The sequence below is a fragment of the Enterobacter sp. E12 genome, from assembly GCF_014596715.2.
Lineage (GTDB): Bacteria > Pseudomonadota > Gammaproteobacteria > Enterobacterales > Enterobacteriaceae > Enterobacter > Enterobacter bugandensis.
Map to the genome: position 1 here is coordinate 2,931,094 of NZ_CP115601.1, position 56,880 is coordinate 2,987,973.

General features: G+C 57.1%; 58 protein-coding genes and 1 pseudogene (2 of these 59 cut by a window edge). 17 read left to right on the plus strand and 42 right to left on the minus strand.

The features are described 5' to 3' along the window. On the minus strand, positions 1-2,472 hold the 5' portion of the coding sequence (locus IB212_RS14020) for a flavocytochrome c (RefSeq protein ID WP_041909335.1). 309 nt of this gene lie to the left of the window's left edge; the window shows 2,472 of its 2,781 coding nt (coding positions 1-2,472); the start codon lies at positions 2,470-2,472; its stop codon lies off the left edge, out of view. Between the two features lie 610 nt (positions 2,473-3,082). On the opposite strand from IB212_RS14020, the gene IB212_RS14025 reads away from it, so the two are divergent. Together IB212_RS14025 and fumA are read left to right on the plus strand one after the other, a co-directional pair. Continuing rightward, the gene (locus IB212_RS14025; RefSeq protein WP_023325580.1) at positions 3,083-4,591 is read left to right on the plus strand and encodes an anion permease; all 1,509 of its coding nucleotides are present in this window, start codon (positions 3,083-3,085) and stop codon (positions 4,589-4,591) included. Positions 4,592-4,644: 53 nt separating this feature from the next. Then, the gene (gene fumA, locus IB212_RS14030; protein ID WP_041909334.1) at positions 4,645-6,294 is read left to right on the plus strand and encodes a class I fumarate hydratase FumA; all 1,650 of its coding nucleotides are present in this window, start codon (positions 4,645-4,647) and stop codon (positions 6,292-6,294) included. Here fumA and IB212_RS14035 read toward each other — a convergent pair. Further along, complete coding sequence (locus IB212_RS14035; RefSeq protein WP_041909333.1) at positions 6,283-7,188, minus strand: LysR family transcriptional regulator; 906 nt, start codon at positions 7,186-7,188, stop codon at positions 6,283-6,285. The genes fumA and IB212_RS14035 overlap by 12 nt on opposite strands. A 95-nt stretch (positions 7,189-7,283) precedes the next feature. Between IB212_RS14035 and IB212_RS14040 the strand changes: the two genes are divergently transcribed. From IB212_RS14040 to IB212_RS14050, 3 genes are all read left to right on the plus strand, one after another. Next, complete coding sequence (locus IB212_RS14040) at positions 7,284-8,579, plus strand: serine hydrolase (protein ID WP_041909331.1); 1,296 nt, start codon at positions 7,284-7,286, stop codon at positions 8,577-8,579. 261 nt (positions 8,580-8,840) lie between these two features. Beyond that, positions 8,841-10,136, plus strand: coding sequence for an MFS transporter (locus IB212_RS14045; protein WP_041909329.1), 1,296 nt, complete (start codon positions 8,841-8,843; stop codon positions 10,134-10,136). A gap of 15 nt (positions 10,137-10,151) precedes the next feature. Then, positions 10,152-10,943, plus strand: coding sequence for a substrate-binding domain-containing protein (locus IB212_RS14050; protein WP_188245995.1), 792 nt, complete (start codon positions 10,152-10,154; stop codon positions 10,941-10,943). Here IB212_RS14050 and IB212_RS14055 read toward each other — a convergent pair. The 20 genes from IB212_RS14055 to flgB form a co-directional block, all read right to left on the minus strand. Continuing rightward, positions 10,918-11,817 (minus strand): LysR family transcriptional regulator, encoded by a 900-nt coding sequence (locus tag IB212_RS14055; RefSeq protein ID WP_047362917.1) that lies wholly within the window; start codon positions 11,815-11,817, stop codon positions 10,918-10,920. The two genes, IB212_RS14050 and IB212_RS14055, sit on opposite strands and share 26 nt — an antisense overlap. Positions 11,818-11,917: 100 nt before the next feature. After that, positions 11,918-12,439 (minus strand): chemotaxis protein CheW, encoded by a 522-nt coding sequence (locus IB212_RS14060; protein WP_047362919.1) that lies wholly within the window; start codon positions 12,437-12,439, stop codon positions 11,918-11,920. Beyond that, a complete protein-coding gene (gene cheA / locus IB212_RS14065; RefSeq protein WP_188245996.1) occupies positions 12,436-14,391 on the minus strand; it encodes a chemotaxis protein CheA in 1,956 nt (651 codons plus the stop codon). Before cheA ends, IB212_RS14060 begins: the two co-directional genes overlap by 4 nt. Further along, positions 14,378-15,283 carry a flagellar motor protein MotB gene (motB, locus tag IB212_RS14070; RefSeq protein WP_041909319.1) on the minus strand — a complete coding sequence of 302 codons (906 nt, stop codon included), beginning with the start codon at positions 15,281-15,283 and terminating at the stop codon, positions 14,378-14,380. The genes cheA and motB overlap by 14 nt, the downstream gene beginning before the upstream one ends. Then, complete coding sequence (motA, locus tag IB212_RS14075) at positions 15,280-16,176, minus strand: flagellar motor stator protein MotA (RefSeq protein ID WP_041909317.1); 897 nt, start codon at positions 16,174-16,176, stop codon at positions 15,280-15,282. The genes motB and motA overlap by 4 nt, the downstream gene beginning before the upstream one ends. 84 nt (positions 16,177-16,260) lie before the next feature. After that, positions 16,261-16,836 (minus strand): flagellar transcriptional regulator FlhC, encoded by a 576-nt coding sequence (flhC, locus tag IB212_RS14080; RefSeq protein ID WP_041909315.1) that lies wholly within the window; start codon positions 16,834-16,836, stop codon positions 16,261-16,263. A gap of 2 nt (positions 16,837-16,838) precedes the next feature. After that, positions 16,839-17,189, minus strand: a complete 351-nt coding sequence (gene flhD, locus IB212_RS14085) for a flagellar transcriptional regulator FlhD (RefSeq protein WP_188245997.1) — start codon at positions 17,187-17,189, stop codon at positions 16,839-16,841. 361 nt (positions 17,190-17,550) lie between these two features. Continuing rightward, positions 17,551-18,276 (minus strand): RNA polymerase sigma factor FliA, encoded by a 726-nt coding sequence (gene fliA / locus IB212_RS14090; RefSeq protein ID WP_041909313.1) that lies wholly within the window; start codon positions 18,274-18,276, stop codon positions 17,551-17,553. 158 nt (positions 18,277-18,434) lie between these two features. Next, positions 18,435-20,060, minus strand: a complete 1,626-nt coding sequence (locus tag IB212_RS14095; RefSeq protein ID WP_188245998.1) for a methyl-accepting chemotaxis protein — start codon at positions 20,058-20,060, stop codon at positions 18,435-18,437. A gap of 75 nt (positions 20,061-20,135) precedes the next feature. Beyond that, positions 20,136-21,026: a flagellar hook-associated protein FlgL gene (flgL, locus tag IB212_RS14100; RefSeq protein WP_041909309.1), complete on the minus strand. Its 891-nt coding sequence runs from the start codon at positions 21,024-21,026 to the stop codon at positions 20,136-20,138. A gap of 10 nt (positions 21,027-21,036) precedes the next feature. Further along, positions 21,037-22,677, minus strand: a complete 1,641-nt coding sequence (flgK, locus tag IB212_RS14105; RefSeq protein WP_041909307.1) for a flagellar hook-associated protein FlgK — start codon at positions 22,675-22,677, stop codon at positions 21,037-21,039. Between the two features lie 107 nt (positions 22,678-22,784). Next, complete coding sequence (gene flgJ / locus IB212_RS14110) at positions 22,785-23,705, minus strand: flagellar assembly peptidoglycan hydrolase FlgJ (protein WP_041909306.1); 921 nt, start codon at positions 23,703-23,705, stop codon at positions 22,785-22,787. Then, positions 23,705-24,832 carry a flagellar basal body P-ring protein FlgI gene (locus IB212_RS14115; RefSeq protein WP_041909304.1) on the minus strand — a complete coding sequence of 376 codons (1,128 nt, stop codon included), beginning with the start codon at positions 24,830-24,832 and terminating at the stop codon, positions 23,705-23,707. The genes flgJ and IB212_RS14115 overlap by 1 nt, the downstream gene beginning before the upstream one ends. 1 nt (position 24,833) lies before the next feature. Beyond that, positions 24,834-25,520, minus strand: a complete 687-nt coding sequence (locus IB212_RS14120) for a flagellar basal body L-ring protein FlgH (protein WP_041909302.1) — start codon at positions 25,518-25,520, stop codon at positions 24,834-24,836. A 64-nt stretch (positions 25,521-25,584) separates the two neighbouring features. Further along, positions 25,585-26,367, minus strand: coding sequence for a flagellar basal-body rod protein FlgG (flgG, locus tag IB212_RS14125; RefSeq protein ID WP_041909299.1), 783 nt, complete (start codon positions 26,365-26,367; stop codon positions 25,585-25,587). A gap of 21 nt (positions 26,368-26,388) precedes the next feature. Continuing rightward, entirely contained in the window at positions 26,389-27,126 is a 738-nt protein-coding gene (locus tag IB212_RS14130) for a flagellar basal body rod protein FlgF (protein ID WP_041909298.1), read from the minus strand. 9 nt (positions 27,127-27,135) lie between these two features. Further along, on the minus strand, positions 27,136-28,338 hold the full coding sequence (gene flgE / locus IB212_RS14135) for a flagellar hook protein FlgE (protein ID WP_041909296.1): 1,203 nt from the start codon (positions 28,336-28,338) through the stop codon (positions 27,136-27,138). Positions 28,339-28,361: 23 nt separating this feature from the next. Then, the gene (locus tag IB212_RS14140; RefSeq protein WP_041909293.1) at positions 28,362-29,069 is read right to left on the minus strand and encodes a flagellar hook assembly protein FlgD; all 708 of its coding nucleotides are present in this window, start codon (positions 29,067-29,069) and stop codon (positions 28,362-28,364) included. 8 nt (positions 29,070-29,077) lie between these two features. Then, complete coding sequence (gene flgC / locus IB212_RS14145) at positions 29,078-29,482, minus strand: flagellar basal body rod protein FlgC (protein ID WP_041909291.1); 405 nt, start codon at positions 29,480-29,482, stop codon at positions 29,078-29,080. A gap of 6 nt (positions 29,483-29,488) precedes the next feature. Then, a complete protein-coding gene (gene flgB / locus IB212_RS14150) occupies positions 29,489-29,899 on the minus strand; it encodes a flagellar basal body rod protein FlgB (RefSeq protein ID WP_041909289.1) in 411 nt (136 codons plus the stop codon). 237 nt (positions 29,900-30,136) lie between these two features. Between flgB and flgA the strand changes: the two genes are divergently transcribed. From flgA to IB212_RS14165, 3 genes are all read left to right on the plus strand, one after another. Further along, positions 30,137-30,835 carry a flagellar basal body P-ring formation chaperone FlgA gene (gene flgA, locus IB212_RS14155; RefSeq protein ID WP_041909287.1) on the plus strand — a complete coding sequence of 233 codons (699 nt, stop codon included), beginning with the start codon at positions 30,137-30,139 and terminating at the stop codon, positions 30,833-30,835. Between the two features lie 72 nt (positions 30,836-30,907). After that, on the plus strand, positions 30,908-31,201 hold the full coding sequence (flgM, locus tag IB212_RS14160) for a flagellar biosynthesis anti-sigma factor FlgM (RefSeq protein ID WP_041909285.1): 294 nt from the start codon (positions 30,908-30,910) through the stop codon (positions 31,199-31,201). Positions 31,202-31,218: 17 nt separating this feature from the next. Continuing rightward, positions 31,219-31,662 (plus strand): flagella synthesis protein FlgN, encoded by a 444-nt coding sequence (locus IB212_RS14165; RefSeq protein ID WP_041909283.1) that lies wholly within the window; start codon positions 31,219-31,221, stop codon positions 31,660-31,662. Between the two features lie 135 nt (positions 31,663-31,797). Here IB212_RS14165 and fliT read toward each other — a convergent pair whose 3' ends face one another. From fliT to fliD, 3 genes are read right to left on the minus strand one after another with little or no spacing between them, the layout of a single operon-like run. After that, positions 31,798-32,118: a flagellar protein FliT gene (fliT, locus tag IB212_RS14170; protein ID WP_041909281.1), complete on the minus strand. Its 321-nt coding sequence runs from the start codon at positions 32,116-32,118 to the stop codon at positions 31,798-31,800. Beyond that, complete coding sequence (fliS, locus tag IB212_RS14175; protein WP_041909279.1) at positions 32,111-32,518, minus strand: flagellar export chaperone FliS; 408 nt, start codon at positions 32,516-32,518, stop codon at positions 32,111-32,113. Before fliS ends, fliT begins: the two co-directional genes overlap by 8 nt. A 43-nt stretch (positions 32,519-32,561) precedes the next feature. Further along, positions 32,562-34,055 carry a flagellar filament capping protein FliD gene (gene fliD / locus IB212_RS14180; protein ID WP_041909277.1) on the minus strand — a complete coding sequence of 498 codons (1,494 nt, stop codon included), beginning with the start codon at positions 34,053-34,055 and terminating at the stop codon, positions 32,562-32,564. Between the two features lie 300 nt (positions 34,056-34,355). Between fliD and IB212_RS14185 the strand changes: the two genes are divergently transcribed. After that, positions 34,356-35,813, plus strand: a complete 1,458-nt coding sequence (locus IB212_RS14185; RefSeq protein ID WP_041909275.1) for a flagellin — start codon at positions 34,356-34,358, stop codon at positions 35,811-35,813. A gap of 178 nt (positions 35,814-35,991) precedes the next feature. Here the strand turns inward: IB212_RS14185 and IB212_RS14190 are convergent, their stop codons facing one another. The 4 genes and pseudogenes from IB212_RS14190 to IB212_RS14205 form a co-directional block, all read right to left on the minus strand. Continuing rightward, a complete protein-coding gene (locus tag IB212_RS14190; RefSeq protein WP_041909273.1) occupies positions 35,992-36,441 on the minus strand; it encodes a hypothetical protein in 450 nt (149 codons plus the stop codon). Positions 36,442-36,860: 419 nt separating this feature from the next. Then, positions 36,861-38,756, minus strand: a pseudogene (locus IB212_RS14195) (methyl-accepting chemotaxis protein). Between the two features lie 19 nt (positions 38,757-38,775). Then, positions 38,776-39,939 (minus strand): methyl-accepting chemotaxis protein, encoded by a 1,164-nt coding sequence (locus IB212_RS14200; RefSeq protein WP_041909270.1) that lies wholly within the window; start codon positions 39,937-39,939, stop codon positions 38,776-38,778. Positions 39,940-40,052: 113 nt separating this feature from the next. Then, complete coding sequence (locus IB212_RS14205) at positions 40,053-40,544, minus strand: DoxX family protein (protein WP_041909269.1); 492 nt, start codon at positions 40,542-40,544, stop codon at positions 40,053-40,055. A 456-nt stretch (positions 40,545-41,000) separates the two neighbouring features. Here IB212_RS14205 and IB212_RS14210 point away from each other — a divergent pair, with 456 nt between their 5' ends. Continuing rightward, positions 41,001-41,822, plus strand: coding sequence for a winged helix-turn-helix domain-containing protein (locus IB212_RS14210; RefSeq protein WP_041909267.1), 822 nt, complete (start codon positions 41,001-41,003; stop codon positions 41,820-41,822). After that, positions 41,788-42,312, plus strand: a complete 525-nt coding sequence (locus tag IB212_RS14215; RefSeq protein ID WP_041909265.1) for a hypothetical protein — start codon at positions 41,788-41,790, stop codon at positions 42,310-42,312. The genes IB212_RS14210 and IB212_RS14215 overlap by 35 nt, the downstream gene beginning before the upstream one ends. 3 nt (positions 42,313-42,315) lie before the next feature. On the opposite strand, the gene fliR is transcribed toward IB212_RS14215, so the two are convergent. From fliR to fliF, 13 genes are all read right to left on the minus strand, one after another. Beyond that, positions 42,316-43,095, minus strand: coding sequence for a flagellar biosynthetic protein FliR (gene fliR / locus IB212_RS14220; RefSeq protein WP_041909263.1), 780 nt, complete (start codon positions 43,093-43,095; stop codon positions 42,316-42,318). After that, on the minus strand, positions 43,095-43,364 hold the full coding sequence (fliQ, locus tag IB212_RS14225; protein WP_041909262.1) for a flagellar biosynthesis protein FliQ: 270 nt from the start codon (positions 43,362-43,364) through the stop codon (positions 43,095-43,097). The genes fliR and fliQ overlap by 1 nt, the downstream gene beginning before the upstream one ends. Positions 43,365-43,373: 9 nt before the next feature. Further along, positions 43,374-44,072 (minus strand): flagellar type III secretion system pore protein FliP, encoded by a 699-nt coding sequence (gene fliP / locus IB212_RS14230; protein WP_047363020.1) that lies wholly within the window; start codon positions 44,070-44,072, stop codon positions 43,374-43,376. A gap of 29 nt (positions 44,073-44,101) precedes the next feature. Beyond that, entirely contained in the window at positions 44,102-44,470 is a 369-nt protein-coding gene (gene fliO / locus IB212_RS14235; RefSeq protein WP_041909258.1) for a flagellar biosynthetic protein FliO, read from the minus strand. Further along, entirely contained in the window at positions 44,470-44,853 is a 384-nt protein-coding gene (fliN, locus tag IB212_RS14240) for a flagellar motor switch protein FliN (protein ID WP_041909256.1), read from the minus strand. Before fliN ends, fliO begins: the two co-directional genes overlap by 1 nt. 7 nt (positions 44,854-44,860) lie before the next feature. After that, positions 44,861-45,853, minus strand: coding sequence for a flagellar motor switch protein FliM (gene fliM / locus IB212_RS14245; protein WP_041909255.1), 993 nt, complete (start codon positions 45,851-45,853; stop codon positions 44,861-44,863). A 5-nt stretch (positions 45,854-45,858) separates the two neighbouring features. Then, entirely contained in the window at positions 45,859-46,365 is a 507-nt protein-coding gene (locus tag IB212_RS14250; protein WP_041909253.1) for a flagellar basal body-associated FliL family protein, read from the minus strand. Positions 46,366-46,494: 129 nt separating this feature from the next. After that, on the minus strand, positions 46,495-47,544 hold the full coding sequence (locus tag IB212_RS14255; RefSeq protein ID WP_041909251.1) for a flagellar hook-length control protein FliK: 1,050 nt from the start codon (positions 47,542-47,544) through the stop codon (positions 46,495-46,497). Next, positions 47,541-47,990, minus strand: coding sequence for a flagellar export protein FliJ (fliJ, locus tag IB212_RS14260; protein ID WP_041909249.1), 450 nt, complete (start codon positions 47,988-47,990; stop codon positions 47,541-47,543). The genes IB212_RS14255 and fliJ overlap by 4 nt, the downstream gene beginning before the upstream one ends. Before the next feature lie 12 nt (positions 47,991-48,002). Beyond that, positions 48,003-49,367: a flagellar protein export ATPase FliI gene (gene fliI / locus IB212_RS14265; RefSeq protein WP_041909247.1), complete on the minus strand. Its 1,365-nt coding sequence runs from the start codon at positions 49,365-49,367 to the stop codon at positions 48,003-48,005. Continuing rightward, on the minus strand, positions 49,364-50,068 hold the full coding sequence (locus IB212_RS14270) for a flagellar assembly protein FliH (protein ID WP_041909245.1): 705 nt from the start codon (positions 50,066-50,068) through the stop codon (positions 49,364-49,366). Before IB212_RS14270 ends, fliI begins: the two co-directional genes overlap by 4 nt. Then, positions 50,055-51,041: a flagellar motor switch protein FliG gene (gene fliG / locus IB212_RS14275; protein ID WP_041909243.1), complete on the minus strand. Its 987-nt coding sequence runs from the start codon at positions 51,039-51,041 to the stop codon at positions 50,055-50,057. Before fliG ends, IB212_RS14270 begins: the two co-directional genes overlap by 14 nt. Next, on the minus strand, positions 51,041-52,720 hold the full coding sequence (gene fliF, locus IB212_RS14280; protein ID WP_041909241.1) for a flagellar basal-body MS-ring/collar protein FliF: 1,680 nt from the start codon (positions 52,718-52,720) through the stop codon (positions 51,041-51,043). The genes fliG and fliF overlap by 1 nt, the downstream gene beginning before the upstream one ends. A 263-nt stretch (positions 52,721-52,983) precedes the next feature. Here fliF and fliE point away from each other — a divergent pair, with 263 nt between their 5' ends. The 6 genes in view from fliE to flhB are tightly spaced (at most 18 nt apart) and all read left to right on the plus strand, a layout consistent with a single transcriptional unit that may run on beyond the window. Further along, the gene (gene fliE, locus IB212_RS14285; protein ID WP_041909239.1) at positions 52,984-53,307 is read left to right on the plus strand and encodes a flagellar hook-basal body complex protein FliE; all 324 of its coding nucleotides are present in this window, start codon (positions 52,984-52,986) and stop codon (positions 53,305-53,307) included. Positions 53,308-53,323: 16 nt separating this feature from the next. Beyond that, on the plus strand, positions 53,324-54,178 hold the full coding sequence (locus IB212_RS14290) for a CheR family methyltransferase (RefSeq protein ID WP_041909237.1): 855 nt from the start codon (positions 53,324-53,326) through the stop codon (positions 54,176-54,178). Beyond that, positions 54,175-55,224, plus strand: a complete 1,050-nt coding sequence (locus IB212_RS14295) for a chemotaxis response regulator protein-glutamate methylesterase (RefSeq protein WP_041909235.1) — start codon at positions 54,175-54,177, stop codon at positions 55,222-55,224. Before IB212_RS14290 ends, IB212_RS14295 begins: the two co-directional genes overlap by 4 nt. Before the next feature lie 18 nt (positions 55,225-55,242). Then, on the plus strand, positions 55,243-55,629 hold the full coding sequence (gene cheY / locus IB212_RS14300) for a chemotaxis response regulator CheY (RefSeq protein ID WP_041909233.1): 387 nt from the start codon (positions 55,243-55,245) through the stop codon (positions 55,627-55,629). 5 nt (positions 55,630-55,634) lie between these two features. Beyond that, positions 55,635-56,273: a protein phosphatase CheZ gene (cheZ, locus tag IB212_RS14305; protein ID WP_041909231.1), complete on the plus strand. Its 639-nt coding sequence runs from the start codon at positions 55,635-55,637 to the stop codon at positions 56,271-56,273. A gap of 18 nt (positions 56,274-56,291) precedes the next feature. Continuing rightward, a protein-coding gene (gene flhB / locus IB212_RS14310; protein WP_041909229.1) for a flagellar biosynthesis protein FlhB crosses the window boundary here: on the plus strand, positions 56,292-56,880 show its 5' portion. 557 nt of this gene lie beyond the right edge of the window; the window shows 589 of its 1,146 coding nt (coding positions 1-589); its start codon is at positions 56,292-56,294; its stop codon lies off the right edge, out of view.

Genomic DNA, 56,880 nt, shown 5'->3' on the forward strand with positions numbered 1-56,880 from the left:
ACCGTTGTAACGTTCCAGGGTCGCGAGGAAAGCGTGGTGATCCATACCGAGCGCTTCCGCCAGCGCTTTTGGCGAGCTGGCGCTGGTCACGAAGCCTTTCGCAATATACTCATCCGCGGCTTTGTTTTTAGCACGTACGTGCTCGTCAAAGACGATGTACGCGTATTTCTCCGGCAGCGCGATGATTGACGCCGAGACTTTATCGCGGGTCGACATTTCGTTGTAGAAGCGCTCCCCTTTCTGGTTGACCAGAATCGCCCCGCCCCCGCGGATGGATTCGGAAATCAGGTACGAGGTGTTCTGCTCAACCGTTGGGTGAATTTGGATTTCGCCCATATCCACGGTGCCCGCCCCGATGCGCTCCAGCAGCGCGATGCCGCCGCCGGTTGCCCCTTTGTGGTTGGTGGTGACGAACCCTTCCAGATCCGGACGGTATTTGACGACCATCTGGCTGTTGGCGCTGAAGCCGCCCGTCGCCACGATCACGCTTTTCGCTGCCACGGTGACGGTTTCGTTCTCTTCGGTGGTCAGGCGAACCCCGGTCACTTCACCGTTCTCGAAGATAATGTCGCTGACGGAGGTATCCAGCATCACCTCGATGTTACGTTTGTTGACGTTACGCACCAGGCCGCTGATCAGGTAGCCCCCCACCGCAGAGCCGTCTTTTGGACGGTGAGTACGGTCGATGCTCATCCCACCGGTGGTGGTGATGTCGTTCAGCATGATGCCGCGCGTTGCCAGCCACTCGATCGCCTGCGGCGCGTTCTCGACAAAGCGGCGCAGCAGTTCAGGGTTGTTCTTGTTGCCGCCGCCTTTCAGGCTTTCCTGGTAGAACAGCTCTTTGCTGTCCTGAATGCCCTTCACGCGCTGGAAGCGGGTTTCGGCGGCATTCATACCGGCAGAGGCTTTAATGGTGTTCCCGCCGATGGTCGGCATCTTCTCAACAATCAGCACGCTCGCGCCTTCGTCGTGAGCCTGAATCGCCGCCGCCAGACCGGCGCCGCCGCTACCGACAACAACCACGTCCACGCTGCGGGTTTCGTTCGGGTCCACGCCCTCTTCCGCTGCCAGCGCTTTGCTGGATTTCAGCATCGCTTTAGAGACCGCTTTCTTCACCGCTTCACTCTGGCTGGTTGCACCGGTGATGGCATCCACGTGCGGGGTATTGGCGTCCAGAATGCGGGTACGGATCTCTTCAAAGCTGGTGACGAACTCAATATCTTCGCTCGGGCCAGAGGCCAGCTCGATGTCCGCAATGCGGTCGGTTTCCAGACTGACGTTAATCACCAGCTCGTTCGCGTCGTCCTGCACCTTCTCGGTGAACATGCCCGGTTTGAATTTCGATTCGCCCATGCTCATGTCGCGGATCATCGCTTCCACCAGCGAGAAGCGCCACAGCGGTTCAGGAATGCTCAGTTCCTCGCGTTTGGTGCTGTCCATAAACAGCTCAAGGCTTTCACCCGCCGCGATGCGGTCGGTCCAGTCCGGGTAGGCAATAGTGGCGCGGCCAACGGCAATCAGGTCGTAACCGTGGTCCAGCGCTTCATTCACGTCTGACGCATTCACCACGCCGCCCACGCCCATCACCGGAACCTGCGCCAGGGTTTCAGAGCGCATCGCGCAGTATTTTTCGATCAGCGGCGTCGGGTCCTGGGTGTCGACAATGGACGGACGCAGAGTCGCGCCGACGGAGAAGTGCAGGTAGTCCACGCCGCGCGCCGCCAGTTTCTCCAGCAGGTACATGGTGTCTTCAAAGCGGATGCCCGGCACTTCCAGCTCTTCAGGGGAGAAACGGTAGCCAATAATAAACGCGTCGTCCGCGTACTGGCGCACCATTTTGTGGGTGATGTCCAGCACCGCCAGCGGGAACTTCGCGCGGTTGTCGCGGCTGCCGCCCCACTCGTCGTCGCGCTGGTTAGAGTTTGGAGAGTAGAACTGCTGAATCAGGTAGGTGTTCGCCCCGTGGATTTCCACGCCGTCAAAACCGGCCTGGATGGCGCGGCGCACGGCTTCACCAAACTTGCCGATCATGCCTTCCACTTCTTCGGCGGTCAGGGCAACCGGCGTTGCGGCACCGTCACGCGGCGCGGCTACGGCGCTTGGGCCAACCGGGGTACGGCCACCGATCAGTTTCGGATCAACCATGCGGCCGCCGTGGTAGATCTGCAGCAGGGCCTTAGATCCTTTGGATTTAATGGCCTCGGCGATTTTCGCCAGCCCGGCGATTTTCTCGTCGTTATCAATACCAATTGCGCCCGGGAAGGCGAGGCCGAGATCGTCGACGAAGCAGCACTCCACGATGATGGTGCCAATGCTGCCGGAACGGGCCCGATAGTACTCCACCAGCTCGCTGGTGACGGTGCCGTCATAATAGCCGGTACAGGTGGTCATAGGGGCCATTAACAAACGGTTTTTCAGTTCAGTGCCATTCGGTAATGTGAAGGGGCTAAGAATGCGTTCGTTAGTGCTCATAATAGAAACTCCAAACTTTTAAAAATTGAGAATTCGTTATCGGATTGATTTTTTATTTCGTCGTTTTTTGCCGATGTCATGATATTAATATAATGGTTTTTTTAGTTTCCAAAGTTATTACGTTAGTTAAAAAACTATTTAATCCATGTGATAACACTAATAATACATTGGTGTTAGCGATTGTCATTGAGGCATTCACAATATTTTAAAATACGTTAAATAAAAAATGGTAAAACCATTTCGCCAAAAACCAAAAACACCCTTTAAAATCAACTGAATAGGCGTTATTAAAATTTCGAATTGTTACAGAAATGATAAAATAAACCCGCAAAAAAGATAATAACCACATACGCCAGAGTGGTTATTAATAAAAGCATAAAAATAACGCTGCAATTCTGTTTTTTTGATCTCCATCAATAGTCATGGCATTTAAAAGCGCAATATAAAAACATCATCATTTTTTAATTTAACGCACACAAAAAAGCGTTAAATCGCTATTACTGAAAATACCAAAACGCACCTTTAATAACTAAAAAAAGCAAAGAAACTTAAGAAAGCAATTTTGACTTTTCAGTGCGACCGAATTTTTGACAACTTAAGACGTGAAACTATGAATACAAAAACTGCTGTAACGCCCCCTGTGGCGAACCAGGCATCAAATGGAAACGCAAAACGTCTGCTGATGATGGCACTGCCCGTCATCGTCGCCGTACTGCTGCTGTTTGTTCCGGTACCGGAAGGGCTGCCGCCTTACGCGTGGCACTACTTCGCCATCTTCGTCGGCGTGATCGTCGGTCTTATCTTCGAACCCCTGCCGGGCGCGGTGATCGGTCTGACCGGCGTGGTCGCCATTGCCCTGTGCAGCCAGTGGGTGCTGTTCAGCCCTGAACAGCTGGCTGACCCGAAATTCAAGCTGGCGGGCGCCTCCTTTAAGTGGGCAGTGAGCGGGTTTGGTAACTCCACCGTCTGGCTGATTTTCGGTGCCTTTATGTTTGCCGCGGGCTATGACAAAACCCGCTTCGGCCGCCGTCTGGCGCTGATTCTGGTGAAGTATCTTGGCCGTCGCAGCCTGACGCTCGGTTACGCGATTACGTTTGCGGACCTGCTGCTGGCACCGTTCACTCCGTCCAATACCGCGCGCAGCGGTGGGACCATCTACCCGATCATCGCTAACCTGCCGCCGCTGTACGGTTCAAAACCCAACGACCCAAGCGCGCGTAAGATTGGTTCTTACCTGATGTGGGTGGCGATCACCGCGGCCTGTATCACCAGCTCAATGTTCCTCTCCGCCCTCGCGCCGAACCTGCTGGCCCTGGCGCTGGTGAAAAGTACGGTTGGGATCGACATCTCCTGGGGGACCTGGTTCCTCGCCTTCCTGCCGCTGGGCATCCTGCTGATCCTGACCATGCCGCTGCTGGCCTACTGGTTCTACCCGCCAGAAGTGAAGGTGAACAATGAAGTGCCGCTGTGGGCGACCCGTGAGCTGGAAAAACTCGGCAAGCTGTCCCGCAATGAGATCCTTCTGCTGGTGTTCGTATGCTGCGCGCTGCTGATGTGGATCTTCGCCGCCGCGTGGATTGAACCCGCGATGGCAGCCCTGCTTATCGTTGGCCTGATGCTGTGGACCGGCGTGCTGGAGTGGAACGATATCACCGGCAACAAAGCGGCGTGGAACACCTTCGTCTGGTTCGCCACCCTGGTGGCGCTGGCGGATGGCCTCTCCTCTACCGGCTTTATCAGCTGGTTAGGTAAAGAAGGCGGCCTGCTGATGAGCGGTATCTCTCCGGGCGTGGCGACCATCGTCCTGCTGCTGGCGTTCTACCTGCTGCACTACCTGTTTGCCAGCACCACAGCGCACACCACGGCGCTGCTGCCAGCGATGCTGACCATCGCCTCCACCATTCCGGGCATGAATATGGAAGTGTTCGTTCTGCTGATGGTGACCTCGCTGGGCGTGATGGGGATTATCACCCCGTACGGTACTGGCCCAAGCCCGATTTACTACGGTAGCGGCTACCTGCCAACCAAAGACTACTGGCGCCTCGGCACCATCTTCGGTGCCATCTTCCTGGCGGCCCTGCTGCTGATTGGCTACCCGTGGATGTCCATGATGTTCTGATTCCTGACCGCCGGACTTCTCCTCCGGCGGTTTTATTTTTGTGGAGCAATACTATGTCGAATAAACCGTTTTTTTATCAGAACCCCTTCCCTCTTTCGCATGACGACACCGAATACTACCTGCTGACCAACGAGCATGTCTCCATTGCCGAATTCGACGGCCAGGAAGTGCTGAAGGTGGAGCCCGAAGCCCTGACCCTGCTGGCGCAGCAGGCCTTCCACGACGCCGCATTTATGCTGCGTCCTTCCCACCAGAAGCAGGTTGCCGCCATTCTTAACGACCCGGAAGCCAGCGAGAACGATAAGTACGTGGCCCTGCAGTTCCTGCGCAACTCGGAAATTGCGGCGAAAGGCGTGCTGCCAACCTGCCAGGATACCGGCACGGCAATCATTATGGGTAAGAAAGGCCAGCGCGTCTGGACCGGCGGCGGTGACGAAGCGGCCCTGAGCCAGGGCGTGTATAACACCTATATTGAAGACAACCTGCGCTACTCGCAGAATGCGGCGCTGGATATGTATAAAGAGGTGAATACCGGCACCAACCTGCCCGCACAGATTGACCTCTACAGCGTTGACGGTGACGAGTATAAATTCCTGTGCATGGCGAAGGGCGGCGGCTCTGCCAACAAAACCTATCTCTACCAGGAAACCAAAGCGCTGATTACCCCGGCGAAGCTGAAAAACTACCTGGTTGAGAAGATGCGTACCCTGGGGACCGCAGCCTGCCCGCCGTACCATATCGCGTTTGTTATCGGCGGCACCTCAGCGGAAGCCACGCTGAAAACCGTGAAGCTCGCCTCCACCCGCTACTACGACGCGCTGCCAACCGAAGGCAACGAGCACGGCCAGGCGTTCCGCGACGTTCAGCTCGAACAGGAACTGCTCCAGGAAGCACAGAACCTCGGCCTCGGCGCGCAGTTCGGCGGGAAATACTTCGCCCACGATATCCGCGTGATCCGCCTGCCACGCCACGGTGCCTCCTGCCCAATCGGCATGGGGGTCTCCTGCTCCGCTGACCGCAACATCAAGGCGAAGATCAACCGCGACGGGATCTGGATTGAGAAGCTTGAGCACAACCCAGGTCAGTATATTCCGGAGTCACTGCGCCAGCAGGGCGAAGGCGACGTGGTCAGCATCAACCTGAACAAGCCGATGAATGAGATCCTGGCGCAGCTTTCCGCGCACCCGGTCTCTACCCGCCTGTCGCTGAACGGCACCATTATCGTGGCGCGCGACATTGCCCACGCGAAGCTGAAAGAGCTGATCGACAACGGTGAAGAACTGCCGCAGTACGTCAAAGATCATCCGATTTACTACGCGGGCCCGGCCAAAACGCCTGAAGGCTACGCGTCTGGCTCACTCGGTCCAACTACCGCAGGGCGCATGGATTCGTATGTGGACTTACTGCAGTCGCACGGCGCGAGCATGATCATGCTGGCGAAAGGCAACCGCAGCCAGCAGGTGACCGACGCCTGCCATAAGCACGGCGGCTTCTACCTGGGCAGCATCGGCGGCCCGGCGGCGGTGCTGGCGCAAAACAGCATCAAGAGCCTGGAGTGCGTGGCCTATCCTGAGCTGGGTATGGAAGCGATCTGGAAAATTGAGGTGGAGAACTTCCCGGCGTTTATTCTGGTGGATGACAAAGGCAACGACTTCTTCCAGCAGATCCAGAATAAACAGTGCAAAGGGTGTTCACAGCGCTGAGCGTTTCCATAACGCCGGAAGCAGCGACAGCGTATCGTTGATTAACCCGCGCTTGTCGCTGCCCGGCTTCCAGATGGTGACCATCGTCTGGCTTATCCCCTGGCTGCCCACTTCGGTGGGCAGCCTTTTTACGTTTTTCCACTGCGTTGCGTGAAGATGGGTCGGCAAAAACCCCCAGCCGCAGCCCTGCTCCAGCAGGCCGCGCAGCATCTCCAGTTCGTTAGTGAAAAGCGTGTGCCCTGAAATTTGCAGGCGACGGGCAACCGGCTCGTCTGATGCGGCATGCATAATCACCTGTGGGACCAGAGAGAGATCGAGCAGCGACACCGGCGACGCAACCTCCGCAAAAAGCGGCGTTGCGGCGTAAAAATCCATTTCGATCGCCCCCAGCGCCCGCCACTCCATCTCATTGCCCACGCTGCGGTTGCGCGCCTGGCAGATCCCCAGATCGGCCTGACCGTTTGCCAGCATCGCTTCCGCTTCATCGCGCGATGCGCTGGTCAGGCTCAGGCGGATCTTTTTCGTCGCCAGTGTGGCAATCAGCGCCTGTAAAAAGGCTCTGGGGGTGAACGGATCGTAAACGAGAGCAATGTCCTGCGTCGCGCTGTCCGGTACCGATCTGGCAAACGCCTCAAACGCTTTGACCTGCCGCATCAGCAGGTGCGCCTGCCGCTGAAGCTGCTCCCCCTCCGGCGTCAGGCGCAGGCTGCGCCCCTCCCGCAGGAACAGAGCGTAGCCCAGCCCATCCTCAAGAAAATCGATCAGATCCCTGAGGGTAGTGCGATCTTTGCCGAGTTTACTGGCCGCCTTCATCAGGCTGCCGTGCTCAGCAACGGCGGTGAACGCCTCAAGCTGGGCAAAGGAATAGATCGGTGATGCCACGTCATTCTCCACGCGATTTTTCCGGGGGATTTTCCCCCATAACGCGTTTTTTATTATAGGCCGCAGGTTCTTAAACTGAAGTCCTTCCTGAGCCAAACGAGATAAATATGAAAATCAAAACAAACCGCACGCTGCTCGCGGCGCTGGTTGTCAGCAGCCTGCTCTCGCCCGCCGTTATGGCGGCCTGCAACGGTACCGACCTCACCACCTGTCCGGCGCCTTTCGATGCCAGACTCCCGGACGCGCATACCATGCTCACCTGGAGCCAGTCCGACCGCGTGGTGGGCTTCCGCAATGACTACCGCAACTATGCGGGCGATGTGTTCCGCCACGGCAACGCTACGCCGCTGCTGCCCGCAGAAAAACCGCTCACCGGTGCCCGCTATCAGGTTAACGGCAAGACCTGGAACCTTCAGGATTACCTGAAACGCCAGAACGTCAGCGGTATGCTGGTGCTGAAGAACGGCAAAGTGGCCTATAAATATCTGGGTGAAGGCAATACCGACTCCACGCTCTGGACCTCACGTTCCGTGGGCAAATCCGTGGTCTCGGCGCTGGTTGGGGTCGCGATCAAAGAGGGCAAAATTCGCTCCCTTGATGACCTCATCACCCAATACGAACCGGATTTGAAAGCCACCGCATGGGACGGCGTGACGCTGAAACAGCTCATCACCCACACCTCCGGCGTGGCGTGGAATGAAGACTATACCGACCCGAAATCAGACTTCGCTCAGCTGACCCAATGTGAAGCGAAACCGGGTACCTATGACTGCGTGCGCACGCTGGTGAAAGGGTTACAACGCGAACACCCGGCGGGCGAAAACTGGTCATACTCCTCAGGTGGCGCATGGCTACTGGGGGACGTGCTTGAACGCGCCACCGGCATGACGCTTGCGGCGTATCTGGAGAAAAGCATCTGGCAACCGTACGGGATGGCGAGCGACGGCGTATGGCATGCCTACCGCAAGGGCCAGCACGACGTCGGCGCCCACGGCTTTAACGCCACGCTGGAAGACTGGGGGCGTTTCGGCGAATTTATCCTGCATAACGGTACGCTCCCCTCAGGCAAACAGATCCTGCCTGACGGCTGGGTGAAGCAGTCCGCAGACTGGACGCAGGCAACGGGATCGGTGTCAAAGGCGCACCCGAAAGGGTTGTACGGCTATCAGTGGTGGAATAACGAGGTGCCCGCTACGGCCACGGGGGTTAAGCCAGCGGTGCAGGACTCCCTGAAAGATTCACTCTGGGCGCTGGGGATTTTTGGCCAGATGATTATGGTGAATCAAAAGGAAAACCTGGTGATCGTCCAGTGGTCCACCTGGCCGCAGGCGGAACCGTCATTCAGCGCCCAGCCGCTGGAAGCGTCGATGATGTTTAGCGCGATAGCGAACGCGCTACGCTGAATAGAATAAGCCAGGCCCTGCCTGGCTTATCTTCTGCGCAATGTCACAAAACAGGGATATCAGCCACTTAGCAGAATGCGGTGAATGAAAAATAAATGAATTGTTAAGTTATTGTTAGAACCATAAATCCTGGTCAACGTCCTGTCATTGATGCACACCACGCATCAGTTCATGCGCGATTTGCGCTTATTAATTTCCGTTTAATGAGCCAGTTTTCAGAAACAGACGGACAACACGTCAATAATAAAACTGGAGACTACGATGATTTCCTCAACCCCACCTGCAACCGTTCGCGCAAGAGCGGGCGCGATACTTCGCGTCACCTCCGGCAACTTCCTTGAGCAATTCGATTTCTTCCTGTTCGGGTTTTATGCCACCTACATTGCGCATACCTTCTTCCCGGCGAGCAGTGAATTTGCCTCGCTGATGATGACCTTCGCCGTCTTCGGCGCGGGCTTTTTGATGCGCCCCATCGGGGCAATCGTGCTCGGCGCGTATATTGATAAGGTTGGCCGCCGCAAAGGGCTGATCGTCACGCTGTCGATTATGGCGGCGGGAACCTTCCTGATCGTGCTGATCCCTTCCTATGAAAGCATCGGCCTGTGGGCGCCGCTGCTGGTGCTGATGGGGCGCTTGCTGCAGGGCTTTTCCGCCGGGGCGGAGCTTGGCGGGGTGTCGGTCTATCTGGCAGAAATCGCCACGCCGGGCCGCAAGGGCTTTTATACCAGCTGGCAGTCCGGCAGCCAGCAGGTGGCGATTATGGTGGCGGCGGCAATGGGCTTTGCCCTGAACGCACTGATGGAAGAGAGTGCTATCCGCGAATGGGGCTGGCGCATTCCGTTCCTGTTTGGCTGCTTAATCGTGCCGTTTATCTTTATCCTGCGCCGCAGGCTTGAAGAGACGGAAGCGTTTCGCGCGCGCCGCCACACGCTGGCGATGCGTCAGGTCTTTACCACCCTGCTGGCGAACTGGCCGGTTGTGGTTGCAGGCATGCTGATGGTGGCGATGACCACCACGGCGTTCTATCTGATCACCGTCTACGCGCCGACCTTCGGCAAAAAAGTGCTGATGCTGAGCGCCTCTGACAGCCTGCTGGTCACGCTGCTGGTGGCGATCTCTAACTTTATCTGGCTGCCGGTGGGCGGCGCGCTGTCGGACCGCTTCGGACGCAAACCGGTACTGATTGCCATGACGCTTCTGGCGCTGGCGACCAGCTACCCGGCGCTGACGCTGCTGGCGCAGTCCCCAAGCTTCACCATGATGCTGAGCGTGCTGCTGTGGCTCTCTTTCCTGTACGGCCTGTATAACGGCGCGATGATCCCGGCGCTGACGGAGATCATGCCCGTTGAAGTGCGCGTGGCCGGTTTCTCGCTGGCGTACAGCCTGGCAACGGCGGTCTTTGGCGGTTTCACACCGGTGATTTCTACCGCCTTAATTGAGTACACCGGTGACAAAGCCTCCCCGGGGTACTGGATGAGCTTCGCCGCGGTCTGTGCCATGCTGGCAACGCTCTATCTCTACCGTCGCAGCGCGCTGCATCTGCAAACAGCCCGTTAATCCGGAGAGGATGATATGCACACATTTATACGTTCAGGACTGACCGGGCTGGTATTGCTGGCAACCAGCGCAGCGGCGCTGGCCCAGGAGGTGACCGTTATGATCTCGGGCGGTTTTAAAGCCGCCCTGGAAAAGCTCGCGCCAGAGTATGAAGCCAAAAGCGGTGACCGCATTGTGCTGATCCCGGGGCCGTCCATGGGACAAACGCCCCAGGCCATCCCCAACCGCCTGTCGCGCGGTGAAAAAGCGGACGTGGTGATTATGGTCGGGGATGCGCTGGCGCATCTGGCGAAGGACAGAATGGTCAAAGACGGCTCGCGCGTTGAGCTGGCGGATTCGCCCGTCGGCGTGGTGGTCAAAGCAGGCTCGCCGGTGCCGGATATCGCTACGGAGGCTACCCTGCGCCAGACCCTGCTGAAGGCGAACGCTATTGCCTACTCCGACAGCGCCAGCGGGCGATATGTGCAAACTCAGCTGTTTAAAAAACTGGGGATTGAAGAGCAGGTTGCGGGAAAAGCGCACAAGGTTGAGCGGATCCCGGTCGCGTCGGAAGTGGCAAAAGGGAAGTACAGCATCGGGCTCCAGCAGGTGAGCGAGCTGCTGCCTGTTCCGGGGGTAACCTTTGTCGGCAAGCTCCCGAATAATCTGCAATACATTACTCGTTTTGCCGGTGCAGTGACGGCCCACGCGGATCATCCCTCAGAGGCGCAAGCGCTGCTGGATTACCTCGCGTCAGCCAGCTCGCGAGAGACCATTACCGCTACCGGGATGATCCCCGTCGCTACGCCGCGCGATAGCGCGCGGTAATCAGCGTTTCCAGCTCGGCGGCAATCCATGACTGAATACGCCCGCTGCGCCGAATCAGCCCGACAGTGCGTTTGACTTCGGGTTCGGTCAGCGGGATCTGCGTCAGAATCGAATGTTCAGCGTTCGGCATTGACATCGCGGGGACGGCCGCAATGCCAATCCCCGCCTCCACCATCCCCAGCATCGTGGTGACGTGGCGCGTTTCACAGATCCCCGGACGCTCGGGCTTCATATGGCCGAGCATCTGGTCGAGCAGGTTGCGGTTTCCGGAGGTGATATCCAGGCTGATGTAATCCTGCTGAAAAAACACCTTCCAGGTCAGACACTTACGCCCCGCCAATGGATGATCGCGACGGCATGCGGCAACGTACACATCCTCCACCAGCGGAATAAACGTGATATCCGGCTGCAGGCTTCTCGCAAAACAGATCCCAAAATCCGCCTGACCGCTGGCCACCGCCTCTATGACATTCCCCGCGCTGCTGTCGATAAGCTTAATGCGCACGCGCGGAAAGCGGCTGTGGAACTGGCGGATGACCTCGGGCATAAAATGACAGGCAGCCGAAGGCACAGTGGCGACGGTGATCAGCCCGGTGCGCTCCTCGCTCACCTTGTCGATATCGGCCAGCATCGACTCCACGTTTTCCAGAAGCACCCCACAGCGCTCGGCAAAGGTTTGCCCGAAGAGCGTCAGCGTCACGCGTCGGGTGGTTCTGTCGAACAGTTTGGCCCCCACTGCCGCCTCCAGCTTTTCGATGCGGCGGCTTAAGGCAGACTGAGAAATGCAGATAGATTCTGCCGCAATACGGAAATTACCGTATTCCACCAGGGCTCTGAAGGCGTAAAGATCGTTGAGGTCGAAATTGACGGGCATACTTTCTGGCAATCCTTAGCGCTTCTGGAAACTCGAACATTCATAATAGCGAGTTATGAATCAGCGGCAACCTTCGCCGCTGATATGCGCCCGGAAAGTGCTATGCGCAACAGTGTTCGTCAATGTATGACTCGGCCGCCGACTCTACCAGCGCCATCTCCTCGCGGCTCAACAGCCTCTCAATATTCACCAGAATAATCATTCGGCTGTCGAGCACTCCCAGCCCAAGCAGGTAACGGCCGGAGAGTACCGAGGCCACATCCGGGGTCGGCTTGATGTTATCCACGTCAATCGACAGCACGTCCGCCACGCCGTCAACCACAATGCCCACCACGCGGTCATTCAGATTGAGCACAATGACCACCGTTTTGTCGTCCTGCGACGGGTCAGGCAGTTCAAAGCGCACGCGCAGATCCACAATCGGCACTATCACGCCGCGCAGGTTAGTGACGCCGGTAATAAAGTTTGGCGCGTTCGGAATACGCGTCAGGCGGTCGCAGCCGCGGATCTCCTGCACTTTGAGAATATCAATGCCGTACTCTTCGTCGCCCAGGCGGAATACCAGGTACTCCTGCGCGGTAGCGTCAGCGGCGGTGGGTTTACTGGCGGTTGCTACAGTCATGCTATTACCCCCTCCCTCTGGGGTTGTGGAACGTTGAGCGTCGACAGCTCAACCACATCAAGGATCAGCGCCACGCTGCCATCTCCGAGGATGGTCGCTGCGGAGACGCCAGGCACTTTGCGGTAGTTATGTTCTAGATTCTTAACCACCACCTGCTGCTGGCCGATAAGCTGATCGACCCACAGCGCATAGCGGCAGCCCGCGCTTTGCACGATAACCACAATGCCGTCGTCGGCAGGCGCTTCGCCCGCCACCGAGAGGCGCTGGCGCAGCAGCACCAGCGGCAGATATTCCCCGCGCACCTGCAGGAGCCGCTCTTCCCCCACAAAGCGGCACAGCATCTCGTCGGTTGGGCGCAGCGATTCCATCACCGCGCCCAGCGGCAGAACGTAAATCTCGTCCCCCACCTTCACCAGCATGCCGTCGAGGATCGCCAGCGTCAGCGGCAGGATAATGCGGATAGTTGTTCCGGCACCGGGCGTCGATAGCACGTCCACGTGGCCGCCCATCGCCAGAATATTGCGTCGGACCACGTCCATCCCCACGCCGCGCCCGGATACGTCCGTCACGCTCTCGGCGGTGGAAAAACCGGCGGCGAAGATCAGCATCCACACATCGTCATCGCTCATGGTGTCGCTGATCGCCATCCCCTGCGAACGGGCTTTGGCGAGGATTTTTTCCCGGTTAAGGCCAGCCCCATCGTCGCTGACTTCAATCACAATATTGCCGCCGTGGTGTTCAGCGGAGAGCGTCAGGTTTCCGGTCACCGGTTTCCCTTTGGCGACGCGCGCCTCTTTCTCTTCAATACCGTGGTCGAGGCTGTTACGCACCAGGTGGGTAAGCGGGTCGATAATGCGCTCGATCAGGCTCTTATCCAGCTCGGCGGACCCGCCTTTGAGCGTCAGTTCGACCTCTTTATTGAGACGGGAGCCCAGGTCGTGCACCAGCCGCGGGAAGCGGCTAAAGACGTAATCCATCGGCATCATACGAATGGACATCACCGACTCCTGCAACTCGCGAGTGTTTCGCTCCATCTGCGCCACGCAGCCGGACAGCAGATCGTAGCTGGCCGGATCGAGGGTTCTCGACAGCTGGGAGAGCATCGCCTGAGTGATGATCAGCTCGCCGACCTGGTTGATGATCTGATCAACTTTGCTCACCGCTACGCGAATGCTGCCCGACTCCTGATTCGCCGCCCGCGAGGCTGGCGACACTTTTTTGGCGACGGTCTCTGGCGCGGCAGCCGGTTTTTGCTCCGGCTCTGGCGCAGGTGCGGTCACGGGCTCTGCGGGGTTCACCGCAATTTGCTTACTGTCCACTACAAAGCAGAGTACGGCGGTGATATCGTCCCCCGAGGCGGTGGTCAGCAGCGTGACCGTCATGCTGTCCGGCGTCGTCTCGATGTGCGTAATCTCGCCCATATTGGTCAGCTCGTCGCGCAGCATCGTCTGCTCGCGCTCCCCGACGTTATGCAGGGTCACCACCAGCGAAGTTTCCGTCTCCTGCGCCGCGCTGACGGGCTGCGCTGCTGCGGCTTCAGGGGTTGCCGCTGGCGGCGCGGGCTGTTGGCCCTCAAGGGCAATCTCCCTCAGGGCTTCACAGATATAGCGATAACGGGCTTCATCAGGCTCCTGCGAAGACTGATAGGCTTCCAGCTGCGCTTGCATAATGTCCTTACATTCCAGAAAGAGGTTAATGATTGACCGACTGAGCGCCCTCTCCCCTGCCCGCGCCTGATCGAGGAGGTTTTCCAGCAGGTGGGTTGTCTCCTGTAATGCACTGAAGCCAAAGGTGGCCGCCCCCCCTTTCAGCGAGTGCGCCGCGCGAAAGATGGCGTTCAGCTGCTCCAGGTCCGGCGCCGCGACGTCAAGCTGCAGCAGCAGCTGTTCCATTTCGGCCAGCAACTCTTCCGCCTCGGTAAAAAAGATCTGCGAAAAATCATTCATGTCCATCGGTATAACCCTGCACGTTTTGCAGATTGATATCGTTCAGCACGCTGTCTGCGCGCTGGGCCTGGGTATCCTCCAGGCGGATCTCCTGCTCTTTCGCGCGACTGAGGACCAGAATGCTGATGCGGCGGTTGACGGCGCTATCAGGCGACGAGTTGTCCAGCGGCATCCGGCTGGCGGTGCCGATCACGCGTAAAAAGCGCTCATCGCTTAGCCCGCCGCGGACCAGTACCCGGCGGGCGGCGTTGGCGCGCCCGGCGGAAAGCTCCCAGTTGCTGTAGCCGCCGTCGCCCCCGGCATACGGCAGCGAGTCGGTATGCCCCGTCAGGCTCAGCGCGTTGGGCAACTCCTGTAGCAGCGGCACCAGGGCCTGCAGAATGCCGTTCATATAGGACTCCGGCAGTTCGCTACCGACGCGGAACATCGGGCGGTCCTGCGAGTCGGTGATCTGGATCAGCAGGCCGTCGTTGGTGAGGTTCAGCAGAATGTTGGATTTAAAGTTGTTCAGCCGGGGATCGGTTTCGATCATCTTCTGCAGCTTCTCTTTCGCCTGCTTCAGGCTTTCAAAGCGCTTGTGCTTGTCAATCGCGTTGATTTGCCCTTTGAACACCTCGCCCTGCCGCTTGAGAATGTCATCCCCACCGCCGGGTATGACGCTGTCGCTGAGGCTGGTTTTATCACCGTTTGCCATCGACGGCTTAAGCGGCATGCGGAAGTAATCCGCAATCAGCTCTCTTTCCATGTCCGTGGACTGGGAAAGCAGCCACATGACCAGAAAGAAGGCCATCATCGCGGTCATAAAATCGGCATAGGCAATCTTCCACGTCCCGCCGTGATGGGCATGTTTCTTCTTTTTACGCTTACGTGAAATGATGACAGGCGTGACGTTCTTCATGCGGCGCTGTCCGAGGCTTTGGTTTTCAGCGTGGCGTTAGATTTGACCTCGCGCACGTGCTCTTCCAGCTCTTCAAACGACGGACGTTCGCTGGTAAAGATAGTTTTACGACCAAACTCCACCGCAATCTGCGGGGCATAGCCGTTCAGGCTGGAGAGCAGCGTGACTTTGATACACTGAAGAATTTTGACCTGATCGGAGCTTTTCTGACGTAGCAGCGTCGCCAGCGGCAAAACAAAACCATAGGCAATAAGAATACCGAGGAAGGTGCCCACCAGCGCGTGGCCAATCAGCATGCCCAGCTCCGCCGCCGGGCGGTCAGCAGAGCCCAGCGCATTTACCACCCCCATCACCGCCGCCACAATACCGAAGGCCGGAAACGCATCGCCCACGGTATTCAGGCTGTGGGCCGGCACTTCCAGCTCTTCTTCGCAGGTTTCAATCTCTTCATCCATCAGGGCTTCGATTTCATGAGAATTCATGCTGCCGCCAATCATCAGGCGGAAGTAGTCGAGGATAAAGTTGGCGAGCATCGGGTCGCTCATCAGGCGGGGATAGGCGCTAAAAATATCGCTGTTCTGCGGATCTTCAATATCCTTTTCCAGCGACATCAGCCCGTGAACACGGCTTTGCGATAGCAGCAGGAACATCAGCGCCATCAGGTCCATATAGACCGCTTTGTTATAGCGCTTGCCCACGAAGACTTTTACCAGCGCTTTTCCGGTGGCCTTCAGGGATTTCACGTTGTTACCGACAATGAACGCCCCGACGCCAGCACCGCCGATAATCAGCAGCTCCAGCGGCTGAAACAGCGCCATCAGATTACCGCCGGACAGAATAAAGCCGCCAAAAACGGTTAGTATGACAACAAGATAGCCAACAATAACTAACACACTCTCTCCTTTTACTTTTTTGACCGATGCCAGTTGTCCCGGCATCAGGTAAACGCCATCTTGCGCACAGCTGTCCGTCAGGGATTACGCCGTCATGATTTCTGGCGAGATCGCGTTCCTTAATAATCCGGTGTTATTCACCTGGGATTTCTTCAGCGCACGCGACGGCGGGCTGCACAAGCTGCAGGTAAATGGGTTTTTAATAAACTCAGTGGTGACGACAAAACCTCCACCACACACGCTGCAGGCTTTACGCGAAATAATGCCGCAGTCGATGAAACGTAATAATGTCCAGGCACGCGTCAGCCCCAGTACCGGCTTCTCATCAGCACAGGTACTGCACTGCTCAAGATAAAGACGATAGGTCTTCATCAACATTTCAATCGAGCGCCCCTGCTCGGTCTTTTTTAAATACAGGTAAATGTTGTAGAACATAGAAGAATGAATATTCTGTTCCCACGACATAAACCAGTCTTCGGAAAATGGCAGCATGCCTTTCGGCGGTGGGCAGCCGCGTAATTCTTTGTATAAACGAAGCAGGCGACGACGGCTCAGCGACGTTTCCGACTCCAGTACCTGCATTCTTGCGCCAAGGGAAATTAAGCCCATGGCAATATTGACCTCATCAATTTCCTGCAGCAGACTTTTTTCACCACACATAATTATGCCCCCTCAGCGGCAATGGCTTCTTCTTCGCTTAAGGCGTTAAGAAGGTTGGTCGACAAAATAATGCCGGTATGAATTTGCTGCAGTGCTTCAATACGTGAATCTTTGGTCAGATTTTCAATCACCACTTCATCATCAACGCGCAATCGACAAATAAGCTGATTGGTGGCCGCCAGCTTCATTAACTGCGGTAACGACAGTTCTTTCAGGTTATCAATTGTCCCTTCAGATAATCCAAGGCGAAAACCCGCCGCAAATTTATCCTGGCGGATCAGCTGCTGGGCTAGCAGAAGATAGGACAGGTTAATATCATGAATATTTTGCAGGTACTCGTCGAAATTAGACACAGGCGAAAACTCCCAATGTTATATAGCCATCAACTGGCATGTCAGTTTAGTCAGATAACGTTTTCGAACTGATGCAGAGAGTCTTTTGGCATTGATATTCACTCAGGTAAGTCAATCTTCCTCAGTAAATGAATGACAATCATGTCAATGCCAAAGGAGGCTGCATCACAAAACTGGCAAAATCATAAACACTAAGTATTTTCCGAACAAGCGACAGAAATTTCTCCAAATTACTGAATCACTATTAACTCATTGATTTTAAAAATTAATAAAGAATTATTAAACCTTATTAAACCTTGATATTAATGATTAAACCTGCATTAAAAGCAGTATTAACAAGATTAATGTTAATGCCTTGTAATTATCTGTACGCCGATTCCATTCGACTGCGCAACCTTTTTAGCGCCAGACTGTGCAACTGACTCACGCGTGTTTCCGTAATGCCTAAAATCAATCCAATCTCTTTCATATTCAGATCCTGAAGATAATAAAGCTGCAGTAACTGCTGCTCTCTCTCGGGGATGAACTGAATATGCCCGGCGATCTGCCCCATCAAATTTTCCTTGATGGTGTCATTGAGCGGATTAAGCTGCTCATGATCGTCACCGCTTGTTTCCCAACTGTCAGCATAATTTTCCTGCAATTCGTCAACCGAGTACATCTGGCTGGTGTTATTATCCGCCAGCATCTGCTGAAATTCCTGCAACGACACGCCCATGCGCTCTGCAATTTCAGCTTCCGTCGCCTCCCCGCCTTTTTCCTGCTCTATTCTCTGAATAATGGCGACGATTTCACGCGTATGGGTTCGTACCCGCCGCGGAACCCAGTCGCTTTCCCTCAGCTCATCTAATAATGCCCATTTTACCCGCTGGGTGATCCACGCCGTGAGCGTCACCCCTTTTTTCGGGTCAAAACTTTCGACTGCGCTTAAAAAACCGATCGAACCCGCCTGAATTAAATCATCCAGCTCGACGCTGGCAGGAAGCCGCTTATGTAACCGCAATGCTTCCTGCCGCACCAGATAGTGATATTTAGACCAGACTACCGATTTATCTTCCAGCCCTTCGGCCGTGTAAATACCATCCACGATTGCATTCCACCTGCTATTCTCTGTGAGAATTATCCGGTGAAATGGCGCATTCAAATAGTGCAATAAGCCTTTATAAAAATGCGCATTCTGTTAATTCATTTGTATTAACGGGCTATTTTAATAAACAGCGCTATTAATGATGGTAATTAATAAGATTAAAAGGTTTCCCACTGGGCCAGGTCAGGCTCTTTTTGACGCCGTGGTTTATTAGGCTCTTCAACCACGTTCACCATAGTGCTCTCCTGGTTCAGCCTGAACTGCGCTACCAGCCGCTCAAGCGCGTCGGACTGGGCTTCCAGATCGCCCGCCGCCATCGCCGCTTCTTCCACCATGGCCGCGTTCTGCTGGGTCACCAGATCCATTTCGTTAACCGCCTGCGAAATCTGGTTTATACCTGCGCTCTGCTCGTCCGAGGCCGACGTGATTTCACCCATGATCTGCGTCACCTGCGACACGGACGTCACGATCTCCTGCATCACGATGCTGGCCTGCCCCACCTGACGCGAACCGATATCAATATTGCTCACGCTGGTGTTGATCAGCTGGTTAATCTCTTTCGCCGCATCGGCGCTGCGTTTTGCCAGGTTACGCACCTCTTCCGCGACGACCGCGAAGCCGCGGCCTTGCTCACCGGCGCGCGCCGCTTCCACCGCCGCGTTCAGGGCCAGGATGTTGGTCTGGTTGGCAATACTGTCAATCACGCCGTTGATGTCGGCAATCTGACGCGAGCTGGTGGTGATCTGCGCCATGATCTGCTCCAGGCTCTGCATCACTTCGCCGCCGTTATGGGCATTGTGGCTGGCGCTTTCCGCCAGCTCGCGGGCCGCGTGGGCGTTGTCGGCATTCTGGCGCACGGTGGTCTTGATCTGCTCCATGCTCGCCGCCGTCTCCTGCAGCGCCGCCGCCTGCTCTTCGGTGCGGGAAGAGAGATCGTTATTGCCGTGGGCAATTTCCTGGGCGTTGGTGTGGATACGCTGCACGCTGTCGCGGATCCCGAGGATCGTGCTGGTCAGGGAAGTACGCATGCTCTCCAGCTCGGTCAGCATATTACCGATTTCATTCTGGCTACCGCTTTCAATCTCCTGGCTGAGATCGCCCGCCGCCACGCGGCGCAGCATCTCTACCGTCGTCTCCATACGACGTACCAGGGTGTGGCGCAGCCAGAAACGAATGGCGAACAGCAGACCGACGGCCAGAACCATCACCACAATCCCAACGCCCAGCATGATCTGGTAGCCGCGCTCGGAAGCTTCAATATAGCTCTGGCTCAACCGGGCGCTGGCATCGCTGTACTGATCCACCTTATTACGCAGCGCGGTGCGCAGCTCCATATCATGTTCCAGCGAACCGGTATACCCTGCCGGGTTTTGCAGGTAGCCCAGCTTAATTTCGGCAACCTTATATACCTCGTTGAACGCGGTATTCACCTCGGCGGCCAGACGGCTCTCTTCCGGGGTATTGAACGGCGACGCCATAAAGGCGTCCATATTACGGCGCGCAATTTTCACCACGTTCAGCGTGTGTTTGGCCACGTTCTCAGAGACCGGATTACCCAGCGCCGCCTGCAGCATCAGGCCGTTGGTATTGGCCATCACCGCGCTGATGTTATAGGCCGCATCGCGCATCTGATCGTTATTTTCAGAGGCCACGACAATACGTTTAAAATTGGTGTTATTAGAGACCGCGTCATAGACGGAATAGGCTGTTACGCCGAACAGTATCACCGCAAACAGGCCAATAATAAGGCTGATTGCGCTGTAAATTTTGAGTTTCGTTAACATAGTTTCTCACTCGCCGCGCACGGCTTAACCGTACGCGGTGACGCCTGAATAAAGGGAATTAAACGGGTTGGGACGTCACATATTAAACAGATTCATCTTCTGCATATTTTTGTAGACGTACATCGAGGCGTTAAACGCCAGCTCGGACATTTGCGACTCCGACACCAGCGACACCAGCATGCTGGTGTCGGCACCAATGGCATCCTGCACTTTGACAATGGTGTCGTTAATCAGCACGTCGCCGGTGAGATCCAGGGCGTCAAGCTGTTGCATGTTGGTGCCGAGCTCGGCCTGGGCTTTCCCAAGGCGGTCGATACCCGCGTCGATGCTTTGACTTGCGGCGGTGAGGGCAGCGTCAAAGCCCGCCGATTCCGATCCCGCCATCAAGGCCGCGACGGCATCATTCAATACCATAAAAATATCATCAAAAATTTCATCGCCGAGGTGGCCCGTTTGCATTTCCGTTCCATCGGCAACGGTCTGTTTACGCGCTTCATTACCTCCGCGATAATTGCCGACTTCGTCAAAAGCGGGCGTATCGGTGTTAAATCCGGAGAAAATATAGCGGCCGCTGCTGTCGCGGCTGTTTGCTAAATCCAGCAGATTTTCGCGGACCCCTTTTATCTCTTCGCCCAGTGCCTGGAGAGCTTCATCGGAATAAGCGCCATTTCCGGCCGCCACTATTTTTTCCTTCAGGGTGGTGGTCATTAGATTACCCACGCCGTTCAGAATATGGTCCTGAAACTCCAGCGCGCCGCGCGCGCGGGAGCGCACGCTGCTGTACATCTCAAGCTTTGCCAGCGCGTCCTGATGTTTTACCGCATCGGTCGCGGCAGTCGGGTCGTCCGAGGCTTTGAGCAGCGTTTTACCCGCAGACATCCGCAGATAAGCCTCATTACTTTGGCTCATGCGTTTTGTCATCGCTTCCGAACTTTGCTTGTACATATAAAGCGTACTTAATCGCATCATCTTTTCCTTATCGGATGGCCAGCAGGGCATCAAACATGGCGGTCGCCGTTTTCAGCAGCTGCGCGCTGCCGTTGTAGTACTGGCGGAACATGTCCAGGTTGATATATTCCTCGTCCATGTTGACCCCGGAGAGCGCCTGTTTGGTGTCATATTTGGTGCGTAAATCGCTTTCGGCACTGGTGGCATAGGATTTCACCTCGCGCGCGCTTTCGCCGATTTTGCCTGCCAGGCTCGCGTAGGCCGCGCTCAGCGTGTCGTCACCAATGAGTTTTTCAGTCTGGATTTCCAGCATCTTTTCGAGGTTATTGTTATTCCCCTCTCCGCCCGTCAGGTCGGCAGCCGCAAAGTCCTGCGCACTGGTTATCTTACGGCTGATGCCTTCGGCTGCGCCCGCCATCGGGTTAAGCGTGAATTTATCCCCCGCAACGGCGGTGGAAGGGTTCGGAAGGGTAATTTCGATACCATCGAACCTTAACGTTCCTGCTGGTGCAGCGGGATCGAGAGGTACGGTACGACCATCGGCCCCTTTCACCACCCAGTCTGTACCATCAAAGCTGATGTCATAGTTCTCCGACTTCACCTCTTTGAAATTGGTCACCGCGATCTGATCAAGCGCGTCGCCGCCCCTGTTTTTGGCGTTCGCGATAGCGTGGATATCCGGCAACGAGAAGAGATCGCCGCCAGGATTGCCCTCAGGCGTAAGCCCTTCGCCGTGCTGCTCGTTCATCCGGTGCGCCATCATAAAGGCGATCTGATCCAGATCCTGGCGCGCGGCGGTGAGATCCTCGTTGCGGAATTTAAACAGCCCGCCCAGACGCCCTTTGGTGATGGCGTTTTCATCCAGCGGCGACGCTTTGCCGTTCGCATCCACGTACGACACAATCATCTTGTTGGGATCGGCATCCGACGGAGAGGTTTCCAGCTTGTAGGCCGTGCCGCCAGAAACCAGCGGACGCCCATCGGGCAGCGTGACGCTCACGCGACCTGAAATCTGATCCTCGGTGACGGTGATCCCCAGCTGTTCGCTCAGCCCTTCCAGCAGCGCATCGCGCTGGTCGAGCAGATCGGCAGGGGGCGCGCCGTTCCCTTGCAGACGCTCCAGCTGTGTGTTCAGCTGTGCCAGCTGTTCGGTATAGCTGTTGATCTCCTTGGCGCTGCGCTCAATCTGGGTATTGGTGCTCTTTTCAAGGCCGGAAAGACGTTTGGCGCTGGCGTTATAGCGGTTGGCCAGCACGTCAAGGGAAGTAAACACCGCCGCACGCGCCGGACCATCCGCCGGGTCGCCGCTCAGCGTCGCCATATCCTTAAACAGCTTGCCCAGCGAAACGGAGACGTTATCCGCCTCGTCCGCCAGCATGTTATCGATATCCGCCAGCTGTTCCATCCGTCCGGTGAAAGAGGCGTAGCCGGAGAGCGAGTCCCGCAGCTGGTTGTTGGCGAAGGCATCGTAGGCACGCTCTACGCCGCTGGCGCGGGCGCCATAGCCGTAAAATCCCTGCGCGGTCGACATGCCGCCAAGCTCACCGATAATCAGACTGCGGCGGCTATAGTTGCCGGACATGCCGTTGGTCAGGTTATCACCGGTCACCCGGATCGCGGCCTGCGCCACGCTGATGCCGTTTCTGGCTAAATTAAATAGGTTATTCATACGTTCTGGATATTCCCTGATTGCGGGCCCGGGTTCGCATCCGGGCCAGAAAGTTCATGGCTCTTTTTATTTCATCGGTGATTCAAAAATTCTCTAAAACATCTTTGTCAGAAAATAGTGTCGATATCGTTTTTATAGGCATTCACGCCCTGCTGAATATCGCCTTTTACCTTCTGAATAATGGTGATGAGCTTTTTCGCGTAGGCCGGGTCGGTCGCGTAGCCGCCCGCCTGCAGCGCTTTCGCCCCCTGCTCTGCTGAATCTGACTGCACCACGCCGCGATAGCGCGGGTTTTTTGTCAGCAGCTTTGCGTAGTCCGAGAGCGCATGTTCATAGGAGTCGTAGACGCGGAACGCGGCTTTCACCTTCTGCTTCACGCCGTTGATATATTCAGTGGTGGTGATTTCGGTGGTTTTGCCGCGCCAGTCGCCCGTGGCCTTAATGCCGAACAGGTTGTGGCTCGGGCTGCCGTCAGCGGCGGGGATTTCCCGTTTCCCCCAGCCGGACTCCAGCGCCGCCTGAGCCAGAATCAGATGCGGATGCAACCCGCTCTGCTGCGCAGCCGCCTGGGCCGGGCGCAGCAGACGGGATATAAACGGATGCGCCCCTTCGACCGGTTTGGCAAATGACACCGGCGCAGGCAGACGCAGCGGGCCGGTGGCGGGCGCAGACGACAGCCCCGGGCGTAAAACATCGCGCCCCGGCGGGGTGACTACCGGGGCATCGCTTTCGCCCCCCAACTGGCGAACGATAAGATCGGCAAAGCCGAGCTGACCACTCCCAGCAATGTTTTGCGCGATCTGCTGATCGTGCATGGCGGTGTACATTTCCGAAGACTGGCTGCTCAGCAGATCGCTCTTGAAGCTGGCATCGCGCATGCTCTTCATCATCATTTGCACGAAAATACCCTCCATCTGCTTCGCCGCCGCCTTCAGCGCGCCGGGCGTCTGCCGCCCGGCCTCCCGTTTCAGCGTGTCCAGCGAGCGGACGTCAAAAGCGGGTTGATCGAACTTGTCGAAGGCGTTCATCAGTTCACCTCCAGCTTCGCCCGCAGACAGCCGGCGTTTTTCATCGCCTGCAGAACCGACATCAGCTCGTTTGGCGTCGCGCCCAGGCTGTTCAGGGCGCGGATCACCGCGTTCAGATCGGTACTGCTGCGCACGTGCTGCAGCGAGCCGCCGCTGTCGCGTACCGAGATATCCGTCTGCGGCACCACCACCGTCTCCCCGCCGCCAAACGGCGTATCCGGCTGGCTGATGATGTTGTTCTGCATCACTTCAACCGTCAGGGAGCCGTGCGCCACCGCGCAGGAATCGAGCGACACGTGGCGGTTCATCACCACCGAGCCGGTGCGCGAATTCACAATCACCTTCGCGTCCTGCACGTTCACCTTCACGGGGATGTCCTGAATGTTGGCGAGGAAACGCACGCGGGACGGGCCGTCCGGCGGCGCGAACAGACGCACGGTGCGGGCATCTTCCGGCAGCGCCGCCCCGCCGCTGTAGCGCTGGTTGATGGCGTCGCTGATCTGCTGCGCCAGCGAGAAATCGGTCTCGTTCAGCTGCAAACGCACGATGTTCTGGGTCGCGAAATCGTTCGGCACTTCACGCTCGACGGTTGCCCCACCGCTGATGCGCCCGCCGTTAAGCTGGTTCACCTGCACGCGGCTGCCGCCCGCCTGCGCGCCTGCGCCGGAGATCAAAATATTGCCCTGGGCGATGGCGTAGATCTGGTTATCCGCCCCTTTGAGCGGGGTCATCAGCAGCGTACCGCCGCGCAGGCTTTTGGCGTTACCGACCGAGGAGACCACAATGTCCAGCTTATCGCCGGGACGCGCAAAGGGAGGCAGCTCGGCGGTCACCATCACCGCCGCAATGTTTTTCAGCTGCATATTGGTGCCTGCGGGTACGGTGATCCCCAGCTGGGAGAGCATGTTATTCAGGCTCTGGCCGGTAAACGGCGCCTGCATGGTCTGGTCGCCCGTACCGTCAAGGCCGACAATCAGGCCGTAGCCCATCAGGGAGTTAGAACGCACGCCCTGCACCGTCGCCAGGTCGCGAATACGTTCCGCGTGTCCCACTTTAGGCACCGCCAGCGTCATGCCATACAGCAGGATGCTGAGAAAAAACAGGATAGATTCTTTTTTCATGGTCATATCAGAAAGGAGAAAGGTTGAGGAACAGGCGTTGCAGCCAGCCCATGTTCTGCGCTTCGTTGATGTAGCCGTTGCCGACGTACTCAATGCGCGCATCCGCCACCTGGGTGGAGGGCACGGTATTGCTGCCGCTGATGGTGCGCGGGTTCACCACGCCGGAGAAGCGGATGAATTCGGTGCCCTGGTTGATGGCGATCTGCTTCTCGCCCACCACGCTGAGGTTGCCGTTAGACAGCAGTTCTTTCACGGTCACGGTGATGGTGCCGGTAAAGGTGTTACGCGCCGCCGCGCCGCCTTTGCCTGCGAAGTCATTCGTGCCCTGGGCTTTGAAATCCGCCTTCCCGTCACCCAGCCAGCTATCGGCCCCCGTCGGCACGGCAAGCAATTCCATCCCGGCCGATCCATTACGGTTGGCACTGGCGGAGGAACTTTTGCTGGCGCTCACGTTCTCCTGCAGCAGGATAGTCAGCGTATCGCCCACGTTACGCGGGCGGCGGTCTTCGAACATCGGCTGGTAGCCGTAGTTCATTCCCTGCCCTGCCTGAAACAGTGAGCCGCCGGTCGCTGCCGGTGCCATCGGTAATGGTGTTGCCGTTGTCGGGCCTTCAACAAGGGGCTTTTGCATAATGTGCGCGCAGCCGCTAAGCAGCAGCGTGCTGGCCAGCAGCGCGGCTGCCGGAATGTGCATAGACAATATTTTCATTTCAGTGTCGATAAAAAGTCTGGCCGCGCGAGCGGCCAGAGAGAGGACATTACAGCTGGGAAAGGCGCTGCAGCATCTGATCGGATGCCGAGACCGCTTTGCTGTTGATTTCGTAGGCGCGCTGCACCTGAATCATGGTCACCAGCTCTTCCGCTACGTTGACGTTGGAGATCTCCACGTAGCTCTGCTTCAGCGTGCCCGCGCTCTCCATGCCGGGGTTCAGCTCGTTCGGCGCGCCGGAAGACTGGGTCTCTTTGTAGAGATTGCCGCCGATGCTTTCGAGCCCCGCGTTATTGACGAAGGTGGTCAGCGTCAGCTGCCCAATCTGCTGCTCTTCCGCCTGACTGGGCACCTTCACGCTGACGATACCGTCGCTGCCGATGTTCAGTTTGGTGGCATCCTGCGGTATCACGATGCCCGGCTGAATCGGATAGCCTTCGGCATTCACCAGCTGGCCGTCTGGGCTTTTGGCAAAGTGGCCGTCGCGGGTGTAGGCGGTGCTGCCGTCCGGCATCTGCACCTGGAAGAAACCTTCACCTTCGATAGCCACGTCGTACTCGTCGCCGGTCGGGTTCATACCGCCCTGCGTGTGTACCCGCTGGGTGGAGACCGGACGCACGCCGGTACCCAACTGCAGACCGCTCGGCAGGGTGTTCTGCTCGCTCGACTGGGCGCCTGGCTGGCGCATGTTCTGATAGAGCAGATCCTGAAACACGGCGCGCTGACGCTTAAAGCCGTTGGTGTTGACGTTCGCCAGGTTGTTGGAGATGACGTCCATATTGAGCTGCTGTGCTTCCAGCCCGGTTTTTGCGATCCATAAAGAACGAATCATGTTGTGGCTCCTTGCGCGAATTTAGCTCACGCTTAATAGCTGATTGGCCTTCTGGGCGTTCTCGTCGGCGGTGCGGATCACCTTCATGTTCATGTCAAAGCCGCGGGAGTTAGCGATCATCGCCGTCATGGCCTGCACCGGGCTGACGTTGCTGCCCTCGATGGCCTCCGGCGTCAGGCGCAGGGTTTCATCCTGAGCCAACATTACGCCGCTCGCCGGGCGGAACAGACCGTCATCGCCGTGAACCATGCTGTTCATCTCAGCGTTGACCAGCTTCAGGCGGCCAACGGGCACCAGCGCCGTCGGGTCATCGCCCATGCCAAGCGCCGACACGGTGCCGTCGCTGCCGATGGTGACGTGAGACTGCGGCGGCACTTCCAGCGGCCCGCCGTCGCCCATCAGCGGACGGCCGTTGACGCTCAGCGCCCCGTCCTGATCCACCTCGATGGCGCCGTTGCGGGTATAGCCTTCGCTGCCGTCGTCCATCGCCACGGCCAGCCAGCCGTCCTGTGGCAAGGCCACGTCCAGGCTGCGCCCGGTGTGGGTGATCGGCCCCATGGTGGTGTCGTGGAACGGCGTGGACTCTGCCACCAGCGCGCGGGTGCGCAGGGTTTCCCCTTCAATGGGCACCGAGCGGAAGGCCGCCAGCTGGGCGCGAAAGCCCGCGGTGGAGCTGTTCGCCAGATTGTTAGAGGTGACCGCCTGGCGGTTGAGCGCCGCATTAGCGGCACTCATGGCGGTATAGATAGCGCGATCCATCATTCAGCCTTAACGCAGGTTAACCAGCGTCTGCAGGACTTCAGACTGGGTTTTGATGGTTTGCGAGTTGGACTGGTAGTTACGCTGGTAGACGATCATGTTGACCATTTCGTTGCCCAGTTCCACGTTGGAGGACTCCAGCATGCCGCCGGTGATATCCCCGAAACTGCCGGTGCCCGAGGTCCCCAGGAACGGCTGGCCGGACTGCACGGTTTCCGCCCACAGGTTGTTGCCCTGCTGCTCCAGGCCACCCGCATTGGCGAAATCGGCCAGCACCACCTGCGCCACGGTCTGACGTTTGCCGTTGCTGTAGATGGCAATCACCTCGCCCGTGTCGCTGACCTGATAGCTGTTAAATTTACCCGGTGCCTGACCGTCAATCTCGCCGAGCATCACCTGGGTATCGCTGGCGTTTTGGGTAATATTCAGATCAAGTGTCAGATCCAGCGCCGCTGAGCCGTTGTAAGGCTCTCCTTTGATGTTTATTGTCTTCGGCGTGGTGAGTTTGCCGTCAGGCCCAAACGTAAGCGTCTGCTCACTCCACTCATCCGCACCCGTGCCAGGCGCGGTAGAGTCCTGGGCATGAACCTTCCACTCACCTTCTGCGGTATGCACGTAGTACACCTTGATAGCGTGCTTATTCCCCAGGCTGTCGGTGGCGGTCACTTCGCTGACGTAGTTGTAGGTATCAGGGTTGTCAGGATCGAAGCCCGGCGCCGGCGGAATGATTTTATCATCGGACTTCAGATTGCCGGTCACGTCGCCTTTGGTTGACGCCGCCGGAGGCATGTCGTCCTTCGGAATGCGAATCGGTCCGACCTGCGCGCCCGGGTTAATCACCCCATCCGTCGCCTGATAGCCGGTTAAAAACAGCCCGTTGGTTTTGTTGACGATAAAGCCGTTCTGGTCCTGCTCAAACTGGCCGTTGCGTCCGTAGAACACGCTGCCCGCCTGGTCGACCATGCGGAAAAAGCCACGACCGGTAATCCCCATATCCAGCGCGGAGGTGCCGTTCATTAGGCTGCCGTCGCCCATATTCTGGTTGACGCCCGCCACCTGCACACCCATACCGGTCGAACCGGCAAAAATATCGGCGAAGGAGACGGAGCCTGCTTTAAACCCGACCGTCTGGGAGTTGGCGATGTTGTTACCCACCACGTCCAGCGCTTTTGCTGCGGCACTCAGGCCGCTAAGACCTTGTGAAAAACCCATAATTAATTTCCAGAAAGTAATGACTATTTTTGAATGACAAAAACTTTACCCATGCCAATCGGATCGTTATTCAGCAGATGCAGAATCGGTCCGCTCGGGTCCATCGTGACGCCCTGAACCTGATCCTGAACCAGACCAAACACTTCCGGGTTTTCCCCCTCAGGATTGCTGGCTTCAAAGGAGAGGGTGTATTCCCTGTCGCGCGGCGGCCCCGGCTCCGGCTTGAAGTTTTCCAGGTCGTCGAGGTTGTAGGTATTCATGCCCTGCTTCACGTTCTTCAGCTCTGCGGTGTACGCCTTATCACCGTCGTGCAGGGTGACGGTTACCGTTTCGGCATCGCCTCCTAATACAAAGTGGAAGTCGTCCGAATTACCCGGCTGTTCCACGCCTTCCTGCATGATGCCGATCCCCGGCTCGCCAAAGGAGACCTTCGCCTCGCCTTCAATCAGCACGCTGCGCCCTACCCAGGAGGAGGCGCTCATGCTGCCAAGCTGGATCATCATCGCCTGCACGCCCGCGACGGAACTGTTGAGCTTCTCGACGCCCGCCGCCATGTTGAACTGCGCCAGCTGCGAGGTGAGCTGGTTGTTATCCATCGGATTGGTGGGATCCTGGTTTTTCATCTGCGCCACCAGCAGGTTCATAAACTGGTTTGACAGATCCGCCGCGCTGTTGCCGGTGCCGGTGCCACCCGCACCGCCGTTATTGTTGTTAATCGAAGAGACCGCCATATGCGTCCTTACTGACCAAGCGTTAATGTTTTCAGCATCAGGCTTTTGGCGGAATTCATCACTTCCACGTTGGCCTGGTAGCTGCGTGAGGCGGAAATGGTGTTCACCATCTCGTTGATGACGTTGACGTTGGGCATCCGCACGTAGCCCTGTTCATCAGCCAGCGGATTGCCCGGTTCATAAACCAGGCGGTCCGGCGCGCTGCTCTCGACTACGTCGCTAACCTGCACGCCGCCGATCTCCTGACCGACAGACGCGTCAACGGAAAAGACCACCTGACGCGCGCGGTAGGGTTGACCGTCCGGCCCCGCCACGCTGTCGGCGTTGGCCATGTTGCTGGCGCTGACGTTAAGGCGTCGGGACTGGGCCGCCATCGCCGAACCGGAAATATCAAATACGCTAAAGAGCGACATCGTTGATTACCCCTGACTGAGCACAGTCATCATTTTTTTAATATCCGCGCCAAGAAACGTCAGTCCCGACTGATATTTCACGGCGTTATCCGCAAAATTGACGCGCTCGCGATCCATATCCACGGTATTACCGTCGGCACTCGGCTGATCCGGTATGCGATACAGCACATTCGCATCGTCAAACGGCATCGCTTTACCTTCAATATGCTTCTGTGACGTTAATGCCAGTGATACGGGAGATTTCGCCATAGCGTTATTTTCCATGGCGGCTTTTAGCTGCTGAGTAAAATCAATATCGCGCGCCTTGTAGCCCGGCGTGTCGGCATTCGCAATATTTGAAGCCAATATATCCTGGCGGCGCGACAGCAAACCTAACGCCTGCTGTTGAAAGCGAAAGGCGTCATCAAGTTTATTCATGACAACAGCACTCCTGTCTTGCGTTAATTAAACTGCGATAGTGTAGTCAGCGCTGGTGAAATATCACACTGCGAAGACCCGACAGAAATAAGCCTATTTAGGGAAATAGAAATAATCCTAATAACGTTAACGCGACGATAGATTTAATTACCTTCAAAAGTGTCATTATTTGAAGCAATAAAACCCAGGTGCCTGCGTATATAATTTAGCCATCACAGATATGATTAAGGCAATACGATGAAGCTCCGAATAATCAGCACGGCGGTGGCCGCTTTGCTCTTTTCTGCATCCGCCGCAGCCAGCGTACCCTCTGACCAGACGGCAAAGCAGCGGCTGATGCTTAAACTGGATGCGCTGATCCCACAGCCTGAAGTCGGTAGCGACATCGTGCGCACCGTAACCCTGCTCGCCGCACCCGCGCAGCTGGCCGCCGTGTGCGATAACCCGGAGCTGAGCCTGGTGGGAAGCAACAGCCGTCTGACCGGCAAACGCACCGTGCTCGCGCAGTGCGGCGCGCGTCGCCATTTCCTGCCGGTTCGCATCAGCGCGCAGGGCACCTGGTGGGTGGCAAGCCAAAGCCTGCCCGGCGGGGCGATTGTCCAGCGCAGCGATATCGAGCCGGTTACCGGCAGTCTCGACCACCAGCCGGGGGGACTCATCTTTAACGCCGATGAGATTATTGGTCAGCGCCTGACCCGCGCCATCGACGCCGGTAAGCCGCTGTTAGAAAACCAGCTTCGCCAGCAGTGGCGTCTGCGCGCCGGACAGACGGTCGACCTGGTGACGACCGGTTCAGGCTTTCGTATTCGCAGCCAGGGCAAGGCGCTCAACAACGCCGCGGTGGATGACCTGCTCAAAGTCAAAACGGCAGGCGGGCGCACCGTGAGTGGAAAAGTGGGAGCTGACGGGCAGGTGATGATTATTTCACAACAATAAATTTTAGGTTTTCTGTGAATCACCGATGAAAACAATATTGAGTACAGAACATGTTTCCCTGAGAGGACCACCATGAGCATCAACAGCAGCCAGACCACCGCGCCGATTGCAAAAATCGCCCCAACTCAGGATCTGCGCGCCCGCACGCAGCCTCAGGAGAGTGACACTGCGGCAAAACGTTCGGACAAGCGCGACAACACCAACGTCACCCTGAGTGAAATGACCAAAAAGATCCAGACCGACGACAGCCGCGACGTGGACTACGCGCGCGTCTCCGAGCTTCGCGCCGCGCTGTCGGCAGGTACCCTGCGCATCGAGCCTGAGAAAATTGCTCAGGCGATGGTGCAGGACATGTTTCAGTTTTAACCGTAAGCAGGACCCCTATGGACAAGCTTTACCCGATACTCGCGCAGATGAAAACGTCTCTGGATGAGCTGGAGGCGATCATGATTGAAGAGGTCAATCAGCTCAACCGCACGCAGATCAACCCGGTGTCGCTGCAGGTATTGGCGGATAACAAAAACCAGCTGCTGTCGACCATTCAGTATTACGACGATATGCGCCGTCAGCAGGAGCAAAGCTGCGGCGCGGAAGCCCCCTACCCGGGGCTCGGCAAGCTGTTTGCCAGCTGGCAGCAGGTGCATGAGAAGGTGCGCAGCACAAAGTCGCTGAATCAAAAGGTGGAATCGCTGCTGCAAAGCCATATGAAGAAAAATCAGCATATCCGCAAGGCCATCGACCACGTGGGCCACGCTAGCACGCTCTATGGACCCGCGGGCGAATCCAGCCAGCTGCCCGCGGCCCGCAAGTACAACATCAGTATCTGATCGATCCTGTCTGCGTTGTCCTCTTTTGCCCGCCTCCGGTGGGCTTTTTTTTGCCCGGCGGCGCTTCGCTTGCGCGGGCCTACGGGCTGACAATCCCCTCTCCCTTACGGGGAGAGGGTTAGGGTGAGAGGTAAATTAAACAGCGGTGTAAGATTTTGCCACGCTGCTGGTTTTGCGCATGGCGGAGAGTTCGGTGCTGATGGTGGCCAGGCGTCCATTAATGGCGCGCGTTAAGAGGGCATCGTTCTCAAGCAGGGTCGCCAGCCGGGCGCTGACCGACGGTTTAGTGTGCTGTGCCAGCTGGGTTAAATCGATATCACACAGCGTTCTCATTCCCATGGCGTAAGCCACGGACTCGTCAAGAAACACATCCCACTCGCCCGCATCGGCCTGCTGCCGCAGCTTCGCATTGCTGATGAGCAACTCATCAATCAGCGCCATCACGTCGTTATCCATGTTTCACCTGCTTGTGCTGCGGGGCGATGGCCTGCCAGGTTTCCTGCATCCCCGTCATCAGGGCAATAAGGTGCGGCAGCTTTTCACCGGATTTGTTGAGATTCGCCTCCAGCAGCGTACGGGAAATATACTCGTACAGGCTCTCCAGCTCTTCGGCAATTTTCCCGCCCTTCTCGTGATCCAGCCCGGCGCGCAGGCCGTTGTCGATAATATTGATGGCGCGGGAGATCATCTCGCCGCGACGAGCAATATTGCCCGACTGGAAATAAATCTCTGCCCGCTTCATGGCGTTAATCGCCCCGTCATAGAGCAGGACGATAAGCTGATGCGGCGTCGCGCCAGCGATCTGGCTGTCGAGAGAGACAGCGGTGTAGGCACTTTTGCCCGTTTTGGTGTACATCGTCAAATCCTGCCGGGCAGCACGCTGCCCGGGATAGTAATGATTAAACCAGCCCCGCCAGCGACTGCTGTAGACGGGTACTCATGTTGTTCATATCGCTCATGGCCTTATCCAGGCGCTGATACTCTTTCTCCCTGCGCAGCATGGTCTCTTCAATGCGTCGTTCAATGGCCGTGATCTGCTTGCCGATGCGCTTTTCCTGATCGCGCAGGGAGTCCAGCGCGGTTTCGATCACGCCTTCTTTCTTCTCAATCGACTCTTTGTCACCAAGATAGGTATTAAAAATCCCTTCCATCCGGTCCTTAATTCCCTCTTTACCACCTTTACCGAGGAACAGCGCTTCAACCTCTTTCGGGTTGTCCTTCAGGGCGGCATCAAGTTTTTTGCTGTCGATGGTCAGGGTGCCGAGCGTACCGGTACGATCATCGCCGGTTTTACCGTCGAACGTGACGGTAATCCCTATTTTACCCAGCGTCTGAATGACATCCCCAACCTCGGGATAGCTGCCCGTCACGGTGGCTTTCAGCTCGCTGGTCAGTCGACGTAAAGACCCGTCACTGAACAACGCACCATTGGTCGGGTCGGATGTGGGGACCTCATCTTTTGCTAATTTGTCGCGATCGGGAGCGGTATATTTGGTCGCGCCAGCCACGGTGTTGAGGTAGTTGTTGTAATTTTTGACAAACTCCTCAATCAACGTTTTCACCTTTGAGGTGTCTTCGGTGATGGTCAGGGATTCGGTTTTGTAGTTTTCCGGATTGTTAGGGTCGGCCGGGTCAGCAGGAGGGTCCTTCATATCCGATACTTCCCGCAGTTCAAGCGTCACACCGGTGATCAAATCCTTTATGGTGTTAGCGCTGCGGGTGACAAGGTTACCGTTGAGAAATATTTCCGCATTTTGCGCTTCTGTTTCAGGTTTTGCGGCAGCATCTGCCAGCTTAGCTTCCAGCGCCGTATTGCCTGTCACTTTGATATCCATTTCCCCGGCTTCACCGGTTTTTTTCGAGGTCAGCACCAGTTTGTGCTTCCCGCCCCCAATGGTTATCACTTCCGCTACGACATCGCCCTTCTGTTCATTGATCTTTTTGGCTATTTGCTCGAGAGAAGTTTCGTCTCTCTTGAGATCCAGCTCCATCGGTTTTTCACCCTCTTTCAGGGTGATGGTGACCTTCGCGGCACTGTCACCAATTTTTTGATCTCGCGTATCGTTCACTACTGCCAACTGATGGGCTTGCGCCAGCTGTTTAACAGCGATGGAATAGCTATTGGGAATCGCCCCTTCGCCCGCTGTGGCCTTAAAGGTTTTGTTGTCACTCACGCTGACGCCGTTAAATCCCTCATCTTCCAGCTTGCCGAGATTGTCCTTCATCGTGCTCAGCGCGCTGGAAATAGAGCCCCATGCAGAAATCTGCCCTTTATAGGTGGTTTGCTTCTGCAGATAAGGATTGAGTTTTTTCGTAATACCTTTGCGCTCATCTGCCAGCCACTGATCAAACGGCAGCCCGGACCCCACGCCTAAAAAATTCGTTCCAGCCATAATAATGTTCCTCCAGAAATGAAATAGTTCACACTCTTTTCATCGGATAATAGAGAAGGAAGTTTAATTTTTCACAGGGGGCACAACAATATGGAAGAAGGGTAAAGACAGTTTCGTGCGCTTATTACGTCATTACCCTTCGCCATTTAAATAATAGACGCCAAACCTGTCGCCATTTTTCGCCATCAATAAAAAAAGCAAAAAAATAATTCAGTCTTTTTTATTCCCCCCGATGAAAGAAGTATGCGCATCAACGAACGCATATCACTCACAGTCATTATTACTTAGAAGGATACAACAATGGCACAGGTCATTAATACCAACGCATTGAGCCTGATGGCTCAGAACAACCTGAACAAATCTCAGTCTGCCCTGGGCACCGCTATTCAGCGTCTCTCTTCCGGTATGCGTATCAACAGCGCGAAGGACGATGCAGCGGGTCTGGCCATCTCCAACCGCTTCACCTCTTCAATCCGCGGTATGACCCAGGCGGCACGTAACGCCAACGACGGTATCTCCCTGGCGCAGACCACTGAAGGCGCGCTGGAAGAAGTGACCGAAAACATGCAGCGTATCCGCGAGCTGACCGTGCAGGCGAAAAACGGCACCAACTCTGAAGATGACCGCAAATCCATCATGAAAGAGATCGGTTCCCGTCTGGAAGAAATTCAGCGCGTTGCCGACGTGACCAACTTCAACGGTGTGAAAGTGTTCGACGGTTCTAAGGATAAAATCACCATTCAGATCGGCGATAAAGATGGCGACACTATTGATATCAATCTGAACGAATTGAACCTCAAAGAACTGGGTCTGGAAAACTTCGGTAGCGACTTTGCTAAAATTACGGCGACGATAGACGATCCACAATTTAGCGGGAAAGGCGTTGTAGGTGCTAATGGTCAAAAATATGATACCCCCGTAGGCGAATACACTCTGACCACCACCGATATTACTGCTGTCCTGGCTAAATCAACTGTACCTGGTGCTGACAAATTACATACCTTTAAAGAGGATGATGGCACTGTACGCTTCTTTGCGGTTAACTCCACAACCCAGGAAGCACAAGAAATGAATATCAAATTTAAAGATAATGCTGGTAACGTTGAAATTGATGGTGATGCAACACCTGGTGCTGCACTTTCCAAGCTGGATGCCGATGTTCTGATTAACGGCCTGAGCACATTCACTCCAGTCGCGGTTAAAAACGACGATATTCTGAACGATAATACTGGTGCAGCAACCGCATTTAAACTTTCAGATAAATTAGACGAAATTTCCGCGGCTGCATTCGCTGGTGCTGATGCCGCAACCTCTGGTATTCAGGTATTCTCTGGCGGCACGCCAAACAGTTACTATGCGGTCGACAATAATGGTGAAGTTAAGTCGTTCACCCTTGATGCTGCAGGGGCTGTGACTATTGGTGCCGACCCCGCTCCACGTGATGCCTACGCTTTCGCTAAAGCCGCTTCAGGCGCGGCTGGCGCAGATACTCTGATCGATCAGTTGGATAAAGCCATCACCAAAGTTGCCGATTTCCGTGCCGACCTGGGTGCCGTTCAGAACCGTTTCAGCTCCATCATTGCGAACCTGAATACCAACATCATCAACACCACCGAAGCGCGCTCCCGTATTCAGGATGCAGACTTCTCCGTGGAAGTGTCTGCTATGAGCCGCGCGAACATCCTCCAGCAGGCTGGCGTGTCCGTACTGGCCCAGGCGAACCAGGTTCCGCAGAACGTGCTGTCCCTGCTGCGTTAATCTGCTTGACCGCCTCAAACACTAACGCGCATGTCCTCCATGCGCGGTTGCCCTCCCTGGTGGAGGGCTTTTTTGTTTATGCATCATCTTCTTGCCTGGCGGCGCTCCGCTTGCACAGGCCTACAGGAAGCAACGTAAATGTAGGCCGGTCAGGCGAAGCCGCCACCCGACTTTATTTTTAAGCGTGCAGGTAAGGTTCCTTCACAAAATCGGCTAACAGATGCACCATGTCATGCAGTAATCCGGTCAATGCCTTATTCACACTCTGCGGCAGAGTATTACCCAGAATAGCCTGTGCCAGCGCTTGCGCATAACTAACCGGTGTGGCCGTATCCTGCCAGCTATCCGGCATGCATGACGGCGCAGCGTCCCCTGCAATGAGCTGTTCAATCAAATGCGGTGGCAGATCATCGTCGCAACAATGCTCCAGCTCATCCAGAGCGTGTAGCAAGCGCCCGCAGAGCGCGTTGCGTTCGCGTATAGTGTCGACCTCAACCAACGCGCTCGCGAATGCCGCACAGATATCGGCCACATCAAAAAGGTTGGCAGAGGCCGGAAGCGGTAAGGCAATGAGCTGTTCGATAAAGTTAACGTGGGATGATTCAGAGAGTGTGGAAAGAATAGTCATATGAAAGTCTCCTTGTATATTCATACAACCACCACCGGAGTTCTCACGCTCAAAGGTGGTGGCGCTGACGGAGGTGAGAATCGACATACAAGGGAGCCGACCAACCTAACGGTTGCTCCGCCAGCGCCGCCATGATTGTAACGACGTGTGCGCATGTACGATACAAAAATGTATCGCCTTGTATTTTCAGGTTCTCACGCCCGGTTGCGGACGTTTCCGCAACACGGGCACTTTACGAAGTGATGAAAACAAAAAAAAGGGTAAACCCCGAATTACATAAGGTTACTTCCAGGATTACGAGGCGCCTTCCAGATTTGTGCCGGGTGGCGGCTTCGCCGTACCCGGCCTACATGTGCGTTGCTTCCTGTAGGCTCGTGCAAACGAAGCGCCGCCGGGCAAGACCGACAGCGCGCACCGCATCACACCCTAAACCGGTTCACCACGCTTTCCAGCTCCGCGGCCTGCTCCTCCATCGCCTTCGCCGCCGTCGACACGTCCGCCACCAGCGCGGCATTCTGCTGAGTGGCGCTTTCAAGCTGACATACCGCCACGTTCACCTGCTCAATACCGACGCTCTGCTCACGGCTGGCGGTTTTGACCTCTTCCATCAGCATGGAGACCTCATTAACCGACGTCACCAGCGCGTTCATGATTTCCCCGACCTCCTGCACCAGACGGCTGCCGTCCTGCACGCCGATCACCGCGTCGTTAATCAGCTCGCGGATCTCCTTCGCCGAGCTGGAGGATCGCAGGGCCAGGCTTCGCACCTCTGCCGCCACCACGGCAAAACCGCGCCCCTGCTCGCCCGCTCGTGCCGCTTCAACCGCCGCATTCAACGCCAGAATGTTGGTCTGATACGCGATACCGTCGATCACCCCGACGATGTCGGTCACGCGCAGGGATGACGATTCAATATGACTCATCTTTTCCACCGCAGCATTCATCAGCGTCGCGCCCTGCTGCGCCACGGCGGCCGCCTGCGTGGCCAGCCTGTCGGCATCCGCCGCGTTGTCGGCGTTGTTGCCCACAATACCGGCAATCTGCTCCATCGACGCCGCCGTTTGCGTCAGAGAGGCGGACTGCTCTTCGGTGCGTGACGAGAGCGACACGTTGCCCTCTGCAATCTGATGAGAGGCTGCCGCAATCGTGCGCGTACTCGCTCCAACCTGCTGTATCAACCCCTGCAGATAGCGCATAAACGTATTCACGTTGTCGGCGATAGCGTTCAGCTCGCGCGTACGGCTCTGCGGCAGGCGCAGGGTCAGATCGGCCCCGCCCGCGGACAGCGCGGCCAGACGGTCGCTCACGGTCTGGAGGTTACGCATCATAAAGTGCACGGTCAGAATCAAAACCACTCCCAACAGCAGCAGCAGCGGGATCTGCACCATTCCCAAACGCAGCAGAATGCTGTGGGTCTGCTGGTTCAGCAAGCTACTTTGGGTATCAGTTGCCACAAACCACGGACTGCCGGCAATCGGAGAGAGGAAGATGGTATGTTCGCCATCGTCAGCCTCATAGGTGCGTTCGATGTAGCCACCGCTGCCCTGCGATAGCATCTCCTGCAGAATGGCGATTTCATCTCCGGGCAGGTCGATAATATTTTTCAGCTGCGGCGTGGTGTCGCTGGCGCGGCTGTAGCCGATAATTTTACCGTTGGCCTCGACAATCAGCACGCCGCCCTGCAGCGGCTCGGCGATCTTGCGCGCAAGCTCATTGAAGAAGCCCAGCGTTACGTCCAGCGTCGCCACGCCCCACAGCTGACCGTCACGCCAGATCGGCATCGCACAGTTGGTTCACGGCTGCGGGCTGGCGGCGTCCATATAGGCGTCGGCCCACGCACATTGCCCTTTTGCAGCACGCATCCCAGCCTTAAACCACGGCTGCTGCCAGTAAGCAGCCGCATCCGGCTGATTCCACGTACCGTTCAGCTGCAGCTGGTTCTGCTTGTCTCTGGCATAAAACGTGCTGTTTTTCTCCACGCCCGGCTCACGCTTCCCCGGCAGCGGCCACACGCCGCCGCCAAACAGGGTGCTGTCACCGTTCTGGTTCACCAGGGCAGGAAGCAGACGGTCGATTTGCGCGCTCTCGAGCTGCGCGACGGTTTCCGTCAATACGCGCTGCTGCGCCTGTACCCGCGACATCAGCTGCGTCACGGCGGCGGTGTGCTCGTTAATTTGATAGTGCACGCGCCGGTGCTCATCTTTCAGCAGCGCGGGCGCAATGAAGTGCATAACAACCCAGAGGGTAATGAGGGTCAGTAAAATAAAGAAAGCAGAGACCAGCATAATGGCCCTGCTTTGAAGGGAGGAAAACATAATATGAAATACTCGTAGATTATCCGCTCGTGCGGTGAATTAAGGTGTTCGCCACCGTGTAAACCTCTTCAATCAGCACGCTGTTATTTTGCGTCACCGAAGGTGCCCCGCTTTGCGCCTGCATCATCGCATCGTCAATCAGGGCCCGGAGTTCTTTCGACGAACGCGCGCAGCGGCTCGCCAGGTTGCGCGACTCCACGGCAAACACGCTCTCATCGTTATGAAGGGAATAGCTGTAGGCGCGACTGGCCAGCTGCACCAGCGTGCCGCTGCTGTCGGCAATGTGCAGCGCGGCGTCGTGTAGCGCGTTCATTGCCCGGATCGCGCCCGTGGCGCTTTCGCTCAACACGGCCAGCATATTGGCGTTCGCTTCGGGTACCCGCAGCAGACGTTCATTCTCCTCGGCAATCGTGCTGGCTGCCCTGGCAATCGCGCTCGCCTGCTCGCCAATCTCCTGCATCAGCGGCGGCAAATGCGCGCCCTGCTCGGTTTTCAGCTGCGACGGCAGCTCTTCGTTGAGGCGGGATAGATGCTGGTTCAGGCTGCGAAGCAGGGTCAACGTAGAGACCAGCAGCAAGGCCGCCAGCGGCCACGGCTTATGCAACATAATGCCCGGCCGCTCGCCCATTCGCCGGGTGGGCACGTCGATGGCAAGCAGCCACGGCCTGTCGGGAATGGGCATCACCATCAGCGTATGCTCGCCGCTGGCGCTGCGAAAATGGGTATGACGCAACCCGCCATCCGACTGGGCCACCAGCGCACGCAACGGCACCGCCATCGGCAGGTTAATATCGTTGAGGGACTGTACCGTCGGCGCACCGGCGGCATCGCCGATGATGCGCCCGGTGTCGTCCACAATCCAGGCGCGACCGCCAAGACGTTCGCCCGTCTCTTTGACCAGTGCATTGAGAAATTGACGGCTGCTGCCCGTCTCTTCGGCACTATCCGTCTCGCCCGGCGCGCTTTTGTCCAGCGCGAAGCTTTTAAGGGTGACCACGCTTTCGGTCATTGAACGCTGCTGCGCTTCAACACGATCGAGCTGCTCGCGCAGCTGGGTCGCCAGGACATCAACCTGCGTGCGCAGGCGCTGCCCCTCCGTGCGAATAAACCACGGCATGACGCCAGCCTGCACCAGAATCACCAGGGTAATGAAAATAACGACCAGTATGACAATAAAAACCATAACATCAGCGCCTGTTCTTTTAACGGCAGCACAATGCTGCCTCTGCAGGGCTATTTTATTATGCAGGAATCAGGAAATATGCTCTTCAAACCGTTGATAACCGCGCACTTATGTTAACCCTCAACAAAAACAATTTTGCGGACCTTCTGCCAGCGTTTGACCAGCCAGCCGTCGAGGCTGCAAAGGGTGCCGCCCCAGGTCAACGGGAACAGGCAGAGCACCACATAGAGCGTCTCGGGCAGATAAAACAGCCAGCTCAGCCATGAAATCAAATTCAGCCCGCGCGGAATGGTGTAAATCCCAATCGTGATCAGCGCCACGCTGCTGATGACCATTAATATCAGCGCGCTAACGCGGCTGAACAACCCCAGCGTCAACAGCAGACCCATACTGCATTCCAGGAACGCCACCACTACCGCCATAACAACCGGGAAAGGGATCCCCGCATCGTGCAGGGTATCCACCATCAGCAGCTGGTTCTCAGGAACAAATAATTTATTAAACCCGGCAGAAAAGAAAAATACACCTGTCACCAGACGACAGATAAATACGGGAAACATGGCCGGCATATCGGACGTATGCATAAAACGCTTAAGAGAGAACATCGGTCATCCTTGTTAAGAAAATGAATACTGTTTAATAAATTCAATAACCTGCCTTTTACTCAGTATAAATTCGCAGACCTCGTGCGCAACCGCCGCCCCGCCATTTCCGGCACAATTAATAATTTTGTACAGATTAAAAAATGTTTAATCAAAAGTGATAACAGCGTCTCATTATCAACGCTGCTGACGCCGCGCACGCGCAGTTAAATTGGTAACCAATTGGTTTTAATGTGATTAAAACGCAATCACTCATAACGTTATTTTTGGTGTGGTTAAAACACCGCAATTAATAACCTTAAAGGTGTTAAGGCTGCTTTTACATAATGGTTGCAAAAAGATGAAGTAAGACATAAAAAACATGTCGCTCTGGCTCCCGGCTAGCAATAACGTGCATTCATTACTATTAATTACATTAGCCAGAAGCGATACCCAATACACCAGAAGAATCAAATAACTATGCTAAACAATATCGCGATTGGATCGTTAGTGTCGCTGGATTTGCAGATCCGTACGCTTGCCCGAACGGATACGCAAGAGACCGTCACGCTTCCCCAAAGTGCATGTCTGTGCCTTGCCGCGCTGGTGGAGGCTCATGGGGAAGTGCTTTCCCAGGAACAGCTGATGGAGATCGGCTGGCGCAGCGCCGGGGTGGAGGTCACCGACAACAGCGTGCGGGTGATGATCACCAAATTACGCCGCGCGTTCGCTCAGCTAAACCTGCAGGAAGCCATCACGCTCATCGCCGTGACGCGCAGCGGCTATCGTCTGCTGGTGCGGGAGAGCGGCAGCGTAGTGGCTCCTGCAACGCCGGCACCAGACCTCCCGCATCAGGAAGCCCCCGTACAGGCCGTTGCGCCAGAGGTGCCTCCGACGGTCGAACCCGCCCCGCCGCCCGCCCGCAGCACGCTCATGCAAAAGATCTGCGCCACGCTCAGCGGCGTGCTCGTTGGGCTGGTGATTGCGCTACTCCTGCGCGGAATTTTTGATTTTAGCCCGCAGCCGGTGCACTTTGTGCGCTGGAATGGCCCCGGCGTGCCGCCCGGTACCGAGGTGATGGTTCAGCAGGACAAACAGTCGCAGACCGCGCTGATTGAATCCACGCTGCAGACCTATACCCGCCATGTGCTGGCGCGCCGTACCGACGAGAAGCCCGCAGCCGTACTGTATGTGACCACGGGCTCGGAAAAGATGAGTAAATTCCAGGGGCTTATTGCCTGCCAACAACCCTTTAAGGATTCAGGGAATGACTGCGAATCGTTCTATTTTCGCCATTATTAAATCGCCGCTCGCCCTGCTGTTTCTTGGCGGGGTCATTATCGGAACCGGCGCCATGGCGCTGTACGGGTTTTATACCTCGCCCTATAAGGCGGTCTGTATTGCGCCGACCTCGTATTACATTATTGAGGACGATAACAACGCGACGCTGGCGCGCGGTATCTACCGGTCTTACCGTGACGGCCTGTTCAACGGACATACCACCTATATCGGCAGCATCAGTCACTTCAAAGACGGCAAGCGCGACGGGCTGCCGAAAGCCGTAAACCGCGAAGTGCGCTACGACATTGATATGTCGGGCAAGCGGCTCCATCTGACCGTCACCAGCCAGCATCGCAAGCTCGGCGGCCAGAGCTCGGATGAAGACGTGACCGATTATATCTTCCCGCAAATCAAACCGGGTGAAGAGGCGACCAGCACTGTCTACCTGCTGGACGACAAAGTCCTCGCCTCCGGCACGGAGACCGTCGCCCGTATCGCCTGCATGAATTGAGGGTCAGACCAGCGCCTGAATCAGGCCATCAAGGGTGTCAAACCCGAGGGCCATCAGGCGCTCAAAGAACGGTGCCAGCGTTTCGGCAATCAGGAAAAGCGCCAGCATGCCGAAGGTCAGCGTCAACGGGAAGCCAATCACAAAGATAGAGAGCTGCGGCGTCAGGCGGTTTAACAGCCCGAGGATGAAGTTAATGCACAGCAGCAGCGCAATCACGGGTAGCCCCAACATCAGCCCCTGACTAAAGATCATCCCCGCGTGGGTCACCAGATACATAAACCCGCCCGCGTGCAGCGGCGTGGCGTCGACCGGCAGCGTCTGGAAGGTTTCCGCCAGCAGCGCCAGCAGCCAGAGATGGCCGTTAAAGGCGAGGAACAGCAGCGTCACCAGCAGGTTGAGAAAACGTGAGATCACCGGGCTGTTGCCAGCGCCTGGGTCGAAAAAGGTGGCGAACGAAAGTCCCATCTGCATGCCGATGATTTCGCCGGACATGCGCACGGCGGCAAACAGCAGCTGCAGCGTCAGCCCCATCGCCGCGCCGATAATCACCTGTTTCGCCATCACCCAGACCCCTTCCCAGGAGTAGAGGCCAATCTGCGCATCAGGCAGCGTGCCGCCAATCAGGATCGCAATCAACAGCGCCAGGCCCGCGCGCAGACGGGCGCTGACCGCCTTCTCGCCGAAAATCGGCGCAACGTGCAGCAGCGCGGCAATGCGCACCATGATGAAAAAAGTGTGACTGACCAGCCCGTAGAGCTGGTCGAGAGGAAGTCCGAAGGCCATCAGCCAATCACGAAAGGAATGCTGGCGAACACCGCGCGGGTGTATTCAATAAAAATCTTCATCATCCACGGCCCCAGCGCCACCGCCACGCCAACGATGATCAGGATCTTCGGGATGAAGGTCATGGTCATTTCATTGACCTGGGTGGCGGCCTGCAAAATACTGATGATAAGACCGGTGACCAGCGCGGCCACCAGCAGCGGGGCTGACACCATTAGTCCCACCTTGATCGCCTGCATGCCAATCACCATTACGCTTTCCGGGGTCATGGGTCTCTCCTAACTGTAAAAGCTCTGGGCCAGCGATCCCACCAGCAGCTGCCAGCCGTCGACCAGCACAAACAGCATCAGCTTAAACGGCAGCGCAATGGTGGTGGGCGGCACCATCATCATCCCCAGCGCCATCAGAATGCTGGCGACTACCAGATCGATAATCAGGAACGGAATAAAGATGGTAAAGCCTATCTGGAAGGCGGTTTTCAGCTCGCTGGTGATAAACGCCGGTATCAGAATGCTGAGCGGCACCTCTTCCGGCGAGGCGATATCCGGGGTTTTGGCGATACGGGCAAACATCGCCAGATCGCTTTCGCGGGTCTGGTCGAGCATAAAGGCACGCAGCGGTTTCACCCCTTCCGTGAGGGCCACTTCCATGGTGATCTTGTTTTCCTGCAGCGGCTGCCAGGCTTTTTCATAGATCTGGCTGAACACCGGTGACATGACGAAAAAGGTCAAAAACAGCGACAGCCCCACCAGCACCTGATTTGGCGGCGCGGTGGGCGTGCCGAGGGCATTACGCATCAGCCCCAGCACAATGATGATGCGGGTAAAGCCGGTCATCATCAGCAGTACGGCAGGAATAAAGGTAAACCCGCTCAGCAGCAGCAGGGTTTGCACCGGCAGCGTCCAGCCCTCTTCCCCCGCCGGTTTACCGAGGGTGATATCACCGTTGGCCGCCAGCGCACCGGCGGCAGGCAACATCAGGACGAGCGCCAGCAGCAGGCGGCGGTTCACTGCTCACCTCCCGAACGGTATTTCTGGCGCAACTTTTCCAGCATCTGCGGGAAGGTCGCAGGCGCAGAGGTTTGCGGGGCGTGCTCCGGGCGCGCCTGCGTCGCAAGGCAGGTAATCTGCGAAGCGGTGACGCCCAGCACCAGCCGCTGCTCGCCCACGTCCACCAGCACCAGGCGCTCGCGCGGCCCCAGCGACTGGGTCGCCACCAGGGTCATGTTGCCCTGGGCATCGTTGAGCCGACGCGACAGCCCGCTGCGGCGGGCAGCCCAGGCCATCGCCACCATCAGCAGGATAATCAGGGCCAGCGCGCCGGTGACAGTCATCAGCACCGAGCCGGTCGCCGGGAGGGAGTCAGTGGCGTTCATTAGCGGCTCAGGCGGTGCATACGTTCAGACGGCGTGATGATATCCGTGATGCGGATGCCGAACTTATCGGAAACGACCACCACTTCACCCTGCGCAATCAGATAACCGTTGATCAGGATATCCAGCGGTTCCCCCGCCAGCCCGTCCAGCGACACCACCGAGCCCTGGCTCAGGCGCAGCAGCTCTTTGATGGTCATTTTGGTACGCCCCAGCTCCACGGTCATTTTTACCGGGATATCGAGGATCAGGTTCATCTCGTCAGAAAATTGCGGTGCAGCCATGGTGTCGGTAATTCCCGCCGCGTGCTGTTCGCTCATTGCATCACCCCAGAGATTATCAATGGACTGATCGTCAGAACCCGATGAGGTGTTCATATCGCTCATGGGGAAATTACTCCTTGTTTAATGATAGTAATGAAGGCTGAATCATCTGCTCCACCTTCAGGGCATATTGATTGTTAACTGCGCCGTAGCGGGCCGTGAAGACCGGTACGCCACCCACGCTGGCTTCGATAAACTCCTGCTTATCGAGCGCGATAATGTCGCCTTTCTTCATTTGCATCACGCGGGAGAGGCGGGTTCCGACATCCGCAAAGCGTGCCGTCAGCTCCAGCTCCGTTTCCCGCATCTGGCTCGCCAGCAGGCCACGCCACTGGGTATCTTCCTGCCGGGAGTTGTCCATCGGCGGATTACTTAGCAGCTCGCGCAGCGGTTCAATGGTGCTGAAGGGAATACAGATGTTGAATTCCCCGCGGTGCGAGCCGATCTCCACCGAAAACGGCGTGGTGACCACCACATCGTTGGGCGAGGAGGTGATGTTGGTGAACTTCACCTGGATTTCCGAACGGATGTACTCCGTTTTGATTTTATAGATTGAACTCCAGGCAAATTCGTACGCCTCGCGCGCCATCGACAGCATGCGATGGATCACGCGCTGTTCGGTTGGCGTAAATTCACGCCCGTCGGCCTTGGTCGGGAAACGACCGTCGCCGCCGAACAGGTTGTCTACGGCCATAAACACCAGCCCCGGCGAGAAGGCCATCAGCGAGGTGCCGCGCAGCGGGTTAAGGTGCAGCAGGTTCAGGTTTGTCGGCACCGGCAGGTTGCGGGCAAACTCGTGATACGGCTGGATCTTAATATTTCCCGCCGTAATATCCGGGCTACGGCGCAGCAGGTTAAACAGCCCCATACGGAACTGACGGGCAAAACGTTCGTTAATAATTTCCAGCGAATGCAGACGTTCACGAATAACCCGGCGTTGCGTATGCGGGTCGTAGGGTTTTATCCCTGCGTCTGTACGGCTGTTATTGAGATCGCTACTGCTCTCAGCATCGGCGTTCAGTAAACGGTCGATCTCATCCTGTGATAAAAAGCTGTCAGCCATAATTATTACCGCAGAATAAATTCGTTAATAAGGACGTCAGTGACGCGAATGGACTGGTTAAACGCCAGCGGTTTATCCAGCTCGCTCTTAATGTTGGTAATCAGGCGGCGTTTCCCCTCGTCAGTGGCTAAATCTTCATAGGTCTGGTGGGTGAGCAACATAAATAAACGGCTGCGGTATTCCGGCAAATATTTTTCCAGTACGGCAAGTGATTGCTGCTCTGCCACCCGAATAGATAAACCCAGGTACAATACCCGATCGGATTCATTCGCCGTCGGTTTCAGGCTCACGGTAAAGGTATTCATCGAGGCGTAAAGCGGCTCGACTTGCTCGGGCGCAGGCGCTGTTTTCACTTCCCCTTCCACCACCACGTCTGCCGGTTTGGCGAATTTCATTTCCCAGAACAGGTAGCCGGAAAACCCGCACGCCGCAACGGCAGTCAAAAACATGAACGTCATCAGAAGCGAGCGAGACCCTCCGCCGCTGGCGACCTTTTTATTTTTATCACTCATTGAACGTACACCTGATAAATAAGAGAAGGCAGCGTACTACCCTCGTGTCAATATGGCGGACATTGTAGTCCATTTAATCATCCTGATAATCAGGCGATAAAATTTCATTCCTGAAGCTAATTCGCCACTTCAGGCAAAGGTATTAATTCCGTATATATTTCCCGGCGTGGTGGTTAATAATGTCGGGACGCTGTCGTCATCGTCCGGCTGCCCTTCGCCCTCCAGCTGAGCCTGCTGCTCGCCCGGCGTATTGTTGCGCTGCTCACCTGCCGCAGCGTACTGTTGTCCCTCGGCGCTGACGTTCGCCTGACCGAGTTGAATCCCCGATTCCGCCATCGCGGCGCGCAGCTGCGGCATGGCCTGCTCCATAGCGTGGCGAATGTGAGAATGCTCGCTGACGATATGAATGTGCGCCTGATCCTGCTGAACGCGCAGGGAAATTTGCAGTGAACCTAGCTCCTCAGGGTGTAGGCGGATCTCGGCGCTGTGCAGGCCGTTGCGGCTAAAGATAGCGATATGCTGGCTTACCGACTGCTTCCACTCCGGCGTTTCCGGCGGGTGATTCACGGTAACCACCCGCTGCGGAGCAGGGGCAACGCTGGTGCGTACGGCGGCAGGTAGCGCCACGGCACTGACCGGCGCGGTTGATGACATCTCTGGCGTGGCGACCGTTTCGCTCGCGACCGGCGCAGACTGCGCCGTCAGAGGCGTCGTCGTCATCGCGGGTGATTTCTCCGTCACGCTAAGGGGGAGTAACGTTTTACCGCCCGGCGCGTCAGGCTTCTCGCCCACCGCAGGCTTGCCAGGTTCTGGCTTCGCCGCTGTCTCCGCGCCCGTCACGCTGCGGGTAATCAGCTGCTGTAGCTGCCACTGCGGGTTTTCTTCCCCTTCGACTTCTGTGATGGTCACACCCGTCAGCGCCTCCGCCAGCCCCGGCGGGGCCATCAGCAGCGTGTCTGCGATCTCCTCATCATTCCCCACCGTCACCTCCGTGAGCTGTTCCGGCAGCATAGCGGCGGGCAGCATCGCCTCCGGCAGCGGCTGCGGCTCCAGACCGGTAAACAGCTGCGCCAGCTTGCCCTCCAGTGCCGGGCCAAAATCCTCGTCAGACAGCAACCCGGCTTTCGGTTTGCCCTGCGCCCCGCCGCCCAGTAACAGGGCAGCAATATCAATGTTCATAGCCTTTCTCTCTTTTGTCCGGCACGCTGCGCGAATTCATCCATCAGCTTTTGTTCATGTCGGCTCTGAACCAGCGCCTGCGCCGTCGCCCGGCGTTCAATCAGCGTTTCAAACGCGTTCAGACGCTGCTTGTTCTGCACCCAGTTCTGTTTCACCTTGTCGACTGCCTGCTCGCAGGCGCTGACGTGCCCTTCCTGCTGCTTCACCACCTGCTTCAACGACAAAATAAACGACTGATGATTAACCAGATCCGCCACCGACATGCCGTTGCCCATCATTCCCTGACGCAGGGACTGCTGATACTCCTGCTCGTAGTGCTGCAGCTGGTCATGCTGGGCGACGGCCTGCTGAAGCTGCTGCTGCGCGCCGCCCAGCGCGCGGGTGGTCTTTGTCAGCGCCTCCTCTGCCATGTCACGCAGGAGGGTCATTGGGTTGTTTACCTTCATTGCGTCTCCCGGTTAGTCCCTGACGTCCGGGAAGAGCCCGGACAGGGTGTGCACGGCGTCGTCATAACCGCTGCGTTCGTGGATCGCCTGGTGGAGGTACGCCTCCAGTGACGGGTATTTGTCGATCGCCAGATCCAGCATCGCGTCGCTGCCTTTAACGTATGCGCCCACGCTGACCAGATCGCGGTTGCGCTGATACGCAGAAAGCAGCTGTTTGAAACGCTGCACCTTGCGGTACTGGGCGTGCGGGATCAGTTCGGTCATGGCGCGGCTGATCGAAGCTTCGATATCAATGGCCGGATAGTGGCCCGCTTCGGCAAGACGACGCGACAGGACGATATGTCCGTCGAGGATCGCCCGCGCGGAGTCGGCAATCGGATCCTGCTGGTCATCCCCCTCCGTCAGCACGGTATAAAACGCGGTGATCGACCCGCCGCCCTTCACGCCGTTACCGGTCCGTTCCACCAGCGCTGGCAGGCGGGCAAAGACCGACGGCGGATAACCTTTGGTCGCGGGCGGTTCGCCGATGGCCAGCGCCACCTCGCGCTGCGCCATGGCGTAGCGCGTCAGGGAGTCCATGATCAGCAGCACGTTGAGGCCGCGATCGCGAAAATCTTCGGCGATGCGGGTGGCATAGACCGCCCCCTGCATACGCAAAATTGGCGAGACGTCGGCCGGGGCGGCAACCACCACCGCGCGCGCCAGCCCCTGCTCGCCGAGGATATTTTCAATAAAATCTTTGACTTCACGGCCGCGCTCGCCAATCAACCCCACCACGATGACATCGGCGGTGGTGAAGCGCGCCATCATGCCGAGCAGCACGCTTTTGCCCACACCGGATCCGGCAAACAGGCCCATGCGCTGGCCGCGCCCCACCGTCAACAGACCGTTGATGGCGCGCACGCCGACATCCAGTACGTTTTTAATCGGGTCGCGATGGAGCGGGTTGAGGGTTGGCGTAAATAGCCCCGCCGACGGGTTCCCCGGCGCGGGACGACCATCCAGCGCTCGGCCCTGCGCATCCAGCACGCGTCCCAGCAGATGCGGGCCCACAGGCAGTTGTTTACCGGCATGGCTGTCGTTTTGCAGAGCGTAAATACGCGCCCCCGGCAGGATGCCGTCGACGTGCTCCAGCGGCATCAGAAACAGCGTCTGACCGTTGAAGCCGACCACTTCGCTCTCAACCGGGATAATGCCCTGCTCCGTCTGGCGCTCCACGATGCACAACGCGCCAATCGGCAGCTTCAGCCCAACCGCCTCCATCACCAGGCCCGTGGCGCGCGTCAGCTTGCCGTACTGGCGAAAATCCGGCACCTGCGCCAGTCTCTCTTCCACCCGGTCGAGGACGGATAGCCATTTTTTTAGCTGCTCGCTCATTGCGACAGTTCCTCGCGAGCCAGCTGGCAGAGCGCCTGCCAGCGCGTTTCCATACTGGCGTCCACCTCTGCATCTGGTGACACCACGCGGCAGCCGCCGGACGCCAGGTGCGCGTCCCGGTGCAGCTCCCAGCCCATCGCCGTGAGCGTGTCACCCAGCGCCTGCTCAACCGAGGTGAACGCGTCCGGATTCACATACAGCTTAAAGGTACCGTGGAGCAGCACATCCTGTTTCATCAGGCTACGGATCTGGCTCACCAGGGCCTGGTTATCCACCACGCTGGCGTTGCCGTAAAGTTGCTGCACGGCGGTGAGCGCGAACTGCACCAGACGGCCAGGGATCAGGCTTTCGAGGTTCTCCAGCGCGAGCTTAAAGTGAGTGACCCACTGTTCCGCTTCACGCAGCACCGTCTGCTGATCCGCGCGCGCCTGCTCCATCCCCTTTGCAAAGCCCGCCTCACGGCCTTCTTTAAGGCCCGCCTCATAGCCCTGCTTGCGCCCCTCTTCCCGTCCCTGCTGCTGTCCCTGCGCAAAGCCCTGCTGCTCCGCCTGTTTTCGCAGGCGTGCCAGCTCGGCTTTCAGCTGCGCCTCGGACTGGGCGCTATCCAGCGTCGGCAGCGGCGTTTCAAGGGGTTCCCCGAGCAGATTTTCAGGCTGCCAGCTGTGCCACTCCTGGGCGTGGCTATCCTTAAACGTAGGCATCGTCGCTGCCTCCAATCAGGATCTCGCCAGACTCGGCCAGGCGACGAACAACGTTGAGGATCGTCTTCTGTTCGGCTTCGACCTGAGACAGACGAACCGGGCCACGGGAGGCCAGGTCGTCGGTCATCAGCTCGGCCTGACGACGGGACATGTTGCGGAAGAACTTCATGCGCAGCGGCTCGTCGGCCCCTTTCAGGGCGATGATCAGCGTCTCGCTCTCGATCTCCTGCAGCAGGCGCTGAATACTTCTGTCTTCCACTTCCACCAGGTTTTCGAACAGGAACATCTCGTCGATAATCTTCTGCGCCAGCTCGCCGTCGAATTCGCGTACCGCCTCGATGGCCGCCTCTTCCTGGTGAGACTTCATCAGGTTGAGGATCTCTGCCGCCGGACGCACGCCGCCCATCTTGCTGCGCTTCAGGTTTTGACCGTGGAGCAGGTTGTTCAACACTTCGGTGAGCTCCTGCAACGCGGCAGGCTGTACGCCACCAAACGTGGCGATACGCAGCATAATGTCGTTACGCTCGCGGTCGTCAAATTTGCCCAGTACGTCCGCCGCCTGGTTACGCTTCAGATGCACCAGGATGGTGGCGATGATCTGCGGATGCTCCTCACGAATGAGATCGAATACCGATTGTGGCTCCATAAAGTTGAGCGTCTCGATGCCGTTGCCGCCCTGGTGGGTATCCAGCAGGTCTTCCAGCAGCGAGGAGGCGCGCTCTTCACCCAGCGCCTTCACCAGCACGCTGCGCAGATAATCGTTGGTATTGAGACTCAGCGCGGCATATTCGCTGGAGTCTTTCTTGAACTGTTCTAATACCATTGCCATCTGGTCGTGGGTAAAGCCCGCCATATTGACCATTGAGCTACTGATCTGCTTCACCTCGTGGGCGTTGAGGTGCTTGAACACCTCCGCCGCCAGGACATCTCCCAGCGTCAGCATGACGATGGCGCTTTTTTCTGAGGCATTCATTATTTAGGCTCCTTACTCATCCACTGGCGGATAACGAGGGCGATAACGCGCGGCTCCTGCTCTGCCAGCTCACGCAGCTGTTGACCATTGAGTTCCGTATCCACCCGCTGCTGGGCACGGTCGCGGTTGTTTTTCTCCGCGGCACGTTTTTTCGCCGCGATCTCTTCCTCTCGCGCCTCTTTCTCCATCTCCAGACGACGGATTGTGGTCTCCTGGTGGCGGGTCCAGGCTGGCTGGACCAGCTTGCGCCACATCACCCAGGCGATAATCGCAATCACCAGGTAGCGAGCAATCGCCATCAGCAGGACGTAGAAACTTTCCTGCTTCCAGAACGGCGGTACCGGAGCTTCCACCACGCCGTTAAACGCGGAGTTGAGAATATTGACGCTGTCGCCGCGCGCGGCGTTGTAACCAATCGCCTCTTTCACCAGGGCGTTGATGCGGGTCAACTCCGCCTCACCGATCGGGCCGGGTTTACCCTCTTCCCCCTGCGGCAAATGGTTGATGACCACGGCCACCGAGAGACGTTGAATACGTCCCGTATTAGATTTGGTGTGGGTTAGCGTGCGATCCACCTCAAAGTTAGTGGTTTCATCACTGCGGTTGTTATAAGGCTGGGCTGGCTCGCGGTTGGCGCTGTTACCGGTGGTTTTCTCTTTATTGTCGTCCGCCGGGGTGTTGAGCGGCTGGGTCAGCGGTGCGGTGGCCGGTGCGGGTGGCGTATTGCTCAATGCCCCCGGCACGCCGCCTGCGCCGCGGCGGTTGCCCTGCTCGGAGAGGCTCGTCTGGCGGCTGCGGATCGCCATTTTTTCAGGCTCGCTGTTCGGCTGATACTGCTCCAGCGTCTGTTCCTGCTCGGTGAAGTCAATCTGCGCCGTGACCTGCGCGCGAATATTTTCGTCCCCCACCAGCGGGGCCAGAATGCGCTGAATACGCTGCTGGTAGTCACTCTCAATGTCGTTGGTGTATTTGAGATGCGCCGTTTGCAAGCCGCGCACGCCGCTTTGGGTCAGCAGGTTACCGCGCTGATCGACAATGGTGACGCTCTCGGCAGAAAGCCCGGTGACGGCGCTGGAGATCAGATGGGTGATGGCCACCACCTGGCTGTCGTCAAGGGTGCGGCCTTGAAGCAGGTTCACGGTGACTGAGGCGGTCGGTTTTTTCTGTTCACGGACAAACATCGACGGTTTCGGCGTAGCCAGATGCACGCGCGCGCTCTGAATCGGCCCGAGATTTTCAATGGTGCGCGCCAGCTCGCCCTCCAGGGCGCGCTGGTAGTTCACCTGCTCGGTAAACTGGCTGACGCCGAACTTCTCCTGATCGAGCAGTTCAAAGCCCACCGAGCCGCCTTTCGGCAGCCCCTGTTGCGCCAGCTTCATACGCACTTCATGTACCTGGGATCCCGGTACCATGATGACGCCACCGGCGGTTTCAATACGATAAGGGACGTTGAGCTGCGAGAGCTGCGCAACAATCGCGCCGCCCTCTTCATCACTGATGTTGCTGAACAGCACCCGGTAGTCCGGCTCCTTTGCCCAGAACAGTAAGGCGATGATGACGGAAAGCGCCGCAGCGCCGCAAATCACCAGCAAAAGCTTCGGACTGCTGCGAAGTGAGGACAGTATTGATTTAATTCGCTCTGCCGGATTGTTGGTTAAATCATTTAGTGTGGCACTCATGCCGTATTCCTGTATGAAATAGCACGCATCGGCGATGCGCGTCAGCTCACGAAATTCGCGAGAGTGATGTCGACGATTTCAAAAATATAAGAATTTTTCAGGCGGGCATTATCGTCTGAAAGGCGTTTTTTTTAAGGATAAATAAGCTCAAAGTTCTGTCGGCTTATTGGATTTTCTGAGGTTTTTATTCGCGTGTTAAGCTGTCGACGTTTAAAAGATGTGCAACAAACATCGCTTTTTATCTCATTTACCAGGAATTGAACATGTCAGCAACATTAATGCATGGCGTACTCGATCAAATTCAGCGTCAGGCGCAGCAGGTCGGCGGGGCGTCTACTCGCCTCCAGTCTCCGCGCGGCGACACGCCCTCTTTTTCTGACGTTTTATTTAACAGCATTAACGAAATAAATAAAACCCAGGTCGAGGCGAAGAGCAAAACACAGCAGTGGATGTCCGGAAGTCATGATATAGCCCTGAATGACGTGATGCTCGCGATGCAGAAGTCTTCTATTTCATTCAGCTTTGGTATGCAGGCGCGAAATAAAATGATCGGCGCGTATCAGGAAATAATGAATACACCGGTTTAAGGTCTGCTCCTATTCTATGAGTGAAATTATCAGCACTTCTGCACGCTTATCCCTGAATACGCTTTCTTTGACCGACAGCGAATTACAGCGTGTCGGGAAATTAATTTATAAGCGCGCCGGAATTGTCGTCAACGCGCAAAAGCGGGAGATGATTTTTAATCGTCTCTCCCGTCGCGTGCGCACGCTGGGTCTTGCCACGTTCAGCGACTATATCGGCCTTCTGGAGTCGCACTCAGAACACCCGGAATGGCAGAATTTCATTAACGCGCTGACGACCAACCTGACCTCCTTTTTCCGCGAGGCGTATCACTTCCCGATCCTCGCGGAACATGCGCGCCAGCGCGCGTCAGGCTATCGCGTCTGGTGTACCGCCGCGTCAACGGGCGAAGAGCCCTGCTCTATCGCGATGACGCTGCACGAGCTGTTAGGCGCGTCGGTGGCCGGACCGCGCATCTGGGCGTCGGATATCGACACGGAGGTGCTGGCAAAAGCGGAAGCGGGCGTTTACCGGCTGAGCGATCTGGACGCGCTGACGCTGGCGCAGAAGCGTCACTTCTTTCTGCGCGGCACAGGCGACAACAGCGAGTGGGTGAAAGCCAGACGGGAGCTGCTTTCCGCCATTCACTATCAGCAGCTTAATTTACTGGACGAGAAGTGGTCCGTACCCGGGCCGTTCGACGCCATTTTCTGTCGTAACGTGATGATTTATTTCGACGCGCCGACGCAGCAGCGCCTGTTGCAGCGCTTTGCGCGTCTGCTTAAGCCCGGCGGTCTGCTTTTTGTGGGCCACTCGGAACATTTTAACCACGCACATATTCCGCTGCGCCTGCGCGGGCAGTCGGTTTATGAACTGACGGAGGCCACACGGTGAAGGCGATTCGTGTGCTGGCGGTCGATGATTCAGCCCTGATGCGTAACATGCTCAGTGTGGTAGTCAATCAGCAGCCTGATATGGAAATGGTCGGCACGGCGCCGGACGCGTTTATTGCCCGCGAGCTGATTAAACAGCTCAACCCGGACGTGCTGACGCTGGATATCGACATGCCACGGATGGACGGGCTGGAGTTTCTCTCCCGCCTGATGCGCCTGCGCCCGATGCCGGTCATTATGATTTCCTCCCTGACCACCCGAGGTTCGAAAGCGACCATGAGCGCGCTGGAGCACGGCGCGGTCGATTTTCTGCCCAAGCCGGAACACCGCGGGGCAGAAAATATCGATACATGGAGCCAGCTGGTGGTGGAGAAGATCCGCGTCGCCGCTCGTGCAAAACTGGCAGCGCACAGCCCCGTCACCCGACCGGTTCTCGCCGGTATTCCCGTGCGTCAGCAGAGCATTATCGCCATTGGCTCTTCCACGGGCGGCACGGAGGCGCTGCGTCGGGTATTGATGCCTCTGCCGGTCAGCACGCCGGGGATTGTCATCGCCCAGCATATGCCTGCGGGTTTCACCCACTCTTTCGCCCAGCGTCTCGATTCGCTGTGCCAGATTACCGTGCGTGAAGCGCAGGATGGTGAACCGGTACGCCCGGGCTGCGCCCTGATAGCACCGGGTGACAGCCATATGGAGATCCTCGGCCACGACAACGGCTACCGGGTCAGGCTCAGCGATGCCCCACCGGTGAATCGCCATCGCCCCTCGGTGGATGTGCTCTTTGACTCGGTGGCACGTCAGGCCAGCAAACACGCCAGCGCCGCCCTGTTAACCGGCATGGGCGCTGACGGCGCGCGCGGCCTGCTGCACCTGCGCCAGACCGGCGCGTTTACCCTCGCACAGAGCGAAGCCACCTGCGTGGTTTTCGGCATGCCCCGGGAAGCCATTACCCTCGGTGCCGCGAAAAAGGTCGTCGATCTTGACGATATCAGCCAGTGCCTGCTGGACAGTTTTCACTATAAAAATTCATCTAAAACCGACTCATGACATTAAGGAGATTTCCCCATGTCGGATAAAAACTTGCGTTTTCTGGTGGTGGATGACTTCGCCACCATGCGGCGCATCGTACGAAACCTGCTGCAGGATCTGGGCTACAAGCACATTGACGAGGCCGAAGACGGTCAGGACGCGCTCAACAAACTGCGTGCAGGCGGCTTCGATTTCGTCGTCAGCGACTGGAATATGCCCAATGTCGACGGGCTAGAGCTGCTGAAAACCATCCGCAGCGACGCGGCCATGGCAAAAATGCCGGTGCTGATGGTGACCGCGGAAGCGAAGAAAGAGAACATCATCGCCGCTGCTCAGGCGGGTGCCAATGGTTACATCGTTAAGCCGTTCACCGCTGCCACGCTGGAAGAAAAGCTCGGCAAAATCTTTGAAAAACTCGGGTAACCCCTATGAACACCCCGTTAAACATGCAGGCGGATAACGCCACAGAGATTTTCGTTCGCATCGGGCAACTGACCCGCCTGCTGCGCGACAGCATGGCCAACCTCGGTCTGGAACAGGCCATTATGGAAGTGGCGGATGCATTTCCAAACACCCGCGACCGCCTGAACTACGTGGTCGGCAAGACCTCGCAGGCAGCCGACCGCGCGCTGACCAGCGTTGAAGTGGCGCGTCCCCTGCAGGAAGGGCTGAGCGATAGCGCCACCGCGCTGAGCACGCGCTGGGATGCCTGGTTCGAAAATCCGCAGCCGCTGGACGACGCCCGCGAGCTGGTCAAAGCCACCCGTACCTTTCTTCACCAGGTGCCGGAAGTGACCCAGCAAACCAACCGCCAGCTGACCGAAATCATGATGGCGCAGGATTTTCAGGATCTCACCGGGCAGGTGCTGCAGAGCCTGATGCACGTTATTGAGACCGTTGAGAAAGAGCTGATCAGCGTACTGGTGGAAAACATGAGCGAGCGCGATGCGATTGCCGAAACGGGCGATGCGCACCTGAAGAATGGTCCGCAAATCGATACCCGTGCCGAGGGGATCGTCGCTTCTCAGGAGCAGGTGGACGATCTGCTGGAGTCTCTCGGCTTCTAATCCCGCCGGGCGAAAGGTATGTCAGAACAAAACGACAGCGAAAAAACAGAAGACCCCACACCCCACCGAAAGCAAAAAGCGCGTGAAGAGGGACAGGTTCCGCGATCGCGCGAGCTGACGAGCCTCCTCATGCTGCTGGCAGGCTGGGGGTTAATCATGGGCGCGGGGAGCTGGCTGGCAAAACAGCTGCAGCGCCTGCTGCATAACGGTTTGACGTTTGATCGGCTGTTAGTCAGCGACCCGCAGCAAATGCTGCATCACGCCGCATCGCTGCTGGGGATCGCCTTCCTGGCGCTGCTGCCGTTCGTCGGCGGGCTGTTTCTCACCGCCGTCGCCACGCCGTCGCTCATTGGCGGCCTGAACATGAGCGCTAAGGCCTTGAAGTTTAACCTGAAGAAGCTCAACCCGCTGAGCGGCATTAAGCGCCTGTTTTCCGGGCAAATGGTGTCGGAGATGGTGAAGAGCATTCTGAAGGTCACGCTGGCAGCGGTCGGCGGCGCGCTGTTCCTGTGGTTTAACAAAGCGAAGTTTATCAGCCTGATGTTTGAACCGCTCGGCATGGCATTGGGCGATATCAGCGCCCTGCTGCTGGGCTGCATGCTGGCCA

Coding starts and splice junctions, on each gene's coding strand:
- fliS (WP_041909279.1), bottom strand. CDS start 32,518: ATGTACACCAAAACGGGCAAAAGTGCCTACACCGCTGTCTCTCTCGAC.
- fliE (WP_041909239.1), top strand. CDS start 52,984: ATGTCAGCAACATTAATGCATGGCGTACTCGATCAAATTCAGCGTCAG.
- fliR (WP_041909263.1), bottom strand. CDS start 43,095: ATGGCCTTCGGACTTCCTCTCGACCAGCTCTACGGGCTGGTCAGTCAC.
- IB212_RS14130 (WP_041909298.1), bottom strand. CDS start 27,126: ATGGATCGCGCTATCTATACCGCCATGAGTGCCGCTAATGCGGCGCTC.
- IB212_RS14165 (WP_041909283.1), top strand. CDS start 31,219: ATGGACAAGCTTTACCCGATACTCGCGCAGATGAAAACGTCTCTGGAT.
- flgK (WP_041909307.1), bottom strand. CDS start 22,677: ATGAATAACCTATTTAATTTAGCCAGAAACGGCATCAGCGTGGCGCAG.
- IB212_RS14290 (WP_041909237.1), top strand. CDS start 53,324: ATGAGTGAAATTATCAGCACTTCTGCACGCTTATCCCTGAATACGCTT.
- flgL (WP_041909309.1), bottom strand. CDS start 21,026: ATGCGATTAAGTACGCTTTATATGTACAAGCAAAGTTCGGAAGCGATG.
- fumA (WP_041909334.1), top strand. CDS start 4,645: ATGTCGAATAAACCGTTTTTTTATCAGAACCCCTTCCCTCTTTCGCAT.
- fliN (WP_041909256.1), bottom strand. CDS start 44,853: ATGAGCGATATGAACACCTCATCGGGTTCTGACGATCAGTCCATTGAT.
- fliD (WP_041909277.1), bottom strand. CDS start 34,055: ATGGCTGGAACGAATTTTTTAGGCGTGGGGTCCGGGCTGCCGTTTGAT.
- fliP (WP_047363020.1), bottom strand. CDS start 44,072: ATGTTGCCTGCCGCCGGTGCGCTGGCGGCCAACGGTGATATCACCCTC.
- fliO (WP_041909258.1), bottom strand. CDS start 44,470: ATGAACGCCACTGACTCCCTCCCGGCGACCGGCTCGGTGCTGATGACT.
- IB212_RS14045 (WP_041909329.1), top strand. CDS start 8,841: ATGATTTCCTCAACCCCACCTGCAACCGTTCGCGCAAGAGCGGGCGCG.
- IB212_RS14060 (WP_047362919.1), bottom strand. CDS start 12,439: ATGACTGTAGCAACCGCCAGTAAACCCACCGCCGCTGACGCTACCGCG.
- IB212_RS14250 (WP_041909253.1), bottom strand. CDS start 46,365: ATGAGTGATAAAAATAAAAAGGTCGCCAGCGGCGGAGGGTCTCGCTCG.
- flgB (WP_041909289.1), bottom strand. CDS start 29,899: ATGAATAAACTTGATGACGCCTTTCGCTTTCAACAGCAGGCGTTAGGT.
- IB212_RS14040 (WP_041909331.1), top strand. CDS start 7,284: ATGAAAATCAAAACAAACCGCACGCTGCTCGCGGCGCTGGTTGTCAGC.
- IB212_RS14095 (WP_188245998.1), bottom strand. CDS start 20,060: ATGTTAACGAAACTCAAAATTTACAGCGCAATCAGCCTTATTATTGGC.
- IB212_RS14270 (WP_041909245.1), bottom strand. CDS start 50,068: ATGCCTACGTTTAAGGATAGCCACGCCCAGGAGTGGCACAGCTGGCAG.
- IB212_RS14050 (WP_188245995.1), top strand. CDS start 10,152: ATGCACACATTTATACGTTCAGGACTGACCGGGCTGGTATTGCTGGCA.
- motB (WP_041909319.1), bottom strand. CDS start 15,283: ATGAAGAACGTCACGCCTGTCATCATTTCACGTAAGCGTAAAAAGAAG.
- flgM (WP_041909285.1), top strand. CDS start 30,908: ATGAGCATCAACAGCAGCCAGACCACCGCGCCGATTGCAAAAATCGCC.
- flgA (WP_041909287.1), top strand. CDS start 30,137: ATGAAGCTCCGAATAATCAGCACGGCGGTGGCCGCTTTGCTCTTTTCT.
- cheY (WP_041909233.1), top strand. CDS start 55,243: ATGTCGGATAAAAACTTGCGTTTTCTGGTGGTGGATGACTTCGCCACC.
- flgG (WP_041909299.1), bottom strand. CDS start 26,367: ATGATTCGTTCTTTATGGATCGCAAAAACCGGGCTGGAAGCACAGCAG.
- flgJ (WP_041909306.1), bottom strand. CDS start 23,705: ATGAACGCCTTCGACAAGTTCGATCAACCCGCTTTTGACGTCCGCTCG.
- IB212_RS14055 (WP_047362917.1), bottom strand. CDS start 11,817: ATGCCCGTCAATTTCGACCTCAACGATCTTTACGCCTTCAGAGCCCTG.
- fliI (WP_041909247.1), bottom strand. CDS start 49,367: ATGAGCGAGCAGCTAAAAAAATGGCTATCCGTCCTCGACCGGGTGGAA.
- IB212_RS14205 (WP_041909269.1), bottom strand. CDS start 40,544: ATGTTCTCTCTTAAGCGTTTTATGCATACGTCCGATATGCCGGCCATG.
- flhC (WP_041909315.1), bottom strand. CDS start 16,836: ATGTGTGGTGAAAAAAGTCTGCTGCAGGAAATTGATGAGGTCAATATT.
- fliM (WP_041909255.1), bottom strand. CDS start 45,853: ATGGCTGACAGCTTTTTATCACAGGATGAGATCGACCGTTTACTGAAC.
- fliF (WP_041909241.1), bottom strand. CDS start 52,720: ATGAGTGCCACACTAAATGATTTAACCAACAATCCGGCAGAGCGAATT.
- IB212_RS14185 (WP_041909275.1), top strand. CDS start 34,356: ATGGCACAGGTCATTAATACCAACGCATTGAGCCTGATGGCTCAGAAC.
- IB212_RS14190 (WP_041909273.1), bottom strand. CDS start 36,441: ATGACTATTCTTTCCACACTCTCTGAATCATCCCACGTTAACTTTATC.
- IB212_RS14120 (WP_041909302.1), bottom strand. CDS start 25,520: ATGCACATTCCGGCAGCCGCGCTGCTGGCCAGCACGCTGCTGCTTAGC.
- IB212_RS14255 (WP_041909251.1), bottom strand. CDS start 47,544: ATGAACATTGATATTGCTGCCCTGTTACTGGGCGGCGGGGCGCAGGGC.
- cheZ (WP_041909231.1), top strand. CDS start 55,635: ATGAACACCCCGTTAAACATGCAGGCGGATAACGCCACAGAGATTTTC.
- fliG (WP_041909243.1), bottom strand. CDS start 51,041: ATGAATGCCTCAGAAAAAAGCGCCATCGTCATGCTGACGCTGGGAGAT.
- cheA (WP_188245996.1), bottom strand. CDS start 14,391: ATGGACATGAATGATTTTTCGCAGATCTTTTTTACCGAGGCGGAAGAG.
- fliQ (WP_041909262.1), bottom strand. CDS start 43,364: ATGACCCCGGAAAGCGTAATGGTGATTGGCATGCAGGCGATCAAGGTG.
- IB212_RS14210 (WP_041909267.1), top strand. CDS start 41,001: ATGCTAAACAATATCGCGATTGGATCGTTAGTGTCGCTGGATTTGCAG.
- fliT (WP_041909281.1), bottom strand. CDS start 32,118: ATGGATAACGACGTGATGGCGCTGATTGATGAGTTGCTCATCAGCAAT.
- fliJ (WP_041909249.1), bottom strand. CDS start 47,990: ATGAAGGTAAACAACCCAATGACCCTCCTGCGTGACATGGCAGAGGAG.
- IB212_RS14115 (WP_041909304.1), bottom strand. CDS start 24,832: ATGACCATGAAAAAAGAATCTATCCTGTTTTTTCTCAGCATCCTGCTG.
- IB212_RS14200 (WP_041909270.1), bottom strand. CDS start 39,939: ATGGTTTTTATTGTCATACTGGTCGTTATTTTCATTACCCTGGTGATT.
- flgE (WP_041909296.1), bottom strand. CDS start 28,338: ATGGGTTTTTCACAAGGTCTTAGCGGCCTGAGTGCCGCAGCAAAAGCG.
- IB212_RS14215 (WP_041909265.1), top strand. CDS start 41,788: ATGACTGCGAATCGTTCTATTTTCGCCATTATTAAATCGCCGCTCGCC.
- IB212_RS14025 (WP_023325580.1), top strand. CDS start 3,083: ATGAATACAAAAACTGCTGTAACGCCCCCTGTGGCGAACCAGGCATCA.
- flgC (WP_041909291.1), bottom strand. CDS start 29,482: ATGTCGCTCTTTAGCGTATTTGATATTTCCGGTTCGGCGATGGCGGCC.
- IB212_RS14140 (WP_041909293.1), bottom strand. CDS start 29,069: ATGGCGGTCTCTTCGATTAACAACAATAACGGCGGTGCGGGTGGCACC.